At 70.0% G+C, this 54,712-nt stretch carries 52 protein-coding genes (1 of these 52 cut by a window edge); 19 read left to right on the top strand and 33 right to left on the bottom strand.

Features of this window, described 5'->3' with window-relative positions; translation table 11 throughout:
- A partial coding sequence (locus JOY88_RS19870; RefSeq protein WP_293504379.1) for an IS4 family transposase occupies positions 1 to 1,187 on the top strand: 1,187 nt, incomplete at its 5' end.
- Between the two features lie 48 nt (positions 1,188 to 1,235).
- Here the strand turns inward: JOY88_RS19870 and JOY88_RS19875 are convergent.
- The 4 genes from JOY88_RS19875 to ttcA all read right to left on the bottom strand — a co-directional run bounded on the left by JOY88_RS19875 (position 1,236) and on the right by ttcA (position 4,799).
- Positions 1,236 to 1,655, bottom strand: coding sequence for a hypothetical protein (locus JOY88_RS19875; protein WP_293504380.1), 420 nt, complete (start codon positions 1,653 to 1,655; stop codon positions 1,236 to 1,238).
- An 83-nt stretch (positions 1,656 to 1,738) separates the two neighbouring features.
- Complete coding sequence (gene glmU / locus JOY88_RS19880; RefSeq protein ID WP_293504381.1) at positions 1,739 to 3,118, bottom strand: bifunctional UDP-N-acetylglucosamine diphosphorylase/glucosamine-1-phosphate N-acetyltransferase GlmU; 1,380 nt, start codon at positions 3,116 to 3,118, stop codon at positions 1,739 to 1,741.
- 67 nt (positions 3,119 to 3,185) lie between these two features.
- A complete protein-coding gene (locus tag JOY88_RS19885) occupies positions 3,186 to 3,806 on the bottom strand; it encodes a DUF4136 domain-containing protein (RefSeq protein WP_293504382.1) in 621 nt (206 codons plus the stop codon).
- Positions 3,807 to 3,866: 60 nt separating this feature from the next.
- Positions 3,867 to 4,799, bottom strand: a complete 933-nt coding sequence (gene ttcA, locus JOY88_RS19890) for a tRNA 2-thiocytidine(32) synthetase TtcA (protein WP_293504383.1) — start codon at positions 4,797 to 4,799, stop codon at positions 3,867 to 3,869.
- A gap of 219 nt (positions 4,800 to 5,018) precedes the next feature.
- Here ttcA and JOY88_RS19895 point away from each other — a divergent pair, with 219 nt between their 5' ends.
- Positions 5,019 to 6,224, top strand: coding sequence for an NAD(P)H-dependent flavin oxidoreductase (locus tag JOY88_RS19895; RefSeq protein WP_293504384.1), 1,206 nt, complete (start codon positions 5,019 to 5,021; stop codon positions 6,222 to 6,224).
- 15 nt (positions 6,225 to 6,239) lie between these two features.
- Here the strand turns inward: JOY88_RS19895 and JOY88_RS19900 are convergent, their stop codons facing one another.
- From JOY88_RS19900 to JOY88_RS19910, 3 genes are all read right to left on the bottom strand, one after another.
- Positions 6,240 to 7,157, bottom strand: a complete 918-nt coding sequence (locus JOY88_RS19900) for a hypothetical protein (RefSeq protein ID WP_293504385.1) — start codon at positions 7,155 to 7,157, stop codon at positions 6,240 to 6,242.
- A gap of 129 nt (positions 7,158 to 7,286) precedes the next feature.
- Positions 7,287 to 7,691, bottom strand: a complete 405-nt coding sequence (locus JOY88_RS19905) for a dihydroneopterin aldolase (protein ID WP_293504386.1) — start codon at positions 7,689 to 7,691, stop codon at positions 7,287 to 7,289.
- A 14-nt stretch (positions 7,692 to 7,705) separates the two neighbouring features.
- Positions 7,706 to 8,476: an SDR family oxidoreductase gene (locus JOY88_RS19910; protein ID WP_293504387.1), complete on the bottom strand. Its 771-nt coding sequence runs from the start codon at positions 8,474 to 8,476 to the stop codon at positions 7,706 to 7,708.
- A gap of 74 nt (positions 8,477 to 8,550) precedes the next feature.
- On the opposite strand from JOY88_RS19910, the gene JOY88_RS19915 reads away from it, so the two are divergent.
- Positions 8,551 to 9,015 (top strand): hypothetical protein, encoded by a 465-nt coding sequence (locus JOY88_RS19915; protein WP_293504388.1) that lies wholly within the window; start codon positions 8,551 to 8,553, stop codon positions 9,013 to 9,015.
- Here JOY88_RS19915 and msrQ read toward each other — a convergent pair.
- The 5 genes from msrQ to imuA form a co-directional block, all read right to left on the bottom strand.
- Positions 9,008 to 9,613 carry a protein-methionine-sulfoxide reductase heme-binding subunit MsrQ gene (gene msrQ, locus JOY88_RS19920; RefSeq protein ID WP_293504389.1) on the bottom strand — a complete coding sequence of 202 codons (606 nt, stop codon included), beginning with the start codon at positions 9,611 to 9,613 and terminating at the stop codon, positions 9,008 to 9,010. The two genes, JOY88_RS19915 and msrQ, sit on opposite strands and share 8 nt — an antisense overlap.
- Positions 9,613 to 10,581, bottom strand: coding sequence for a protein-methionine-sulfoxide reductase catalytic subunit MsrP (msrP, locus tag JOY88_RS19925; RefSeq protein WP_293504390.1), 969 nt, complete (start codon positions 10,579 to 10,581; stop codon positions 9,613 to 9,615). The genes msrQ and msrP overlap by 1 nt, the downstream gene beginning before the upstream one ends.
- A 168-nt stretch (positions 10,582 to 10,749) precedes the next feature.
- Positions 10,750 to 13,914, bottom strand: a complete 3,165-nt coding sequence (locus JOY88_RS19930) for an error-prone DNA polymerase (RefSeq protein ID WP_293504391.1) — start codon at positions 13,912 to 13,914, stop codon at positions 10,750 to 10,752.
- Entirely contained in the window at positions 13,911 to 15,197 is a 1,287-nt protein-coding gene (locus tag JOY88_RS19935; RefSeq protein ID WP_293504392.1) for a Y-family DNA polymerase, read from the bottom strand. The genes JOY88_RS19930 and JOY88_RS19935 overlap by 4 nt, the downstream gene beginning before the upstream one ends.
- Entirely contained in the window at positions 15,166 to 16,002 is an 837-nt protein-coding gene (gene imuA / locus JOY88_RS19940) for a translesion DNA synthesis-associated protein ImuA (RefSeq protein ID WP_293504393.1), read from the bottom strand. The genes JOY88_RS19935 and imuA overlap by 32 nt, the downstream gene beginning before the upstream one ends.
- Before the next feature lie 147 nt (positions 16,003 to 16,149).
- On the opposite strand from imuA, the gene JOY88_RS19945 reads away from it, so the two are divergent.
- On the top strand, positions 16,150 to 16,533 hold the full coding sequence (locus tag JOY88_RS19945; RefSeq protein WP_293504394.1) for a YciI family protein: 384 nt from the start codon (positions 16,150 to 16,152) through the stop codon (positions 16,531 to 16,533).
- Here JOY88_RS19945 and JOY88_RS19950 read toward each other — a convergent pair.
- From JOY88_RS19950 to JOY88_RS19960, 3 genes are all read right to left on the bottom strand, one after another.
- Entirely contained in the window at positions 16,530 to 17,576 is a 1,047-nt protein-coding gene (locus JOY88_RS19950; RefSeq protein WP_293504395.1) for a serine/threonine protein kinase, read from the bottom strand. The two genes, JOY88_RS19945 and JOY88_RS19950, sit on opposite strands and share 4 nt — an antisense overlap.
- 23 nt (positions 17,577 to 17,599) lie before the next feature.
- Positions 17,600 to 18,460 carry a DUF2726 domain-containing protein gene (locus JOY88_RS19955; protein ID WP_293504396.1) on the bottom strand — a complete coding sequence of 287 codons (861 nt, stop codon included), beginning with the start codon at positions 18,458 to 18,460 and terminating at the stop codon, positions 17,600 to 17,602.
- Positions 18,461 to 18,591: 131 nt separating this feature from the next.
- Positions 18,592 to 19,380, bottom strand: coding sequence for a GNAT family N-acetyltransferase (locus JOY88_RS19960; protein ID WP_293504397.1), 789 nt, complete (start codon positions 19,378 to 19,380; stop codon positions 18,592 to 18,594).
- Between the two features lie 213 nt (positions 19,381 to 19,593).
- On the opposite strand from JOY88_RS19960, the gene rplM reads away from it, so the two are divergent.
- The 4 genes from rplM to JOY88_RS19980 all read left to right on the top strand — a co-directional run bounded on the left by rplM (position 19,594) and on the right by JOY88_RS19980 (position 22,400).
- Complete coding sequence (gene rplM, locus JOY88_RS19965; RefSeq protein WP_088482271.1) at positions 19,594 to 20,022, top strand: 50S ribosomal protein L13; 429 nt, start codon at positions 19,594 to 19,596, stop codon at positions 20,020 to 20,022.
- 9 nt (positions 20,023 to 20,031) lie between these two features.
- Entirely contained in the window at positions 20,032 to 20,424 is a 393-nt protein-coding gene (gene rpsI, locus JOY88_RS19970) for a 30S ribosomal protein S9 (RefSeq protein ID WP_268148645.1), read from the top strand.
- Positions 20,425 to 20,524: 100 nt separating this feature from the next.
- A complete protein-coding gene (gene erpA / locus JOY88_RS19975; protein ID WP_293504398.1) occupies positions 20,525 to 20,890 on the top strand; it encodes an iron-sulfur cluster insertion protein ErpA in 366 nt (121 codons plus the stop codon).
- A gap of 61 nt (positions 20,891 to 20,951) precedes the next feature.
- Complete coding sequence (locus JOY88_RS19980) at positions 20,952 to 22,400, top strand: multidrug transporter subunit MdtD (protein ID WP_293504399.1); 1,449 nt, start codon at positions 20,952 to 20,954, stop codon at positions 22,398 to 22,400.
- Here the strand turns inward: JOY88_RS19980 and JOY88_RS19985 are convergent.
- A complete protein-coding gene (locus JOY88_RS19985) occupies positions 22,397 to 23,512 on the bottom strand; it encodes an anhydro-N-acetylmuramic acid kinase (protein ID WP_293504400.1) in 1,116 nt (371 codons plus the stop codon). The genes JOY88_RS19980 and JOY88_RS19985 overlap by 4 nt on opposite strands.
- Positions 23,490 to 24,755 carry a M23 family metallopeptidase gene (locus tag JOY88_RS19990; protein ID WP_293504401.1) on the bottom strand — a complete coding sequence of 422 codons (1,266 nt, stop codon included), beginning with the start codon at positions 24,753 to 24,755 and terminating at the stop codon, positions 23,490 to 23,492. The genes JOY88_RS19985 and JOY88_RS19990 overlap by 23 nt, the downstream gene beginning before the upstream one ends.
- Before the next feature lie 345 nt (positions 24,756 to 25,100).
- On the opposite strand from JOY88_RS19990, the gene tyrS reads away from it, so the two are divergent.
- Together tyrS and JOY88_RS20000 are read left to right on the top strand one after the other, a co-directional pair.
- Complete coding sequence (gene tyrS / locus JOY88_RS19995; RefSeq protein ID WP_293504402.1) at positions 25,101 to 26,327, top strand: tyrosine--tRNA ligase; 1,227 nt, start codon at positions 25,101 to 25,103, stop codon at positions 26,325 to 26,327.
- A 157-nt stretch (positions 26,328 to 26,484) separates the two neighbouring features.
- Positions 26,485 to 27,726 carry an AI-2E family transporter gene (locus JOY88_RS20000; protein ID WP_293504403.1) on the top strand — a complete coding sequence of 414 codons (1,242 nt, stop codon included), beginning with the start codon at positions 26,485 to 26,487 and terminating at the stop codon, positions 27,724 to 27,726.
- Between the two features lie 46 nt (positions 27,727 to 27,772).
- Here JOY88_RS20000 and JOY88_RS20005 read toward each other — a convergent pair whose 3' ends face one another.
- The gene (locus JOY88_RS20005; RefSeq protein WP_293504404.1) at positions 27,773 to 31,120 is read right to left on the bottom strand and encodes a S41 family peptidase; all 3,348 of its coding nucleotides are present in this window, start codon (positions 31,118 to 31,120) and stop codon (positions 27,773 to 27,775) included.
- 193 nt (positions 31,121 to 31,313) lie between these two features.
- Between JOY88_RS20005 and JOY88_RS20010 the strand changes: the two genes are divergently transcribed.
- Positions 31,314 to 32,084: a PEP-CTERM sorting domain-containing protein gene (locus JOY88_RS20010; protein ID WP_293504405.1), complete on the top strand. Its 771-nt coding sequence runs from the start codon at positions 31,314 to 31,316 to the stop codon at positions 32,082 to 32,084.
- Positions 32,085 to 32,135: 51 nt separating this feature from the next.
- On the opposite strand, the gene JOY88_RS20015 is transcribed toward JOY88_RS20010, so the two are convergent.
- Positions 32,136 to 33,026 carry a 5'-nucleotidase gene (locus tag JOY88_RS20015; RefSeq protein ID WP_293504406.1) on the bottom strand — a complete coding sequence of 297 codons (891 nt, stop codon included), beginning with the start codon at positions 33,024 to 33,026 and terminating at the stop codon, positions 32,136 to 32,138.
- Between the two features lie 175 nt (positions 33,027 to 33,201).
- Between JOY88_RS20015 and JOY88_RS20020 the strand changes: the two genes are divergently transcribed.
- Entirely contained in the window at positions 33,202 to 34,761 is a 1,560-nt protein-coding gene (locus tag JOY88_RS20020) for a methyl-accepting chemotaxis protein (protein WP_293504407.1), read from the top strand.
- Between the two features lie 108 nt (positions 34,762 to 34,869).
- Here JOY88_RS20020 and gspF read toward each other — a convergent pair whose 3' ends face one another.
- The 11 genes from gspF to gspG form a co-directional block, all read right to left on the bottom strand.
- Positions 34,870 to 36,081 (bottom strand): type II secretion system inner membrane protein GspF, encoded by a 1,212-nt coding sequence (gene gspF / locus JOY88_RS20025; RefSeq protein ID WP_293504408.1) that lies wholly within the window; start codon positions 36,079 to 36,081, stop codon positions 34,870 to 34,872.
- A gap of 10 nt (positions 36,082 to 36,091) precedes the next feature.
- Complete coding sequence (gspE, locus tag JOY88_RS20030; RefSeq protein ID WP_293504409.1) at positions 36,092 to 37,516, bottom strand: type II secretion system ATPase GspE; 1,425 nt, start codon at positions 37,514 to 37,516, stop codon at positions 36,092 to 36,094.
- A 4-nt stretch (positions 37,517 to 37,520) separates the two neighbouring features.
- The gene (gene gspD / locus JOY88_RS20035; protein ID WP_293504410.1) at positions 37,521 to 39,686 is read right to left on the bottom strand and encodes a type II secretion system secretin GspD; all 2,166 of its coding nucleotides are present in this window, start codon (positions 39,684 to 39,686) and stop codon (positions 37,521 to 37,523) included.
- A gap of 2 nt (positions 39,687 to 39,688) precedes the next feature.
- Complete coding sequence (gene gspN / locus JOY88_RS20040) at positions 39,689 to 40,570, bottom strand: type II secretion system protein N (RefSeq protein ID WP_293504411.1); 882 nt, start codon at positions 40,568 to 40,570, stop codon at positions 39,689 to 39,691.
- Positions 40,570 to 41,097: a type II secretion system protein M gene (locus tag JOY88_RS20045; RefSeq protein ID WP_293504412.1), complete on the bottom strand. Its 528-nt coding sequence runs from the start codon at positions 41,095 to 41,097 to the stop codon at positions 40,570 to 40,572. The genes gspN and JOY88_RS20045 overlap by 1 nt, the downstream gene beginning before the upstream one ends.
- Complete coding sequence (gene gspL, locus JOY88_RS20050; protein ID WP_293504413.1) at positions 41,097 to 42,347, bottom strand: type II secretion system protein GspL; 1,251 nt, start codon at positions 42,345 to 42,347, stop codon at positions 41,097 to 41,099. The genes JOY88_RS20045 and gspL overlap by 1 nt, the downstream gene beginning before the upstream one ends.
- A gap of 106 nt (positions 42,348 to 42,453) precedes the next feature.
- A complete protein-coding gene (gene gspK, locus JOY88_RS20055; RefSeq protein ID WP_293504414.1) occupies positions 42,454 to 43,422 on the bottom strand; it encodes a type II secretion system minor pseudopilin GspK in 969 nt (322 codons plus the stop codon).
- Positions 43,419 to 44,024, bottom strand: a complete 606-nt coding sequence (locus JOY88_RS20060; protein ID WP_293504415.1) for a type II secretion system protein GspJ — start codon at positions 44,022 to 44,024, stop codon at positions 43,419 to 43,421. The genes gspK and JOY88_RS20060 overlap by 4 nt, the downstream gene beginning before the upstream one ends.
- A gap of 2 nt (positions 44,025 to 44,026) precedes the next feature.
- Positions 44,027 to 44,386, bottom strand: coding sequence for a type II secretion system minor pseudopilin GspI (gspI, locus tag JOY88_RS20065; RefSeq protein WP_293504416.1), 360 nt, complete (start codon positions 44,384 to 44,386; stop codon positions 44,027 to 44,029).
- On the bottom strand, positions 44,383 to 44,850 hold the full coding sequence (locus JOY88_RS20070) for a pilus assembly FimT family protein (protein WP_293504417.1): 468 nt from the start codon (positions 44,848 to 44,850) through the stop codon (positions 44,383 to 44,385). The genes gspI and JOY88_RS20070 overlap by 4 nt, the downstream gene beginning before the upstream one ends.
- Positions 44,822 to 45,256: a type II secretion system major pseudopilin GspG gene (gspG, locus tag JOY88_RS20075; RefSeq protein ID WP_293504418.1), complete on the bottom strand. Its 435-nt coding sequence runs from the start codon at positions 45,254 to 45,256 to the stop codon at positions 44,822 to 44,824. Before gspG ends, JOY88_RS20070 begins: the two co-directional genes overlap by 29 nt.
- A 54-nt stretch (positions 45,257 to 45,310) precedes the next feature.
- On the opposite strand from gspG, the gene JOY88_RS20080 reads away from it, so the two are divergent.
- Positions 45,311 to 45,919, top strand: coding sequence for a hypothetical protein (locus JOY88_RS20080; RefSeq protein ID WP_293504419.1), 609 nt, complete (start codon positions 45,311 to 45,313; stop codon positions 45,917 to 45,919).
- A gap of 29 nt (positions 45,920 to 45,948) precedes the next feature.
- Here JOY88_RS20080 and JOY88_RS20085 read toward each other — a convergent pair whose 3' ends face one another.
- Positions 45,949 to 47,022: a nicotinate-nucleotide--dimethylbenzimidazole phosphoribosyltransferase gene (locus JOY88_RS20085; protein ID WP_293504420.1), complete on the bottom strand. Its 1,074-nt coding sequence runs from the start codon at positions 47,020 to 47,022 to the stop codon at positions 45,949 to 45,951.
- Positions 47,023 to 47,054: 32 nt separating this feature from the next.
- The gene (ilvA, locus tag JOY88_RS20090) at positions 47,055 to 48,575 is read right to left on the bottom strand and encodes a threonine ammonia-lyase, biosynthetic (protein ID WP_293504462.1); all 1,521 of its coding nucleotides are present in this window, start codon (positions 48,573 to 48,575) and stop codon (positions 47,055 to 47,057) included.
- 302 nt (positions 48,576 to 48,877) lie between these two features.
- Between ilvA and JOY88_RS20095 the strand changes: the two genes are divergently transcribed.
- A complete protein-coding gene (locus JOY88_RS20095; protein ID WP_293504421.1) occupies positions 48,878 to 49,309 on the top strand; it encodes an OsmC family protein in 432 nt (143 codons plus the stop codon).
- On the opposite strand, the gene coq7 is transcribed toward JOY88_RS20095, so the two are convergent.
- Positions 49,310 to 49,945 (bottom strand): 2-polyprenyl-3-methyl-6-methoxy-1,4-benzoquinone monooxygenase, encoded by a 636-nt coding sequence (gene coq7 / locus JOY88_RS20100; RefSeq protein ID WP_293504422.1) that lies wholly within the window; start codon positions 49,943 to 49,945, stop codon positions 49,310 to 49,312.
- 224 nt (positions 49,946 to 50,169) lie between these two features.
- Between coq7 and JOY88_RS20105 the strand changes: the two genes are divergently transcribed.
- The 5 genes from JOY88_RS20105 to JOY88_RS20125 all read left to right on the top strand — a co-directional run.
- On the top strand, positions 50,170 to 51,207 hold the full coding sequence (locus JOY88_RS20105; RefSeq protein ID WP_293504423.1) for a porin: 1,038 nt from the start codon (positions 50,170 to 50,172) through the stop codon (positions 51,205 to 51,207).
- A 189-nt stretch (positions 51,208 to 51,396) separates the two neighbouring features.
- Entirely contained in the window at positions 51,397 to 52,470 is a 1,074-nt protein-coding gene (locus JOY88_RS20110) for a porin (protein ID WP_293504424.1), read from the top strand.
- A 173-nt stretch (positions 52,471 to 52,643) separates the two neighbouring features.
- Positions 52,644 to 53,621, top strand: a complete 978-nt coding sequence (locus tag JOY88_RS20115; RefSeq protein ID WP_293504425.1) for an ABC transporter permease — start codon at positions 52,644 to 52,646, stop codon at positions 53,619 to 53,621.
- 2 nt (positions 53,622 to 53,623) lie between these two features.
- Positions 53,624 to 54,568 (top strand): ABC transporter permease, encoded by a 945-nt coding sequence (locus JOY88_RS20120; protein ID WP_293504426.1) that lies wholly within the window; start codon positions 53,624 to 53,626, stop codon positions 54,566 to 54,568.
- Positions 54,565 to 54,712: the beginning of an ABC transporter ATP-binding protein gene (locus JOY88_RS20125; RefSeq protein ID WP_293504427.1), read on the top strand. The gene runs 833 nt beyond the window's last position; 148 of the gene's 981 nt are visible here — the first part of the coding sequence; the start codon lies at positions 54,565 to 54,567; the stop codon falls past the right edge of the window. The genes JOY88_RS20120 and JOY88_RS20125 overlap by 4 nt, the downstream gene beginning before the upstream one ends.

A 54,712-nucleotide genomic window follows, 5' to 3' on the forward strand; every position in this document is an offset into this window, starting at 1 on the left:
GCGGGAAGGGCTCGATCCGCAGCCGCAAGCTGCCAGCCGAGCATGCCGTCTGGCTGGTGATTGGCCTGGCGCTGTTTCGCAACCGACCGCTGTGGCAGGAACTGGATCTGAGCCTGGACGGGCAACCGCTGCCTGCGCCCAGCGCCAGCGTGCAGGCTCGCCAGCGCCTGGGTGAAGCGCCTCTGGCCGAGTTGTCTGGCCTGTTGACCCGGGCTTGGAATCGTGCCCCGCGGCACGTGCACGGCGTGCCACCGAGGGTGCTGGCCGTGGACGGCGTGGTGTGGCCGGCACCGGACACGCCAGACAACCGCGAGCAACTGGGCAGCTGCAGCACCCAGCACGGCCCGCTGCCCTGGCCACAGCTCCGTGCGACCTGTCTGATGGACACACGCAGCCATGAACTGCTGGATGCCAAGCTTGGCGGCATGGCCTGCGGTGAGCTGGGTCTGGCGGCGCAGTTGCAAGGACAGGACCATTCCCTGACCCTGTTCGACCGGGCCTACTTCTCGGCGGCGTTTCTGCCGGACTGGCAGGCCGCAGGGGAGCAACGCCACTGGCTGATGCGGGCCAAGGACAACTTACGCCACGAAGTGGTCGAGCAGTTTGCGCCCGGTGATGCGCTGATCCGCATGCCCATCTCGCCCCAAGCCCGCAAGTCACGCCCCGAGTTGCCCAGCCGATGGCAGGCCCGGCTGATCGAGGTGGAGGTGGGCGGGCAGACGCGGCGCTTCATCACCTCAATGCAGGATCATCGCGCGCATCCGGCGCGGCAACTGGCCGAGTTGTACCGCCAGCGCTGGGAGATTGAGCTGGGGCTCAGGGAGATCAAGCAATCCTTGCAGGACGGCGAGCCGGTGCTGCGCAGCAAGCGGCCCGAGTTGGTGAGGCAAGCGCCGTGGGGGCTGATCGCCCATACGCTGCTGCACCGCTGGATGCGCGAGATGGCGGTAGAACTCAAGGTCGAGCACCAGCGCATCAGCTTCCACATCGCAAGCCATGCCATCGTGAATCCGCCGAGCATTTGCAGCCTGGGCTCTGCGGGTGCCTTGCCCAAGCAGTTGGCGGCCTTGCTTGAACAGTCCCGACGCTTCTTGCTACCCCTACGCCGTACCGGCCGCAGTTTCCCCAGAGCCGTCAAGAACCGCGCTCACAAATTCCCGACGAAAAAAATGCCAGTGAGCGCTTAACTCACTGGCATTGGCCCCGCGGGGCGCCTTTCATCTGGGTGCTGCCGCTCAGTGGCAGTGCTGGGCACGGGCCGGAGCCAGTTCTGCGGCGATCAGCGCGTCCTGCGTTACTTCACGGGCGGCTTCGAGCTGCAGGCAGAGCTCGGTGATGCCGTCGTCGCGGCCGCCGACGACGTCGGGCAGCGGGGCTGCGGCGACGTCGGCCGGCAGATCCGCCAACGCGCCGATGAGCTGGAACAGCAACTCCAGGCTGGCTTCGCCGTTCTGCGGCAGGTCGCGCGCGGCGCCGAGGCTGCGTGCCAGGTACCAGCAGGCGTCGGCGGCGTTGTCGCAGGCCTGGGCCTGCAGTTCCAGCGAGCGGTTGCGGGCGGCCGCGTCGCTGCGGGCCTGGGCAATCTCGAACGCGCCCAGGTCGGCCGGGACGGCATCGTCGAGCGAGAGCGCGGCAAAGTCGAGTTCGTGAGCCATGGGTACTGCGGCATTAGGGCAGGAGCGCATCCTAACGGCGAGACGGGGGGATCTCAGGAACAAAGTCACGGTAACGGGCCAATTCAACGCTTCTTGGCCGGGCGGGCCCAGCCGGCCAGCGCCACCTGTTTGCCGCGCGCCACGGCGAGGTCGCCGGGGTTGACATCCTTGGTGATCGTCGATCCACCTCCGATGGTGGCGCCGGCACCCAGCGTGACCGGCGCGACGAGCACGCAGTTGGAGCCCACGTGCACATCGTCGCCTATGGTGGTGCGGTGCTTGTTGGCGCCGTCGTAGTTGGCCGTGATGGCGCCCGCCCCGTAGTTGACGCGTTCGCCCACCGTGGCGTCTCCCAGGTAGGCCAGGTGGTTGGCCTTGGCGCCCTTGGCCAGCGTGGAGTTCTTGACCTCCACAAAGTTGCCGATGTGCACCTCGGCACCCAGCTGTGCGCCAGGGCGCAGGCGGGCGAAGGGCCCGATCAGCGCGCCCTCGCCGATGCTGGCGCCGGCCGCCTCGCCGTCGATGTGGGTGAACTCGTGGATGCGCGCGCCGGCGGCGATGCGGGCGTTGCGGATCACGCAGTTGGCGCCGATGCGCACGCCGTCGCCCAGCTCCACGCGGCCCTCGAAGACGCAGTTCACGTCGATCTCGACATCCTGGCCGTGCGTGAGCGTGCCGCGCAGGTCGAAGCGGGCCGGGTCGGCCAGGCGTACGCCGGCGCGCATCAGGTCTTCGGCCTGGCGGGCCTGGAAGGCGCGCTCCAGCTGCGCCAGTTGCACCGGGTCGTTGACGCCCAGCACCTCGGTCTCGCTGTGGGCCTTGATGCCCAGCACCGGCAGGCCTTCGGCGACGGCCATCGCGACGATGTCGGTCAGGTAGTACTCGCCCTGGGCGTTGGCGTTGCTCAGCTGGCCGACCCAGCGCTTGAGCGCGCCGGTGGGCGCGGCCATCATGCCGCTGTAGCCCTCGTGGATGAGGCGCTGCTCGGGTGTGGCGTCCTTGTGCTCGACGATGGCGAGCACGCCATCGTCGTCGGGGTCGCGGATGATGCGGCCGTAGCCGGTGGGGTCGAAGAGGTCTACCGTCAGCAGCACCAGCGCATGGCCGGCGCAGGCGTCGATGAGGGCCTTGGCGGTGGCCGTCTCGATGAGGGGCACGTCGCCGTTCAGGATCAGCGTCGTGCCTTCGCCCTGCAGCACGGGCACGGCCTGCTGGACGGCGTGGCCGGTGCCGAGCTGTGGCATCTGGCGCACGAAGCCGATGCCGGGCGCTGCGACGGCCGCCTCGACCTGCTCGGCGCCATGGCCGGTGATGACGATGCGGGCCTGGGCCGCGAGCGGTTCACAGCTCTGCAGCACGTGGGCCAGCAGCGAGCGGCCGGCGAGCTTGTGCAGCACCTTGGGCGTTGCCGACTTCATGCGGGTGCCCTTGCCCGCCGCCATGATCACGATGTTGAGCGCCATGCCTGCCCTTGCGACTGCGTTTTAACGAAGTCGCGATTATGGGCAGGCGGGCGCAGCCTGCCGCACGCTAGCGGGCGACCTGCACGGACACGCGGTGCGACTTCGGTTCGACCTTGGGAAACTCGGCCAGGGCGGCGTCGAAGAGGCCGCTGATGACGGCGTCGCCGCCCATGGTCATGCCCTCGTTGCTGGCATGCGTCTCGAACAAGGCGTCGCCGCTGGCGCGGTCGCGCATCAGCACGGCGACGGCACGGTCGTAACGGCGGTCGAAGAAGGGATCCTGGCGCCAGCCCCAGCCGCCCCAGCCGGCGTAGCCGTAGCGCGGCGCGAACATGCGGCCGCGCCAGCGCCACCACAGCGGGTCGTCCCAGGGCACGGGGTCATAGGCCGTGACGCGGGCGCCGAGGGTGACGAGGACGTCGGCGCTCTTGGCGTCGGTGGCAGGCCTGAAGCCGGCCCGCTCCAGCGCACCGCGGGCCGCCTCTTCCAGCGCGGCCTGGCGCTTGGCGGCCTCCTCGCTCTGCTGCTGCGAGGGCAGGCGGTCGAAGGCGTAGCTGCCGGCCTTGCGGTCGGCCGGCCAGTTGCCGTAGGTGGAGACGTCGGCGGAGATGGTGTAGGGGCCGGCGCAGCCGGCGAGCACGGCGACCGAGGTGGCGGCCAGGGTGGCGAGGAGCAGGCGGCGGTTCATGGAACACCTCCATCGTTGTGATGGGGGGATTCTGACGCGCCCGGATTGCCCCGGTGTAAATCAGCGTTGCAGCGTGATGATTGCGGCCGGCGCTGGCGTCGCGCAGCTCTCGTCGTCGTCGAAGGCGATGTCGCCATCGGGCTCGGCCCGGCCCGTCGCGCGCATGGTCTCGAACGGGAACAGCTTCTTGTCCATCATGTGCGAGGGCACGATGCTGCCCATGGCCGTGAAGATGTTGTCGATGCGTCCCGGGTAGCGCTTCTCCCACTCGTTGATCATGGCCTTGACCTGCACGCGCTGCAGGTTCTCCTGGCTGCCGCACAGGTTGCACGGGATGATGGGGAACTCGCGGTGCTCGGCCCAGCGCACGAGGTCGGGCTCCTTCACATAGGCCAGCGGGCGGATGACGACGTTCTTGCCGTCGTCGCTGACCAACTTGGGCGGCATGCCCTTCATGCGGCTGCCGAAGAACATGTTCAGGAACAGCGTCGTGACCATGTCGTCGCGGTGGTGGCCCAGCGCGATCTTGGTGGCGCCCAGTTCGCCGGCCACGCGGTAGAGGATGCCGCGGCGCAGGCGCGAGCACAGGCTGCAGGTCGTCTTGCCCTCGGGGATGAGCTTCTTGACGATGGAGTAGGTGTCCTGGTTCTCGATGTGGAAGTCCACGCCGCGCGAACGCAGGTAGCTGGGCAGCACGTCCTCGGGGAAGCCGGGCTGCTTCTGGTCGAGGTTGACGGCCACCAGGCTGAACTTGACGGGCGCGCGCTGCTGCAGGTTGAGCAGGATGTCCAGCATCGCGTAGCTGTCCTTGCCGCCTGACAGGCAGACCATGACCTTGTCGCCGTCCTCGATCATGTTGAAGTCGGTGATGGCCTGGCCCACCTGGCGATGCAGGCGCTTGGAGAGCTTGTTGATCTCGTGCGCGGCCTTCTTGGCCGCAAGCTCTTCGGCGGTGGGGGCGGCGGTGGCGGTGGGGGCTTGGACTTCGGACATGGGATTCGACGCGCACCCCGTTCGGTGCTGATGGCGACTTTGCAGTCGGGGGGGAGGACGGGCCCCATTGTCCCAAACAGCGCGGGGTGGGGACAGGCGGGGCCTCGCCGTCGCGCCGGGGCGCCCATTCCAGCTGCGAATCGGCCAGACCTTGCACCAGGTCAAGGCGCCGCGCGGAACGCCGGTCCAGCATCGCGCCTTTGCCTCATTCGCAGCCCCATGACCACTCCCTCGCTTCTCGAACGCATGGCGGCCGCCGGCCTGCGCCCGCTGCAAGTCGCCGGCCGCCAGCTGCTGCCCGTGGTGCAGGGCGGCATGGGCGTGGGCGTCTCGGCCCATCGCCTGGCCGGCAGCGTCGCCGCCCAGGGGGCCTGGGGCACCATCGCCTCGGTGGACCTGCGCCGCCACCACCCCGACCTGATGGCTCGCAGCGAAGGCCTGCGCGACGGCGACGCGAACAAGAAGGCCGTCATGGAGCAGGCCAACCAGGAGGCGCTGGCGCGCGAGATCCGCCAGGCTCGCGGCATCGCCGGCGGCCGCGGGCTGCTGGCCGTCAACGTGATGCGGGCCGTCAGCGACTACGCGGCCTCGGTGCGCACGGCGTTGCAGGAGGGCGCGGACGCGCTGGTCGTCGGTGCCGGCCTGCCGCTGGACCTGCCCGAACTGGCCCAGGATCATCCGGACACGGCGCTGGTGCCCATCCTGAGCGACGCACGCGGCGTGGCGCTGCTGTGGCGCAAGTGGGAGCGACGCCGACGCATCCCGAGCGCCATCGTCATCGAGCACCCGGGCCATGCGGCCGGCCACCTGGGCGCCGCCCGCGTGGCCGATGTGGGCGACGCACGTTTCGATTTCGAGGCCGTGCTGCCGGCCGTGCGCCGGCATCTGCGCGATGCCGGCGTGGAGGGTCGCGTGCCGCTGATCGCCGCCGGCGGCGTGCGGACCTGCGAGGACATCCAGCGCCTGCAGGCCCTGGGCGCCGACGCGGCCCAGCTGGGCACCGCCTTCGTCGCGACGCGGGAATGCGATGCCCACCCCCACTTCAAGAAGGTGCTGGCCGCGGCGCGCGACGAGGACCTCGTCGAGTTCACCAGCGTGGCCGGCTTGCCGGCCCGTGCCGTGATGACGCCGTGGCTGAGGAAGTACCTCAAGGCCGAGGAACGCCTGCAGGCCGTGGCCCAGCTCAAGCGGCGCTGCACGATGGCCTTCGATTGCCTGAGCCAGTGCGGCCTGCGCGATGGCCTCAAGGGCTGGGGCCAGTTCTGCATCGACCAGCGTCTGGCCGCGGCGCTGCGTGGCGAGATGGACAAGGGTCTGTTCTTCCGGGGCCGCGGCGGCCTGCCCTTCGGCAGCCAGGTCACCAGCGTGCGCCAGCTGCTGGAACGGCTGATGACGCCCGGCGTCCCGCTCGGCACGCCGGCCTGACCTCGGAGCGGCGGCTCAGTCCGCAACGCGAAAGAGCAGGGCCTGGTCGCGCGGCTGGACGATCAGCAGCCGGGCGCTGGCGTCGGGCATGGCCAGGCCGGCATGGGCGACGACCTCGCGCAGTTGGTCCGAGGCCAGTTGCGGCGCGGCGCGCAGCACCAGGCTCAGCTGCCACGGCCAAGCCGGCGTGCCATGGCCGCTGACGACGTGATCCACGCCGCTGCGCGCCCGCAGCCCGGCCAGGCTCCGGGACGTGGGCCTGGCGCCGCGCCACAGTGCCAGCAGGCCCGGTTGCGGCACCCGTGAGGGCGGCGGCTTCAAGGCCAGGCCGGCGAGCTGGCCGCCGCGGCGCCAGGCCTGCAGCTTGGCCAGCAGCCGGGACTCGCTGCAGCCCAGCAGCCTGGAGCAATGGGCGAAGGGCCGGGAGCAGAGCGCCAGGCCTTCCTCGAGATAGCTGGCCATCTCGGGGTCGTCGCAGGGCAGGGCACGCGCGGACGAGGCCGGCAGCGGCAGGCGGGCCATGGGTGCCGCCGGGAGCCGCCGCAGCTGGCGGGCCAGCGCGGCTTCGTCCAGCGCCTCGATCTCGGCCCACAGCGGCGGCATGCCTGCCCGGGGCGCGGCGCGCTCGATGCGGAAGCAGCCCGGCAGCGCGGCCAGTGCGGCTGCCAGGTGCGCGCCGTCGTCGCCCGGCTCGAACGCGAAGCGCCAGCGCTGCCGGCGCAGCCCCTCGCCCCAGCAGGGCTGGATGGCCTGCAGCGCGCCGTGGCGGTGCAGCTCCTGGCACAGGCTCAGCAACTCGCGCGGCGTGGCGCCGCTGAGCGCCGCCATCTGCCGGAACGGCGATGCGTGCAGCGGGAACGTCTGCTGCCAGCCATGCAGCAGGGTCTGGCGCAGGCTGGCACAGCAACTGGCGTGGGAGGGCGCGTGGGACATGGGCGACCCGAATGCTCGGCGCGGCGGCCGGGGTCGTCCTTAATGTGCGTCAACTCCTCGGCGACGCCGTTTGAGGCAGGTCAAGGCGGGCGCTCACCGGGCGCCCGGTCCGGCGCCGGTCTGCCGGGCCTACGGCGCTGAGGCCGGCTTGATCCCGAACACCTCGACGCCAACGGCGTCACAGTCGGGGTAGACGTCGGGCTTCTCGGTGGAGACGCGCGCCGCGCGCACCTTGGGGTGGGTCAGCATCAGCGCCAGGATGTCGTCGCAGAGGGTTTCCTGGAGATGGACATGGCTCTTGCCGACGCGCTCGCCGATGGTGCGGCGGATGAAGTCGTAATCGACCACCTCGTGCAACTCGTCCTGGCGCGGCGTGGAGGCTTCGAGCGGGATGAAGAGATCCACGTTGATGACGACGCGCTGTTCGCCGCGCTTCTCGAAATCATGCACACCGATGTTGATCCAGGCTTCGTAGTTGCGCAGGAACAGGCGGCGGCAGTCCTGCAGGGCCGGGTGAGCGAAGAAGTGGGACATGGCTGTGGGGTGAGTCAATCGGGCTGGAGCAGGTACAGGACGTCGCGCGGCTGCGGGGCCAGGTGCTGGCCGCCATCGACCAGCAGCGTGGTGCCGGTGATGGCTTGCGCCTGCAACAGGAAGCGCACCGCCTGGGCCACGTCCTGCGCGGTGGAAGAGCGGCCCAGCGGCGTCATGCCGTGGGCGCGGGTGAACTCCTCGTCGCTCATGGGCCCCGAGGGCAGGGTGATGCCCGGCGCGACCCCGCATACCCGCACCTGTGGCGCCAGCGCCTGGGCCAGCAGCGTCGTGCTGGATTCGAGGGCGGCCTTAGACAGCGTGTAGGAGAGGTGGTCGGGATTGGGGTTCCAGAGCTTCTGGTCGAGCAGGTTGACGACGCAGCCCTGGCTGCCCTGCGCGATGCAGGCCTCGCGCAGGGCGCGTGCCAGCACGATGGCCGGTGCCGTGTTGGCGCGCCAGTGCGCGTCCATGCCGGCGTAGCTGAAGCTGTCCACACTGTCGTGCACGAACAGCGAGGCGTTGTTCACGACGGCGTCCACGCGGCCGAAGTGCGCCCGCACGGCGGGCAGCAGGGCGCGGCAGGCCGCCTCGTCCGACAGGTCGGCCATGAAGGCACGGGCGCGCACGCCCAGGCCCTCGGCCTCGCTCACCAGCGCCTCGGCGTCCTGGGCCGACTGGTGGTAGTGGGCCGCGATGGCATAGCCATGTCCGGCCAGTTCTAGCGCGATGGCCCGGCCCAGGCGGCGGGCCGAGCCGGTGACCAGAACGACAGGGGCAACTTGCATAAGGTTTGCGTGGAGCAGCCGTCACAGGCGCCAGAATCGAAGGGACGTCAATCAACGATAGGGGAGCCTTGCGCTTGGACACTAGCCAAACCGCCTCGGCGGACGATATCGCCACCGTGCGCCAGCTCTATGCAGAGGCGCAACAATGGTCGAGGCACTACGAGCAACTGCTGGTCAGTGCGAACACGCTCATTATCTCAGCGGCCCTGATCTTCGTTGGCCTGGCCATGAATGAGCACCTGACGGCCGGACAGTCGCGAGGGCTGCTGATCATTCCACTGCTGACGGCCGTCATCGGCGCGGCGCTGACCGTCATGCTGGTGCGGCTCTGGACCAAGTGCGTCGAGCGCATGATCCGCCTGGAAGGCATCCTGGGCTGCCATGACGAGGCTCGCGGGCAGCGCCTGGATGGGCTTGGCGCGCTGCTGCCGCCCGAGCTGCGGCGGCTGCCGGTGCGGTGGCCGATCTCGGGACGGTTCTTCCTCGGCCTGCAGGCCGCGCTGGCACTGGCTTACCTGGGCCTGATGTGCATCAGGTGAGTCGGCGCAGCATCCGCCAGCCCAGCAGCACGGTCAGCAGGGCGCCGTAGACCGCCGGTTCGGCGAAGTTGTGCTTGCCGGCGCGCATCCAGATGAAGTGCAGCAGCGCGATGACGGCGATCGCGTAGACGGCCTTGTGCAAGGCCTGCCAGCGCCGGGCACCCAGCGCCTTGACGGCCTTGTTGAAGCTGGTGGTGGCCAGCGGCAGCATCAGCAGCCAGGCCGAGAAGCCCATCAGGATGAAGGGGCGCTTGGCGATGTCGCGGGCGATGTCGCCGAAGTCCAGCCCCATGTCCAACCAGCCGTAGGCGAGCAGGTGCAGGCTTGCGTAGCTGAACGTGAACACGCCCAGCATGCGGCGAAAGCGCGCCAGCGCCGCCAGGCCGCTCAGCTGGCGCAGCGGCGTGACGGTCAGCGTGAGCCACAGTCCGCGCAGCGTCCAGTCGCCCAGGCGGCGTATCAGCGCCTCGGCCGGGTTGGCGCCGAGCTGGTCGGCGGCGGCGCCATAGACCAGCCAAGCCAGCGGCGCCAGGCACAGCAGGAACAGCACCGGCTTGGCGGCGCGGCTCAGCAGCGCGGCGGACAGGGCGCCGCGCATCAGTAGTTGCGTCGCAGGTCCATGCCGGCATAGAGCTGCCCGACCTGGGCCTCGTAGCCGTTGAAGATCACCGTGGGGCGCTTCTTCGCGAACAGGCCGTCCTCGCCGATGCGGCGCTCGCTGGCCTGGCTCCAGCGCGGATGCGGCACGCCGGGGTTGACGTTGGAATAGAAGCCGTACTCCTGGGGCGCGGCGTCTTCCCAGCTGCTGCGCGGCTGCTTCTCGACGAAGCGGATCTTGACGATGCTCTTGGCCGACTTGAAGCCGTATTTCCAGGGCAGCACGACGCGCACCGGCGCGCCGTTCTGGTTGGGCAGCATCTCGCCATACATGCCGAAAGTCAGCAGCGCCAGCGGGTGCATGGCCTCGTCCATGCGCAGGCCCTCCACATAGGGCCAGTCGAGCACGGCCGAGCGCAGGCCAGGCATCTGCGCGCGATCGGCCAGCGTCGTGAACTCCACGAACTTGGCCTTGGGCGTGGGCTCCGCGCGCCTGATCAGCTCGGACAGCGAATAGCCGACCCAGGGGATGACCATGCTCCAGCCCTCGACGCAGCGCAGGCGGTAGACACGCTCCTCCATGGCGCCCAGCTTGAGCAGCGTGTCGAGGTCGTAGTTGCCGGGCTTGGCGCATTCGCCTTCGACGGCGACCGTCCAGGGGCGTGGCCTCAGCGTACGGGCGCGCTCGGCGGGATCGGATTTGTCGGTGCCGAACTCGTAGAAGTTGTTGTACGACGTGGCATCGATGTAGCGGGTGGGTTTGTCCGCCGCGATTGCACCGGCCACCGTGCTGGGCGTGGCGGCCAGCCTGGGCAGTTTGCCACCGCCGGGCGCGGACTGGGCCAGCAGCGGCGGCGCGACGGCGATGAGGCCGAGGCCGGCCATGACCTGGCGGCGGCTCAGATAGACCTGGCGCGGCGTGATCTCGCTGGGCAGGGGCTCGTGGGAAGCAGGGATTCGGATCAGCATGAGGACTCTCGAGGCTGCGGGCTGGCAGGTTGTCGGGCCAGGATAGTCTCAACTTACACCGAAGGCGTTCTGCGTGCTTGAGGTTGTTGCAGATCCCGCTCGGCGTGGCGGGTGGCATGGGCTCGCCGGCTGGGGTGGTTGCGCCATGGACGCGGCATGACCGCAGGCTCAGCGGAAATCCCGGCTCTCCGTCGGCAGCCTGCCCAGCAGCGGATTCAGGTTGGTGAATCCCTGCGCCAGCAGATGGCGCACGTCGCCGTCGCCGCGCTGCCAGATGCCTTCCACCGCCAGCAGCCGCGCACCGAGGATGGTGCTGCGGTGCGCCTCGTAGACCTTGTTCCAGACGATGACCTGCACGTTGCCGGTCTCGTCTTCCAGCGTGACGAAGAGCGTGCCCTTGGCGGTCTGCGGCTTCTGCCGGCCGGTGACGATGCCGCAGGCCTTGGCGCGGCGGCCGCTCTTGACGGCGTCGAGCTGCCTGGCGCTCAGCAGCCCTTGCCGGGCCAGGAGCGGGCGCAGCAGCGCCAGCGGGTGGCGGCGCAGCGTCAGGCCGGTGGCGGCGTAGTCCCACAGCACCTCCTCGCCCTCGGCGGCTGCGGGCAGCTCGAGGTCGTCCTCGGGCAGCAGGCTGCCCTGCAGCAGTGCGGGCATCGCGTGCAGCGCCGAGGCCTGCCAGACCTGCTGGCGGCGGTGGCCGGCCAGCGAGGTGAGGGCGTCGGCGGCAGCGAGATGCTGCATGTCCTGCTGCGTGAGTCCGGCGCGCAGGGCCAGGTCCTGCGGGTGGCTGAAGCGGCCGTCATGGCGGCGCGCGGCCTCGATGCGCTGGGCCGCCTCGGCGCCGAGGCCGCTGACCAGGCGCAGGCCCAGCCGCACGGCGGGCTGGTGCTCGCCGGGGCGGGCCTCCAGCGTGCTGTCCTTGTCGCTGTGGTTCACGTCGATGGATCGCACCTCGATGTCGTGCCGGCGCGCGTCCTGCACGAGCTGGCTGGGCGTGTAGAAGCCCAGCGGCTGCGAGTTCAGCAGCGCGCACAGGAAGGCCGCGGGCTCGTGGCATTTGAGCCAGGAGCTGACATAGGTCAGCAGCGCGAAGCTGGCGGCGTGGGACTCGGGGAAGCCGTAGGAGGAGAAGCCCTTGATCTGCCTGAAGATGCGCTCGGCGAAGTCGTCTTCGTAGCCGTTCTTGCGCATGCCGAGGATGACCTTGTCGTAGTACTTCTCCAGCACGCCGGGGCGCTTCCACGACGCCATCGCGCGGCGCAGCTCATCGGCCTCTCCGGCGGAGAAGCCGGCCGCGATCATCGCGATCTGCATGACCTGCTCCTGGAAGATGGGCACGCCGCAGGTGCGGCCCAGGGCCTCTTCCAGCTCCCGCTTCGGGTACTTGATCTCGCTCCTGGGCAGCAGCCGGTTCTTCAGGTAGGGGTGCACCATGCCGCCCTCGATGGGGCCGGGCCGCACGATGGCGACCTCGACGACGAGGTCGTAGTAGGTGCGGGGCCGCAGCCGTGGCAGCATGGACATCTGCGCCCGGCTCTCGATCTGGAAGACGCCGATGGTGTCGGCCGCGCAGATCATGTCGTAGGTGGCCGTGTCGTCTTGAGGGATGCCGGCCAGCTCGTAGGTCCGGCCACGCAGGGGCTCGAGGAGGTCGAAGCAGCGCTTCAGGGCCGTGAGCATGCCCAGCGCCAGCACGTCGACCTTCATCATCTTCAGCTCGTCGATGTCGTCCTTGTCCCATTCGATGACGCTGCGATTTGGCATCGTCGCGTTCTCTATGGGCACGAGGCGCTCCAGCGGCCCGTCGGTCAGCACGAAGCCGCCCACATGCTGGCTGAGGTGGCGTGGCAGGCCGTTGAGCTGGCGGCCCAGCGTGATGAGCTGCTGCAGGCGCGGGTCGTCGTCGGCAAGCCCGAGCCGCTGCAGCAACGCGGCGCGATGGTCCTCGGGCAACACCTGGCCGGGCCAGCCGCTGTGATCCTTGCTCATCACGGCCAGTTGCTCCTCGCTGAAGCCCAGTGCCTTGCCGACATCCCGGATCGCGCTCTTGGGCCGGTAGCAGATGACGACGGCCGTCAGCGCGGCGCGATCGCGGCCGTACTTGTCGTAGAGGTGCTGGATGACCTCCTCGCGGCGCTCGTGCTCGAAGTCGACGTCGATGTCAGGCGGCTCGTTGCGCTCGCGGCTGATGAAACGTTCGAACAGCAGCTTGCTTTCCTTCGGATCGACCGACGTGATGTGCAGGCAGTAGCAGACGACGCTGTTGGCCGCCGAGCCCCGGCCCTGGCACAGGATGCCGATGCCTCGCGCGAACTGCACGGTGTCGGCGACTGTCAGGAAGTAATGCTCGTAGCCCAGGTCCTCGATCAGGCGGAGCTCGTGCTCGATGCGGGCGCGCCATTCCTCGGGCAGGCCGTCGGGCCAGCGCCGGGCCGCTCCTTCATAGGTCAGGGCGCGCAGGTGCTGGCTGGCCGTGAGCCCGGCGGGCACGACCTCGCTGGGGTAGCGATAGCTGATCTCGTCCAGCCTGAACGTGCAGCGCGCGGCCACGTTCAGCGTCTCGGCCATCAGCTCGGCCGGATAGATCTGCGCGATCCGCTGCCGACTGCGCAGGTGCCGCTCCGCATTGGGCTGCAGGTCGAAACCGCAATCGGCCACGGTGCAGCCCAGGCGCGTGGCCATCATGACGTCCTGCAAGGCCTTGCGCGAGCGCACATGGAAATGCACGTCGCCGGCCGCGACCAGGGGCAGGGCGGTCTCCTCGGACAAGGCCTGCAGCCGCTGCAGCCATGACGCGTCGCTGGCCTCGCGCAGCAGCTCGACGGCGATCCAGGCGCGGCCGGCGAAGTGGCGCAGCAGCCAGTGCGCAGGCGCGGCCAGCTCGGCGTCGCTGGCCTCGCGCGGCGGCACGAGCAGGACCAGGCAGTCGGCCAGCTGTTCTGGCGCGATCTGCTGCCAGTGCAGCGTGTACTGGCCCTTGACCGGGCTGGCGCGGCGCAGCCGCGTGATGAACTGGCTGAGGTTGCCGTAGCCGTTCAGGTCTTGCGCGATCAGCACCAGCTTGAAGCGCGGCTGCCCGGCGTCGTCGCGGACGAGGAATTCGCTGCCGATCAGCAGCCGGGGCAGGGCGGCCTGCGGCTCGGCCTCGCGCAGCCGCCGCAGCTGCGCATGCGCGCGCACGACGCCGGCCAGCGAGCATTCGTCGGTGAGGGCCAGGGCCGCATAGCCCAGCGCGCAGGCGCGTTCGACCAGGTCGCCGGGCTCCGAGGCGCCGCGCAGGAAGCTGAAGGCGCTGAGGCAGTGCAGCTCGGCATAGGGCGGCGGCTCTCGCTTCATGCGAACACCCCATGCAGGAACCAGCCGGACTCGGTCGTGGGCAGGCGCTCGTGATACAGCCATAGCAGGCCGCGCGTGGCGCTGCGGTACACGAAATAGTCGCGCGTCTGCAGGCCATGCCGGCCTTGCCACCAGCCGGCCTCGATGCGGTGCGGCCCGCTGATGCGGGCCAGCGGGCCGGCATAGAGCGGCTGCTCCTGCGCGTCGCAGCGCAGCGGCTGCGGCGGATCGAACAGCCAGGTGGGCTGCGGCCCGGGCGGGCGGCGCGTGGGGGCGGCGGGGGGCGCGGGCCAGGGCCGCCAGCTCTGCATGTGGTCCAGGCGGTGGTCTTCGTGCAGCCGGCCCTCGCGCACCCGGTCGGCGCCCAGGCGCACGGACAGGCGCTCCAGCAGCGCGTTCGTCGTCGTGCGTTGCTGCGGGTCGCCGGGCCCGGGCAGCAGGCTGCTGCTCGCCTCTTCCAGTGGCAGCAAAGCGTCGACACCGAGGCGGATCTCGCCGGCCGGCGCGGCCAGCGTCGTGCGGGCGAGGTGCTCGGCCAGCAGGCGCGACAGGCGCCGCAGGTCGCGCGTCGTGTCGGCCGTGGCGATGTTCAGCTCGCCGCCGTCGGCCACGTCGCGCGGGCGCATTGCGTCATGCTGCCAGCTCATTCGCAGCGCGCGCACGCCGGCATGGCGGGCGGCGAGGAAGGCGCAGAGCTGGCGCAGCAGCAGCTCGGCGAAATGCAGCAGCACGGGGGCATGCTCGACGCGCCAGGGCAGCTCCAGCCGCACATCGAAGCGCTCGGGCAGTGTCAGCCAGTCATGCGCCTCAGGCTGCTCGCCATAGGCCTGGTCCAGCGCGTTCAGCAGCGCCGGACCGAAGCGCTTGGCCAGGGCAGCGCGCGGCAGGCCGCGCAGCTCGCCCAGGCGCTGACAGCCCAGGCGGGCGAGCATGGCGTGGTGGGCCTGGGCGGCGCTCAGCACCGACAGGGGCAGGGCGTCGAGGCGTTCGCTCAGGCGGCCGGACCGCGGGGGGGCCGGGCAGCGTGCCAGCGCCAGCGCCGCCCGTGCGGTCGGCGCCCAGGCCTGTGCGCCCAGCGTCAGGCCGGCCTGCGCGGCCTGGTCCTGCAGCCGCCGGCGCAAGGCGCGCGCGCCGCCGAACAGCCGCAGGCTGGCCGACACCTCGGCGACGACGGCCTCCTCCAGCCGCGCGACGCGGGGCGTGAAGCCCAGCGCCAGCCAGCCCAGGGCATCGCGGTCGCCATCGGGGGCTTCAGGCGTGCAGCACAGGGCGAGCCAGCGCATGGGGGCGCTCCGCGGCAGCGGGGTTGGGCATGGGCGCGGCCAGCGGCACGGGCCTGCGCCGGGCGGCCGTCAGCAGCGGCGCGATCGCAGCCGGCATGGCCGGCAGTGCCAGCCAGCCCGCATGGGCCGGTCCGCGGCGCTTGAGCAGGTGCACGGCGAGCTGCCAGCCCTCGCCGGGCTGCACGGCGAGGCGCAGCGGCGCCGCCGAGGATTGCTGGCCGGCGCGTTCCGGCCGTATCAGAAAGGTGGGTGCATCCGAGCCCAGAGCGCTGACCTGCAGGCGCCGGATCTGCTCGGGCCGTGCCTCGGGCAGCCAGGCCAGCACGGCGACGCGCGACTTGATGGCCTGCTCGGCGGCCCAGAGCGCCTCGGTCGGCGTCGTGGCGGCCACCCAGACCAGGGCCGACGGCGGCAGGCCCAGGGCCTGCAGGCCGGGCAGATGGGGGGCATGCGGCGGGTTCACGAGCAGCAGGCGGCGCAGGGACGGCGCTGCGGCGCGCTGGCGGACCGGCCCGGCCGCAGGTCGCTGCGGCTCTGCCCACCAGCCGCCCAGGGCCGGCGCCAGCAGCCGCCACTCCAGCACGCCGGGTTGCGGCAGCAGCAGTTCGGTGACCGCCTGCAGCGGCCAGCCGCCGCCGGGCAGCTCGGCGTCCAGCGCGGCGAAGCCGCTGGGCAGCGTCGGGTCGACGGCTTGCCCCAGGCTGCTGCCACGCCACAGCCGGCCTTGCAGGCGGGCGTCGTCCAGCGGCGCAGGGCCGGGGGGCGGCGTGACGGGGGCGGGCGTGGCGACGGGAGCGGGCAGCATGGCCGGGCGGCAGGGAGCGAAGGGAAGGAACCGTAGCCTGGATGAGATCACAATACTGTATGTGCATCCAGTATATTTTGCCGATCGACCCACCAGGCCGCTAGCATTTCGCGCGTTCCCGCCACCCCTCTTTCCAGGAGCCTCTCCATGCCGATGAACGACTATCTGGTGCTCTCCCGCGGCCAGTGGAATGAAGATGCGAGCCCACAGGCCGTGCAGGGGGCCATCGATGCGTTCTACGACTGGTACGAGCAGGGCCTGGCCCAGGGCCGGCTCAAGCCCGGCAGCCGCCTGGAGCGCAGCGTTCGCATCGTCGCCCAGGGCCTGGTCACCGACGGCCCGTTTGCCGAGACCAAGGAATGGGTGGGCGGCTACTGGTTCATCGTCGCCGAGACGCTGGAGCAGGCCGCGGCGATTGGCGCCGAGAACCCCTGCCTGCAGTTCGGCCTGACGCTGGAAATCCGTCCGCTGGACGGCGTCCGCGCCCATGTGACGGTGCCGACCAACGAGACGCCCGCCAACTGGCGTTAGGCGAAGCCGTCGCCGTCGAAGTCCACGCCGTCCTCGTCACGCATGAGCGTCGGCGGCGAGTCCTTGGGCTTCATCGCCTCCAGCTGCTCGCGCAGCTTGGCGACCTGGTCCAGCCAGTAGTTGGGCGTGCCGAACCAGGGGAAGGCGAGCGGGAAGGCCGGGTCGCCCCAGCGGCGCGCCAGCCAGGCGCTGTGATGGATCATGCGCAACGTGCGCAGCGGCTCGATGAGGCGCAGCTCGCGGTCGTCGAACTCGGCGATCTGCTCGTAGCCGTCCAGCACGGCGTTCAGCAGGTGACGGGCCGCGTCGGGTTCGCCGGGGAGCAGCATCCACAGGTCCTGCACGGCCGGGCCGGTGACGGCGTCGTCCAGGTCGACGAAATGCGGGCCGCGATCGGGCGTCCACAGGATGTTGCCGGGATGGCAGTCGCCGTGCAGGCGGGTCAGCTGCAGGCCGGGCAGGCCGTCGAAGGCGGCCTGGATGGCGGCGATGCAGCGCTGCGCGACGTCATCCCAGGCGGGCGCGATCTCGGGCGGGATGGCGTCGTTGGCCATCAGCCAGTCGCGCGCGGTCCGGGCCGGGGCGGCGCTGGCCCAGGACAGGCGCTCGGTGAAGGGCCTGCTGCGGCCCACGCCATGCAGGCGGGCCAGCAGTCGGCCTATCCAGCGCAGCACCTCGGGGTCTTCCAGCTCGGGCCCGCGCCCGCCCTGGCGCGGGGTGACGGCCAGGCGCTGGCCCTGGTGGTGGAACAGCGTGGAGCCACCGGCCAGCGGCCATGGCGCGGCCACGGGCACCTCGGCGGCAGCGAGCTCGGCGGCGAAGGCGTGCTCTTCCAGGATCTGCGCATCGCTCCAGCGCGCCGGCCGGTAGAACTTGGCGACGGCCGCGCGGCCGTCCTCCAGGTGCAGCATCAGCACGCGGTTCTCGAAGGAGTTGAGCTGCAGCAGCCGGCCATCGGCGTGCAGGCCGGCGGCGTCGAGGGCGTCGAGCATGAACTCCGGCGTCAGGTCGCCGAAGCTGAGGTCAGGGGTCGCGTGGTGCATCCGGCGAGTGTCGCCGGATCGGCTCAGCTCCTGCGCGGGCGCTGGGTGGCGTAGCGCGGCGCATCGACGACGATGCCGACGATGTCGTCCATCATGGCCTCGTCGTCGGCGTCATCCAGCACGGGCAGGCTGCGCGGGTTGTAGCGCGAGGTGTCGAGGCTGCGCGAGGGTAGGCGGCGCTGTGGCTGGGGCGGCTCCGTCGGGTGCAGCGGGGCTGACGCTCGCGGGTAGCGCTCGCCATAGCCCTCGACGCCGCCGAAGACGCTGGCGTCCTGCCACAGCGGCAGCGGCTGGGAGAACTGGCCCCAGTCGCTGCCGAATTCATCTTCGCCTGTGCCGGCGCGGCGGCGCGGCAGGCTCGGCATCGCGGCCGGCGCCGGCAGCGGGCCGCGCGGGTTGCTGCCCTGGGGCACGAGCAGTTGCAGCTCGGCGACGCTGGGCAGCTGGTCCATCGCGCAACGCAGATAGCGCACCCGGCAGGCGGACAGCACGGCATGCTTGATCTGCAGGCTGCGCGGCGTGACGCCGCGCTCGCCTTCCAGGTCGACGGCAGCCAGCACACGGCCGTTGGGGCTGCAGACGGCGAAGGTCACATGCGAGGCGCCGAGCAGATCGAACCAGTAGCGCACCTCCTTGGCCTCGGTCGGCTGGCAGAAGCGCACCAGCGGCAGCTTGGACAGCACGACGTGATGGGGCAGGGCCTCGCGCAACAGGCGGAAGACGCGCCGCTCGTCGGTCGTGAACACGGGGCGTGCAGTGAGCGACCACTCCGCCGGCAATCCTTTATTGGCGTGCGCCGACCGCCGCAAGGCCCAGATCAGGCTGATGGCCAGACCCAGCACGCAAACAGCCAGGGCGGCGATCCAATAGATGGCGTACGGCATGTCCCTCGAGGTGTTCGGCGACGACGCCGATCCTCGGCGCAATGGTCGGGCAATGTAGCGCAGCGTCCCTAAAAAGCATTACTCGCTAGTCCCGATTCCCCCGGGCCTGAGGGGGGTGTCCGGGGTGTCATCTATTCCTTGGCGGCGCGCCCCGAGGATTCGAAATGAGCCTTGACCTCGGCCACACCGTCGACGATCCCGCTCAGCACCTGGGCCTGGCGCTTGAGCTGGAAGTCCAGCTCGCCCAGATGCCGCGCCAGGGCTTGCTCGACCTGGGAGCCGAACGAGTCCGGCGGCAGGCGCAGCCAGGCCGCGGACTCACTGCCATCGCGCTCAACGATGGCGCCAGCGGTCGTGGCGATGCGCAGCATGGGCCGGTTCTCGCTGAGGGCGTGGATGAAGAGGGTGTCGATGCCGCGGTTGCGGGCGTGCAGGCCGGCGGTATCGAACAGGCGCCGGCCCAGCCCGCGGCCGCGCGACTGCGGCAGCACGGACACGCCGAACTCGGCCATCGTGCGGCCGGGTTCTCCCGGCAGGGATTGGCCATAGGCCAGATGGGCCAGGGCGATCAGCTGCAGGTGGCGGTTGAAGATGCCCAGCACCTCGTCGCGGCCGAAGTCGATGGCCAGGGCGTACTTGTGGATCTGTGCGTCCGAGGCTGGATAGCCGAAGCGCAGGTAGCGATCCTGTGGTGTCAGCGCCAGCAGGTGTTCGGCGATGCGGCGCCGGTGGCGGCGGGCCAGGGAACGGATCGGGACCCAGGTCGACAGCCGCTCCAGCGCTGCCCGGGCGTTGGCCAGCGGGCCCGCCGGCTCGGCCGGCGCCTCCGGGTCGGGGCCCAGGGGCGACAGTCCGTGATCCCGGTCTCCGGCCGGCTCTGCTGGCAGGGGCTTGGCGGCGGCGTGCGGTTGGCGGGGCATGATGTGGCCGGGGCTGTACGCCAAGCGTAGCGCGCGAGGGCCTTTCAAACCACCTTCCCTGCTGCTACACTCGTGGGCTTTTCCGTCAAAAGGCTGCGGGAAAGAGCCGCGCCGAGAGGTTGTGCATCCATGACACAGCACCGAGGCCGGTCGAAGTTTCAGCCATCCATTGCCGGCTTCTCCAGAGGGGCCGGCGTAGCGAAAGCAACTCTCATGAAGACCTTCAGCGCCAAGCCGGCCGAGGTGACGCACGAGTGGTTTGTGATTGACGCCACCGACAAGGTGCTCGGACGTGTTGCCAGCGAAGTGGCACTCCGTTTGCGCGGCAAGCACAAGGCCATCTACACGCCTCACGTCGACACCGGTGATTTCATCGTCATCGTCAATGCCGACAAGCTCCGCGTGACCGGCAACAAGGCCACCGACAAGGTGTACTACCGTCATTCCGGCTTCCCCGGCGGCATCTACGCCACGAAGTTCAAGGACATGCAAGCCAAGCACCCCGGCCGCGCGCTGGAGAAGGCCGTCAAGGGCATGCTGCCCAAGGGCCCGCTGGGTTATGCCATGGTCAAGAAGCTGAAGGTCTACGCAGGTCCCACGCACCCGCACACCGCCCAGCAGCCCAAGGCTCTCGAGATCTAAGGAACGGCCATGATCGGAAACTGGAATTACGGCACTGGCCGCCGCAAGTCGTCGGTCGCTCGCGTCTTCATCAAGAAGGGCACGGGCCAGATCATCGTCAACGGCAAGGCCATCGACGCTTACTTCGGTCGTCAGACCTCCATCATGATCGCCAAGCAGCCCCTGCTGCTGACGAACAATGGCGAGGCCTTCGACATCAAGGTGAACGTGCACGGCGGTGGCGAATCCGGCCAAGCCGGCGCGCTGCGCCTGGGCATCACCCGCGCGCTGATCGACTACGACGCCACCCTGAAGCCCGAACTGAGCCGCGCCGGCTTCGTCACGCGTGACGCGCGTGAAGTCGAGCGTAAGAAGGTCGGCCTGCACGGCGCCCGTCGCCGCAAGCAGTTCAGCAAGCGTTAATTTCCACGCTTTGCCATCAAAAGGCCGCTCCATGCGGCCTTTTGTTTTTGCGCCGACAATCCCCACATTCGTTTCTGGACAGATCCACAGGAGCCCCGCCATGAGCGCCGTGCTTGATACCCCCGTCACCGACATCCCCGTGCCCCTGGTCTTCACGGACAGCGCCGCCGACAAGGTGCGCGACCTGGTGGCCGAGGAGGGCAACCCGGACCTGAAGTTGCGCGTCTTCGTGCAGGGCGGTGGCTGCTCCGGCTTCCAGTACGGCTTCACCTTCGACGAGGCCGTCAACGACGACGACACGCAGATGGTCAAGAACGGCGTGACGCTGCTGATCGACTCCATGAGCCTGCAGTACCTGATGGGCGCAGAGATCGACTACAAGGAAGACCTGCAGGGCGCCCAGTTCGTGATCAAGAACCCGAACGCGACGACCACCTGCGGCTGCGGATCGAGCTTCTCGGTCTGAGCGCGTGTCGCCCAGCACTTTGCAAAAGCCGCCCCTGGGCGGCTTTGCTGTTTTCTGAGCCATGGCATCCACCTTGCCGACCCCTTCGACGGACCCGCAGCGGGAGCGCTCGCTGAAGCTGCTGCTGTGGCTGGTGGCCGTCGGCTTCTTCATGCAGACGCTGGACGCCACCATCGTCAACACGGCGCTGCCGGCGATGGCGGCCAGCCTGGGCGAGAGTCCGCTGCGCATGCAGTCCGTCGTCGTTGCCTACTCGCTGACGATGGCCATGCTGATCCCGGCCTCCGGCTGGATGGCTGACCGCTTCGGCATGCGGCGCGTCTACGTCGGCGCCATCCTGCTCTTCGTGCTGGGCTCGGTGCTGTGCGCCATGTCGCACAGCCTGGCCCTGCTGGTGACTGCGCGCGTCGTGCAGGGCCTGGGCGGCGCGCTGCTGCTGCCGGTGGGCCGGCTGGTCGTGCTCAAGACCTTCCCGCGCGAGCGCTTCCTGCAGGCGATGAGCTTCGTCGCCATCCCCGGCCTCGTGGGACCGCTGATCGGTCCGACGCTGGGCGGCTGGCTCGTCGAGGTGGCGTCCTGGCACTGGATCTTCCTCATCAACGTGCCAGTGGGCGTCGTCGGCGCGCTGGCCACGCTGCGCTACATGCCCAGGCCTGCCGCCGCGGCCGTGGGCCGCTTCGACATGGCGGGCTATCTGCTGCTGGCCTTCGGCATGGTCGCACTGTCGCTGGCGCTGGACGGGCTCTCGGGCCTGGGGCTGCGCCAGGCGTCCGTCCTCGTGCTGATGATCTTCGGTCTGGCCAGCCTCGCGGCCTACTGGTTGCATGCGCTGCGCCGCCCCGACCCGCTGTTCTCGCCCAGCCTGTTCCAGGTCGGCTCGCTGCGCATCGGCCTGCTGGGCAATCTGTTCTCGCGGCTGGGCAGCTCCTGCATGCCCTTCCTGATCCCGCTGCTGCTGCAGGTGACCATGGGCTATTCGCCCGCGCAGGCCGGCATGATGATGCTGCCGGTCGCCATCGCCAGCATGTCGATGAAGCGGCTGACGACGCCGCTGATCACGCGCCACGGCTACCGCCGCGTGCTGGTGGTCAACACCTTGCTGGTGGGGCTGACGATGGCCAGCTTCGCGTTCGTGTCGCCGGATCAGCCGCTCGTCGTGCGCATCGTGCAGCTGGCCCTCTTCGGTGCGGTGAACTCCATGCAGTTCACCGCCATGAACACGCTGACGCTGAAGGACCTGGGGCCGTCGGCGGCCAGCAGCGGCAACAGCCTGCTGTCCATGGTGCAGATGCTGGCCATGGGCATGGGTGTCGCTGCAGCGGGCGCCGTGCTGGCGGCGTTTGCGGCCTTCTTCGGCGGCGAGGGCGTGCACACGCTGTCGTCCTTCCGTGCCACCTTCGCCACCATGGCCTTGATCACCATCGCATCGGCCGGCATCTTCTGGCAGCTCGACGCGCGGGACAGTGCCGCCACGGCGGCACGCCGTGAACAGGACGTGGAAGCCGGCTAGGCCGGGTGGAGGGCGCCCAGCACTCGGGGCCCCGCGGCGCCGGTGACGGCCGGCAGGTTGCCGGGCAGGCGCGCCATGAAGCGATGTGCCAGCCAGGCGAAGGCGGCGGCCTCGACCTGGTCCACCGGCAGGCCGCGCTGCGCGCTGCTCTGCACGGCGAGGCCCGGCAGCAGCGCCGCCAGGCGCTGCATCAGCCGGCCGTTGAGCGCGCCGCCGCCGCAGGCGATCAGCGTGCGGGCCGCGGGCATCTGGGCGTCCAGGTCGTCGGCCACGCAGCGGGCGCTGAGTTCCAGCAGCGTGGCCTGCACATCCTCTGGGGCCAGCCCGGGCGTGAGCCGGGCCTCCAGCCAGGCCAGGTGGAAGAGGTCGCGCCCCGTGCTCTTGGGCGGCGGCAGCTTGAAATAGGGCTCGGCCAGCAGCGCGGCCAGCAGGTCCGGCAACACCTGGCCTGTGGCGGCCCAGGCGCCATCGGCGTCGTAGGGCATGCCGCGGTGGCGGGCGATCCAGCCGTCCATCAGGCAGTTGGCCGGCCCGCAGTCGAAGCCGCCGGTGTGGCCATCGGCGAACAGCAGGCTGAGGTTGCTGATGCCGCCCAGGTTCAGCACGGCGGCATCCTGGCCGGCCGTGCCGAACACGGCGCGATGGAAGGCCGGCACCAGGGGCGCCCCCTGGCCGCCCGCGGCGACATCGCGGCTGCGCAGGTCGCAGACCACGTCTATGCCGGTCTGCTCGGCCAGCAGCGCACCGTTCAGCAACTGGGTCGTGTAGCCGTCAAAGCCGCCCGGCTGGTGGCGCACGGTCTGGCCGTGGGCGCCCAGTGCGGCAATCTGCTGGCGACACGTGCCCGTTGCCTCCAGCAGCTGCGAGACGACGTCGGCATAGGCGCGTGCCACCGCGTTGGCGGCCAGCGCGGCACGGTGCAGCTCGTTGTGGCCGGGCGCGTTCAGCGCCAGCAGTTCGTCGCGCAGTGCCGTGGCAAAGGGCGCGTGCACATGGCCGCCTGCGGCGAGCTCGTCGGCGTCGAAGAGCACCGCATCGACGCCGTCGAGCGAGGTCCCCGACATCAGCCCGATGTAGAGCCGGCGCGGCTCAGTCGGCAGCAGAGACACCATCCATCGTTTCGGCAACGGCCAGCTGGGTCTTGACGCTGGCGACGGTCTGCTGGAACTGTGCCTTGGCGTAGTTCGGCAGCGTGACGGCCTCGGAGGCCCGGGCGATGGCGCGCGGGTCCACATGGCGGCCGCCGACGCGGAACTCGAAGTGCAGGTGCGGGCCGGTGGCCCAGCCAGTCGAGCCGACGGCGCCGATGCGCTGGCCCTGCTCGACGCGCTGGCCCTTCTTCACGTCGATCTTGCTGAGGTGGGCGTAGACCGTGCTGCGGTCCCCGCTGTGGCGCACCTGCACGACGTTGCCGAAGCCGTTCTGCCAGCCGGCCACCTCGACGGTGCCGTCGCCCACGGAGCGCACGGCCGTGCCGGTCGGCGCGCCGTAGTCGACCCCGTTGTGCTGGCGCCAGGTCTGCATGATGGGGTGGAAGCGCATCGCGAAGCCGGAGGTGATGCGCGAGAACTCCATCGGGCTGGACAGGAAGGCGCGGCGCTTGCTCTGGCCGTCGAAGCCGTAGAAGCTGGCCTTGCCGGTGGCGCTGTCCTTGAAATAGACCGCCGAGTAGGTCTTGCCGTTGTTCGTGAACTCGCCGGCCAGCAGGCGGCCGACGCCACCGTCCCAGGTGATGGGCTCGCCGTCGGCGGTCAGCATCTCATAGACGATGCTGAAGCGGTCGCCCTTGCGCAGTTCGCGGTGGAAGTCGATATCGCCCGAGAACATGTCTGCCATCTGCGAGGCGATGGCGTCGGGGATGTTGGCGTCGTCGGTGGCGGCGAACAGCGAGCTGCGGATGGTGCCGCTGCCCAGTGCCACCTGGGCCTGCAGCGGCGCGGTCTCGGTGCGGGCGCTGAACTGCGCGCCGTCGCGGGCGATGGTCAGGCGCGTGAAATGACTGCCCTGCTGCTCGACCTTCTCGGCCGGGAAGCGCACGACGATCTTCTGCACCTGGCCCGAGGCATCGGCCGTCAGGTGGACCATCTTGCCGGCGCGGCCCTGGAACACGCGGCGGGCCAGCGGGTCGGTGCGCAGAAAGGCTGCGGCGGCGGGGTCGAAGGCGCCAGCGCGCTTCAGCAGGCTGTCCGGCGTGTCGCTGGAGCGGGTGGCCTCGGCGCGGGTCAGGCCGATGGCGTGGCTGGCGAGTTCGTCGAGCTGGGCCGAGATGTCGGCCATGGGGACGGTCTCGACCAGCGTGCGGCGCGGCAGTTCAGCGGCATCCGGCGCCAGCGGCGCGATACCGAAGGCGGTCACGGCAAAGCAGCTCAGGACGCCCACGACGCTGGCGGTGAGCGCGCGCGGATGCCTGGCGGCAAAGGTTTCGGCGTTTTTCAGCGCTGTTTGAAGCTGATGGAGACGTTTCTGGACTGCGGTCACGCTCTGCATCCCGGGGTTGTCGCTGGGGCAATCCCGGCCGGGCCGGTTCCACGCGAGGGCCAGCAACGAGGCGGCCTTAAAATCCTGGCGGTTGTGTTGAAGCAACACCCCCGATTCGAAGGTGTGAATTCTACCGGCATTGCCCTACCCGGCATGCCGGTTTACCCCGATGGATCAATAACTTAACACTTTCGTTCGGCTTGTTGCCGAACGCGCTGCGCCATGTCCGACGCTCCCCAATATCCCGTCACCGATGCCGTCCTCGAGGCCCTGGCCATCACCCGCCGCGGCGTGGACGAACTGCTGCCCGAGGCCGAATGGACGAAGAAACTGGCGCGCTCGGCTGCGACGTGCGTGCCGCTGCGCATCAAGCTGGGCCTGGACCCGACTGCGCCCGACATCCACGTCGGCCACACCGTGGTGCTCAACAAGATGCGCCAGCTGCAGGACCTGGGCCACCAGGTCATCTTCCTGATCGGCGACTTCACGTCGCTGATCGGCGACCCGTCCGGCCGCAACGCGACGCGCCCGCCGCTGACCAAGGAGCAGATCCAGGCCAACGCCGAGACCTACTACGCCCAGGCCAAGCTGGTGCTGGATCCCGCGCGCACGGAGATCCGCTACAACTCCGAATGGAGCGAGCCGCTGGGTGCGGCCGGCCTGATCCAGCTGGCGGCCAAGTACACCGTCGCCCGCATGATGGAGCGCGACGACTTCACCAAGCGCTTCGCCGCGCAGACGCCGATCTCGGTCCACGAGTTCCTCTACCCGCTGATGCAGGGCTACGACTCCGTTGCACTGAAGAGCGACCTGGAGCTGGGCGGCACCGACCAGAAGTTCAACCTGCTGATGGGCCGCCACCTGCAGCAGGAGTACGGCCAGGAGCCGCAGTGCATCCTGACCATGCCGCTGCTGGAGGGGCTGGACGGCGTCGAGAAGATGTCCAAGTCCAAGAACAACTACGTGGGCATCACCGAGCCGGCCAACAGCATGTTCGCCAAGATCCTGTCCATCAGCGACCCGCAGATGTGGAAGTGGTACGAGCTGCTGTCCTTCAGGTCGCTCGCCGAGATCGGCGCGCTGAGGGCCGAGGTCGAGGGCGGTCGCAACCCCAAGGACGCGAAGGTCATGCTCGCCAAGGAGATCACGGCGCGCTTCCACAGCGCGGCGGCGGCGGATGCGGCCGAGGCCGACTTCAACAACCGCGCCAGGGGCGGCATCCCGGACGAGATTCCCGAGGTGACGCTGGCCGGTGCGCCCATGGGCATCGCCCAGGTGCTGAAGGCGGCCGGCCTCGTCGCATCCACCGGCGAAGGCCTGCGCATGGTCGAGCAGGGCGGCGTGCGCCGCGCCGGCGAGGTCATCGCGGACAAGGGCCTCAAGCTCGACGCCGGCGAGCATGTGCTGCAGGTCGGCAAGCGCAAGTTTGCGCGGGTCGTGCTGAGCTGATCGCCGCGGGCCTGTCGCGGGCGCCTGGCCCCGGCGACGGCCCGCACCAGCCTGAAGGCGGACAGGAGGCCGCCCTGTCAGCCGAATCCGATTTCGCGCCGCCCGCGTCCACGGGTGCTGCGCCGCTCCCACAATGAATCAACTTCAAGGGGCGGCCATGTCGGATCCTCAACCGGTGAAAGCGCGCCCGCCCGTGGCGACGGACGGGGCGGGCACCGGCGCGCCGCCGGTACCGTCCCCGCGCGACGCGCGACGCGTGATGCTGCACATGCCGGTGGATGTGCGCGGCCTGTCGCTGGCCGTCATCGCGACCCTCTTGTTCCTGTATGCGCTGCAATGGTCGCGTGACGTGATGGCGCCCATCCTGTCGGGCGTGATCCTCAGCTATGCGCTGGCGCCGGTGGTGTCCAGGCTGCAGCGGCTGCGCGTGCCGCGTGCGCTGGGCGCGTCGGTGCTGCTGTGCGTCATCGTGGGCATGCTGGCCTGGGGTGCGTCGGCGCTGGGCGGGCAGGTGGATGCGCTGATCGACACCGTGCCGGCCGTCACCCAGCGGGTGCGCGAGATCTCGCAGCGCATCGCGGGCCGCGAGTCCACGCTGGAGCGCGTGCGCGTGGCCGCGGACGACCTGACGGCTGCCGCCGGCGTGGCCGCGTCCACCAGCGCCGCCTCCGGCGTGCCTGCCGCGCCGAGGGCTGCGCCATCGCGCCAGCCGGCCGGGAGGCCGCCGCCGGCCACCGCGGCCGAGCATGCAATCGACGTGCGCGGCTACCTCGTGACCGGCACGCTGGGAGCCGCGTCCTTCCTCACCAAGCTGTCCATCGTGCTGCTGACGGCGCTTTTCATCCTGGCCTCGGGCAGCAGCTTTCGGCGCAAGATGGTGAAGCTCGCGGGCAGGAGCTTCACGCAGAAGAAGCTGACGGTGGAGACGCTGGACGAGATCACCTACCAGATCCAGCGCTACCTGCTGGTGCAGGTGGGCGTGAGCGTCGCGGTGGGCGTCTGCACGGGTTGCGCGTTCATGCTGCTGGGGCTGTCCAACGCTGGCGCCTGGGGCCTGGCGGCCGGTCTCACCAACCTCGTGCCCTATGTGGGCGCGGCCGTGTTGAGCGGCGCCGCCGCCATCGTGGCGCTGGTGCAGTTCGGCACGCTGGAGATGGCGCTGGCGGCGGGCGGCGTCGCGCTGATCATCCATGCCGTGGCCGGCAACGTGCTCGCGCCCTGGTGGACGGGGCGCGCCAGCAAGATGAGCCCGGTCGCCGTGTTCGTCGCCGTGCTGGTGTTTGGCTGGCTGTGGGGCGTGTGGGGGCTGCTGCTGGGCGTGCCCATCCTGCTGGTCGTCAAGTCCGTGTGCGACCACGTGGACGACCTCAAGCCGGTGGGCGAGCTGCTGGGGCCGTGAACGGCCCCTGGAAGGAAAAAGGGAGGCCGAGGCCTCCCTTGTGCACTTACGGCTTCACCGGCCGCAGGTAGGGGCCCGGCTTGACGACCGGGACGGGCTGCTCGGCGATGCGGCGCTGAAGCTCCGCGATCGCCGCGTCCAGTTGCGCATCCTGCCCCATGAAGGTCGCGCGCGGCGGGTTGTCGACGTCGATGTCCGGCGTCACGCCCACGCCCTCGATGAGGAAGCGGCCCTCGGCGTCGATCTGGCCCGTCTCGGCGGCACGCATGATGCCGTTGTCGACGAGGCGGTTCTGGTCCGACAGCCACACACCTGCGCCGGAGCTGCGCTTGCCGATGACGGGGCCCAGCTTGAGGCGTTTGAAGCCTTCGGCGAAGGTCTCGCCGTCGCTGTAGGTGTCCTCGTTCATCAGCACCACGGTGTGGCCGCGGTAGACGTTCTGCATGTTGGGGTTGACCGGCGTGCCGGCGGGCGAGCGCGGCTGCCAGAAGGCCCAGGCGCGGCGCAGCAGCTTCTCCAGGATCCAGCTGTCGATGTTGCCGCCGTTGTTGTAGCGCACGTCGATGATGAGGCCGTCGCGGTCACTGGCGGCGTAGAACTCGCGCACGAAGTCGGCGATGTCCGCCGCGCCCATCGCGCGCAGGTGCACGTAGCCGATGCGGCCCTGGCCGGCCTGCTCGACGGCGCGGGCGCGGCCGACGCGCCAGTCGTTGTAGCGCAACTGGTTCTCGCGCAGCTGCGTCACCGGCGTGACGATGCGCTGCACCACCCGGCCGTCGGCCAGTCTCACGTCCAGCAGCACCTGGCGGCCGGCCTGGCCGCGCAACAGCTCCAGGATGTGTGGCGCGTCGGCGGTCTGGCGGCCGTTGATGGCCGTGATGACGTCGCCCACCTTCAGGTTCACGCTGGCAGCGGCCAGCGGCGGCGCTTCGGACGGCAGCTCGGCTTCATGGCCGTAGATGGCGTCGATGCGCCAGCCGCCCGGCGCCTTGGAGAAGCGCCCGCCCAGGCCGGCCAGGCCCGGTTCGTCCGGCGAGGGGCGGGTGTCGCCCGCACCGATCTGGCTGTGCAGCGCGCTCACCTCGCCCACCATCTGGGCCATCAGCTCGGCCAGCTCGAAGCGGTCGGTCACGCGGTCCAGCAGCGGCTCGTACTTGGCGCGCGCGGCCGTCCAGTCCACGCCGTGCATGTCCTTGTCGTAGAAGTGGTCGCGGTGCATGCGCCAGGCATCGGCGAACATCTGCTTCCACTCGGCGCGCGGCTGAGTGGCGATCTGCCAGTCGCTCCAGCGCACCTGGGACTTGCCCAGTTCCGTCGGCAGCTTGGGCGCGGCGTCGACGATGAGCACCTCGGGTGCCGCGCCGCCGCTGAGGTTGCGCACCACCATCAGCTTCTTGCCGTCGGCGCTGACGGCATAGGAGCGCACGTCGCCGGCCAGGACCTCGGCCGGGCCGCCCTGGTTGTCGATGGCGATGGACTTGAGCTGGCTCTTGCCGTCGAGGTCGCGGTCCAGGAACCACAGGCGCTTGCCCTCGGCGCGCAGCGCGCGGTAGTTGCCGGCCGGCACGGGCAGCTCGTACAGCCGAGACGCCAGGCCCTCGAAGACGATGGCCGGCTTGGCCGGCTTCTTGTCTTCCGGCTTCTTGTCCTTTTCGTCGGGCTTGCGCTCGGTGGCGTCCTTGTCGGCCACCTTGCGCTCCTCCGCCTTTTTCTCGGCGGCGGATTCCAGTTCGTCCTTGGGCGCGAACGGCGAGCGCAGGCCCGGCTGCAGCGCCAGCGCGTAGAGCTTGGTGCGGAAGCCGAAGAAGGGGCCGGTGTTGCGGTCACCCCAGGGGCCGCCGGGGCCGGTCGTCTGGAAGTTGCGTGCGGAGGCCAGATAGAGCCACTGGCCGTCGGGGCTGAAGCTGGCACTGCCAGTCTCGTAGCGGTCGGTGGTCAGCGTGTGCGTGCGGCCGTCGGGCAGATGGTGCAACTGAAGCTGCTCACGGTTCGCGTTGCGCAGCGGCAGCGTCCAGGCCAGTGTCTGGCTGTCGGGGCTCCAGGCCTGCAGGTCGGGCACGCCGGGCAGCTTGTTGCGGCCGATCTCGCGCGTCACACCCTTGCCGGCGGGGGCCTTCAGGTCGGTCAGCCAGATACGACCTTCCTTGTCCGTGTGCGCCAGCCATTTGCCGTCCGGCGACGGCAGCAGCGCGCGGCGCTGCATCGCGCCGCCGCTGGTGAGGCGCTCGGGCTGGCCGCTGCCGTTGGCCGCAAAGCGCCAGACCTCTTGCTCGCCGCTGAAGTCGCAGAACGCCAGCACGCTCTTGCTGTCGCTGGTGAACTCGGCCTGCTTGCAGCGGCCGTCGGCCGGCTGCGGCAGCTCGGCGCGGCGCAGCTGCTGCACGCCCTGCGTCGCGAGATGGCCGCGGGCGGACAGCAGCACGCGCTCGCCGTTGGGCGCAAAGGCCGTGTCGACGAGGAAGTCCTGCGGCTTCTTGATCCAGCGTTCGCGCTGCTGGTCGAAGTCGCCGCCCAGCGTCACGTCCAGCTTGCGCGGTGCGGCGGGCTGCGCCAGGTCGACGAGGTAGAGGTCGGCGCCCAGCGCGTAGACGACGCGGCTGCCGTCGATGGACGCATGGCGGATATCCCAGCCCTTGTGCGTGCTGTGCTGGCGCAGGTCGCCGCCCTTGGCATCGACCGACCACAGGTTGACCGTGCCGTCGCGGTCGGACAGGAAGGCGATGCGCTCCGCGCCGCCGGCCCGGTAGGGCATCGGGCGGCGGTCGTTGCTGCCTTCGGCGAGCAGCGGTCTGGCCTCGGCATTGCCGCCCAGGTCCAGTGCCCACAGTCGCGCGATGGCGCCGCCGCGGTACTGGCGCGCGTTGTCGCTGCGCAGGCCGCTGCGGGTGAAGTACAGCGTCCGGCCGTCGGCGCTCAGCGCGGCGTCGCTGGCCTGGCCCACGGGCAGCTGGCGGCGCTGGCCGGTCTTCACGTCCAGCGCGAACAGCTGCGAGCCCGGACGGGCGTCCAGGCTGGTGTAGAGGACCTCGCCCGCGGCCGTGAAGCCCCAGACGCGCATGCCACCGCCTTCCCAGGTCAGGCGCCTGGGCACGCCGCCGGCGGCGGGCATCAGGTAGATCTCGGTGCCACCGTCGTACTGCGCCGTGAAAGCCAGCCAGCGGCCATCGGGCGACACGGCAGGCTGGTTCTCCTGGCCCGGGTGGGTGGTCAGCCGCTGGGCTTCGCCGCCGGCCAGGCCGACGCGCCAGAGGTCGCCCTCGGCGACGAGATAGATCTGCTCACCGTGCAGCGCGGGCTGGCGGTAGAAGCCGGCGATGCCGGCCCAGGTGGCCGGGCTCGCCGTGGCGAGCAGGGCGGTCGTGGCCGACAGGACGGCCAGACGGAAGCGTGACATTCAGGGTCTCCTCGAAGAGGCGCGATTGTGTGGGGTGCCGCAAGGGCCGGAGATTCGTCACGGCGCCGGTACCACCCGGCCGACGGCGCTGGGTGGCTACCCCCCGGATTCGAGGGGCAGGATTCATCGTATTGACCAATTCTGACGTGATAGTCAGAGTCGTTACTGTCCTTCAAACGTCTCTGGAGAACGCATGTCCCCCAAGTTCCTGCTCGCCTCGGCTGGCCTGATGGCCGCGCTGTCCGCCCACGCCACGGTGTCCGTGACCGGCCCGTCCTTCACCTACAGCCAGAATTTCGACAGCCTGCCCGCCTCGGGCAGCGTCACCTTCGTCAACGATTCGACGCTGCCGGGCTGGAGCCTGTACCGCAGCAACGGCACCGCGCTGACGGTGACTGCCGGCAACGGCAGCAACAATGGCGGCGGCTTCTACAGCTTCGGCACCGGTACGTCCAGCGACCGTGCGTTGGGCTCCGTCGCCAGCAGCTCCACCGGCACGATGAACTACGCGCTGGCCCTGACCAACAACAGCGGCGCTGCGCTTGCCGGCTTCACGCTGCTGTATGACGGCGAGCAGTGGCGCAACGGCGGCAACACCAACGTGCAGTCGCTGACCTTCGACTACGGCTTCGGCAGCAGCTACAGCACCGTGGCCTGGCAGAGTGCCGGCGCCGGCTTCAACTTCAACTCGCTGGTCAACACGGCCACCGCGGGCACCGTGGACGGCAGCAGCGTCGGCAAGACTGCCAACATCGGCGGCACCGTGACGACCGGCTGGGCCGCGGGCCAGACGCTGTGGGTGCGCTGGACCGACATCGACGACGTCGGCGCCGACCACGGCCTGGCCATCGACAACGTGCGCTTCAACGCCGTGGCCGCCGCCGTGCCGGAGCCCAGCACCTACGCGATGCTGCTGGCCGGCATCGGCGCCATCGGCTTCATCGCGCGCCGCCGCCGCAGCTGAGCGGTCCGCGCCTCGTACCGCACGACGGCCCCTCGCGGGGCCGTCGGCTTTTCATCGGGCCGCGATGCCAGCCGCCACCTGGCCGGCCGGCACATGGGCCGCGGCGCTCTCGACATGGCCGGCCTGGTCGTCGAAGAAGAAGTCCGGCTCGAACTCGCGCAGGAACTCGCCCTTGGCCAGGCCGCCGAGGAACATCGCCTCGTCGACCCCGATCTGCCAGTCCATCAGCGTGCGGATGGCGCGCTCGTGGGCCGGCGCGCTACGCGCCGTGACCAGCGCCGTGCGGATCCTCATGCCCGGCGCCTGCTGCAGCCGGTGCAGCGCCTCCAGCACCGGTTTGAACGGCCCGGCCGGCAGCGGCTGGCGGGCGCGCTCGCTCTCATGCTCGCGGAAGGCCGCGAGGCCGTCACGCTGGTAGACCTGCTCGGCCTCGTCGGAGAACAGCACCGCGTCGCCGTCGAAGGCGATGCGCAGCTCGTCCGGATGCTCGGCCGAGGCTTGGGCGGCGAAAGGCATCACGCGCGCCGCGGCGACGCCGGCAGCCAGTGCCTGGCGCACATCGGCGTCGTTGGCCGACAGGAACAGCTGGGCCGACAGCGGCCGCAGATAGCGCCAGGGCGCCGCGCCGCGCGTGAACACGCCGCGCTCCACCGCGAGGCCGTAATGGGCCGCCGAGCGGAACACGCGCAGGCCCGAGATGGGGTCGTTGCGCGACAGCACCACCACCTCCACCCGCTGCACGCCGCCGGCATTGAAGGCCAGCAGCTTCTTCACCAGCGAGAAGGCCACGCCGGGACGGGCAGGCTCGTCGATCAGGCGCTGCTGCAAGGCCATGTAGGCGTGGTCGTCCTCGGCCTCGTAGACCTGGTTCTCGGCCTCGAAATCGAAAAGGGCGCGCGACGAGATCGCCACGACGAGTTGACCGCTGAGGCTGGCTGGCATGGCTGCCGATGATAGGGGGCGGCGTCGTGTCGCCGCGCCGGCGCGGATTCCGTGAAGCAATCCGCGCAAACCAAGGGTTTACCCTTGAAAAAGACTGGCAAACCGGCGGCCCGGCCGCGAACATGCGGGGTTTTGCCCGCGTCCGCTGCGGCGGCCGCACCAACCGAGTGTCCCCATGTCCTCCATCGCCATCGCCCGCCAGGGCTCCATCGGCCGCCGGCTAGCGCTGGTGCTGTCCTGCATCCTGGGCCTGTCCCTGTTCGCCAGCATCGTCGCCATCTGGCAGCTGCGCGAGCTGGGGGCGGAGGTGGAGGAGATGCTGAACCGCAACCTGAAGGTGGAGCGCGCGGCGGTGGACTGGATGCGCAACACCAGCTCTGGCGTGCAGCGCGCCGCGGCCATCGCGAAGAGCAGCGACGCCTCGCTGGTCGAGTACTTCGCCCCGGCCACGGCCGCGGCCATCCAGGAGACCAGCGAACTGCAGAAGCAGATCGAGGCGGCGCTGACCTCGGCCGAGGAGCGCGCGCTGTTCACCCGCATCGGCGAGCTGCGCAAGGCCTACCTGGCGGCCCGCGAGGCCGTCAACAAGGCCAAGAAGGAGGGCGATGCCGCGGGCGCGGCCAAGCTGTTCGCGGAGCGCTTCGAGCCCGATTCAAAGACCTATCTCGACGCCGTGGCGGATCTCGCCAGGCGCCAGCGCGCGCAGCTCGACGCGTCGGCCGTGAAGGTGGAGGCGCTGCGCGCGCTCACGATGTGGCTGCTGGCCGGCTGCACGGCGCTGGCGCTGGCCGTCGGCATCGCGCTGAGCGTTGCGTTGACGCGCGGCATCACCGGTCCGCTGCGCGCGGCCGAGCGCGCGGCCCGCGCGATCGCCGACATGGACCTGACCGGCGCGCCCCAGCGCCACTATCGCAACGACGAGACCGGCCAGTTGCTGCGCGCCATCGACGCGATGCGGGAGGCCTTGCGTCGGGCGCTGCACGAGGTGCGTGTCGTCGTGGACAACATCTCCACGGCCAGCACGCAGATCGCGAGCGGCAACCTGGACCTCAGTGCCCGCACCGAGCAGACGGCCTCCAACCTGGAGGAGACAGCCAGTGCGATGGAGGAGCTGACCAGCACGGTGCGCCAGAGCGCCGATTCGGCCGCCCAGGCCAACCAACTGACCGGCTCCGCGGCCGACGTGGCCCGGCGCGGCGGCAGCGTCGTGGCCGAGGTCGTCGGCACGATGACCGAGATCCACCAGTCCAGCCAGAAGATCAGCGACATCATCGGCACCATCGACGGCATCGCCTTCCAGACCAACATACTGGCGCTGAACGCGGCCGTCGAGGCGGCCCGGGCCGGCGAGCAGGGCCGGGGCTTTGCCGTCGTCGCGGGCGAGGTGCGCACGCTGGCCCAGCGCAGCGCCGAGGCTGCCAAGGAGATCAAGACGCTGATAGGCGCGAGCGTCGACCGGGTCGAGGCCGGCACGCGCCTCGTCGGCGACGCGGGCCAGACGATGACCGAGATCGTCGAAAGCGTGCAGCGCGTGACCGACATCGTGGGCGAGATCAGCACGGCCGCAGGCGAGCAGAGCCAGGGCATAGGCCAGATCAACCAGGCGGTGGCTGAGCTGGACCAGATGACGCAGCAGAACGCCGCGCTCGTCGAGGAATCCACGGCCGCCGCCGAGAGCCTGAAGGAACAGGCCAGCCGCCTCAGCGACGTCGTCGCGACGTTCCGTCTGCACTGACCCCGACGCGCGCAGCGTCATCGTCCCTCAGGCACCCCCACGGAACCGGCCTTGCCGGGCCATTGGGGGAGCCCCTCGAGGGGCCGCAGCCTCGTCGCGAAGCGAAGGCTATTTGACCCAGGTGTTGAGCTGGATGATGGGCAGCAGCACGGCCAGCACGATGAGCAGCACGATGGCGCCCATTGCGACGATGAGCAACGGCTCCAGCAGCGTGGCTGCCGCCATCGAGCGGCGCTGCACCTCAACGCCAAGCTGGCGCGCGGCGCGGCCCAGCATCTCGGGCAACTGGCCGGTCTGCTCGCCCAGGCGGGCGAACATCGCGAGGATGCCGGGGAAGCGCTTCTTGCCGGCCAGTGCCGAGCCCAGCGGCGCGCCTTCGCGCACCTGCACCAATGCATCCAGCGCATCGGCCTGCATCGCGCGGTTGGACAGCGTCTCGGCCGCAGCCTGCAGCGCCTTCAGGATGGGCACGCCGGCGCCAGCCAGCATGGCCAGAGTGCCTGCAAAGCGCGCCGCGTTGTAGCCGCGGGCCAGCCGCCCCACCAGCGGCAGGCCCAGGATGCCGGCGTCAAAGCGCAGCCGGAAGGCCGGGGCCTTCAGCGCGAAGCGCAAGGCCGCGCCGCCGGCCACCAGGCCGGCCAGCAGCGCCCAGCCCCAGGTGCGCACGAAGTCGCTGATGGCCAGCATCGCGACGGTCAGCACCGGCAGCGTGCGCTTGGAGCTGGTGAACACCGTTGCGATCTGCGGCACCACGTAGGTGACGAGGAAGATGACGATGAATACCGAGATCAGCGACACGATGGCCGGGTAGGCCATGGCGCCGATCAGCTTGGCCTTCAGGTCCTGCCGCTCCTCCAGGTCGTCGGCCAGCTTCTCCAGCACCTGGCCCAGCGCACCGCTCTGCTCGCCGGCGGCGACGACGCCGCGGTAGACCTCGTCGAACTCGCGCGGCGCCGATGCCAGCGCGCGCGCGAAGGCGGCACCGGCGTTGACCTCGGCCTTGAGCTGGCTGATGAGCTCGCGCTGCTTGGAGTCCTCGCTCTCGTCGGCCAGGGCGGTGAGCGCGCGCTCGATGGGCAGGCCCGAACCGACCAGGCCGGCCAGCTGGCGCGTCCAGACCGCAAGCGCCGTCGGCCCGAACACGCGGCGCGTGAAGCGGCTGCCCTCCTGCGCGCCATGCTGCTGCACCACGTCGATGGACAGCGGCGTGAGGCCCAGCGCGCGCACGGCGGCGCGCGCGGCGCGCGGGTTGTCGGCCTCGATCAGGCCGCTGTTCTGCCGGCCGGCGTCGCTGAGGGCTTCGTACTTGTAGGCGGGCACGAGCGGTAACCTAGTCTCGGGTGACGCGCAGCACTTCTTCCAGCGACGTGACGCCGGCCTGGATCAGCCTCTCGCCGTCCTCGCGCATGGAGCGCAGGCCGTTGGCCACGGCGGCGGCGTGCAGTTGGCTCTCGGGCGCACGGTTGTGGATGAGGCCGCGCACGGCGTCGTCGGCCACCATCAGCTCGTAGACGCCCGTGCGGCCCTTGTAGCCGGTGTGGCCGCAGGCCTCGCAGCCCACGGGGTGCCAGCGGCCCTGCTCGTCGGAGCGCTTGCATGCCGGGCACAGCCGGCGCACCAGGCGCTGGGCCAGCACGCCCAGCAGCGAGCTGCTCAACAGGAAGGGCTCCACGCCCATGTCGGTCAGCCGCGTGACGGCGCTGGGTGCGTCGTTGGTGTGCAGCGTGGCCAGCACCAGGTGGCCGGTGAGCGAGGCCTGGATGGCGATCTGCGCGGTCTCGTAGTCGCGGATCTCGCCGATCATGATGACGTCCGGGTCCTGGCGCAGGATGGCGCGCAAGGCCTTGGCGAAGCTCAGGTCGATCTTGCTGTTGACCTGGGTCTGGCCGATGCCGGGCAGCTCGTACTCGATGGGGTCCTCGACGGTCAGCACGTTGGTGGTGCTGGTGTCCACGGTCTGCAGCGATGCGTAAAGCGACGTGGTCTTGCCCGAGCCGGTCGGGCCGGTGACGAGGACGATGCCGTGCGGCTGTTGCACCAGCTGCTTGAAGGCCGCAAGCACGCTGCCGTCCATGCCCAGGCCTTCCAGCGTGAACTTGGATTCGCTCTTGTCCAGCAGGCGCAGCACGGCGCGTTCGCCGTGGGCGCTGGGCAGCGTGGAGACGCGCACGTCGATGGCGCGGCCGCCGATGCGCAGCGAGATGCGCCCGTCCTGCGGCAGGCGCTTCTCGGCGATGTCCAGCTCGGCCATGATCTTCAGGCGCGAGATCAGTGCCGCGTGCAGCGCACGGTTGGGCTGCACCACCTCGCGCAGCGTGCCGTCGACGCGAAAGCGCACCGACGACGCTCGCTCATAGGGCTCGATGTGGATGTCGCTGGCGCCGTCCTTGGCCGCCTGCGTCAGCAGCGCATTCAGCATGCGGATGATGGGCGCGTCGTTGGCGGCCTCCAGCAGGTCCTCCACGGCGGGCAGGTCCTGCATCATGCGCGACAGGTCCACCGCGCTCTCCACCTCGCCGACGACGACGGCGGCGCTGGACTCGCTGCCCGCATAGGCCGCGTGAATGCGTTCGGCCAGCGAGTTCGCGGTCTCGGATTCGAGGCGGTCCACGGCGTAAAGGCGTTGCACCTCGGACAAGGTGGCCCAGCCGACCTCGGGTGGCGCCCACAGCGTCAACAGGCTGCCGTCGTCCTCCAGCAGCACGCAGTTGGCCTTCGCGAAGGCATAGGGCAGGGGGTGGCGGGTCGCGGCCATCGGTTTACTGCTGCGGCAGGGCCTTGGTCGGCGACGCCGTCTTGGGGTCGGGCAGCAGCGGCGCGCCGGTGTCGGGCAGGATGGCGCTCTTCTGCGGCTGGGCACCCTCCTGCACGGCGCGGATGCTCTGGTAGCGGTCCAGCGTCAACTGGTTGGCGCTCTCGGCGCTGCGCATGACGACAGGGCGCAGGAAGACCATCAGGTTGGTCTTCACGCGCGTGCGGTTCTTGCTGCTGAACAGGTTGCCGATCAGCGGGATCTTGGACAGGCCCGGCACGCCGTTGTCGCCGTCGGAGTATTCGTCCTTCAGCAGGCCGCCCAGCACGAGGACGTCGCCGTCGTCGACGACCACGCTGGTCTCGATGGCGCTCTTGTCCAGCGTGGGGCCGTTGACGCCGGTGGACGTCACCGAGGAGTTCTCCTGGTAGACCACCATGCGCACGGTGCCACCCTCGCCGATCTGGCTCTTGACCTTCAGCGTCAGGCCCACGTCCTTGCGGTCCACCGTCGTGAACGGGTTGACGGTGCCCCCGGTCGTCGTGCCCGTATTGGCGTAGGAGCCGGTCACGAAGGGCACGTTCTGACCGATGACGATGCGGGCCTCCTCGTTGTCCAGCGCCACCAGGTTGGGCGTGGACAGCACGTTGGCGCCGCTCTGGCTCTCGAAGAAGTTGGCCACCGCGCCCAGCGTGTAGACGCTGCCGAACTTCTTCAGCAGGCCGATGTTCAGGCCCGCCGGCGGGGAGCCGTTGGCCAGTGCGGTCGTCACGCCGGCCGTGCCGCCAGCCACGGCGCCGGTGGCATTGATGATGTTGGCCAGGCCGGTGCCGAAGTTGGTGCCCGCACCGGTGATGGTGCTGTCACCCTTGCTGCCGAACAGGTTCTGCCACTGCACGCCGAACTGGGCGGCCTTGGTGTTGTCGATCTTGACGATCAGCGACTCCACGTAGACCTGGGCGCGGCGCGAGTCCAGTTGCTCGATGACGGCGCGGACCTGGCGGTACAGCGGTTCGGGTGCCGTGATGACGAGGGAATTGGTCGACGGGTCGGCCTGCACGAAGCCGCCGGTGGAGGGGCCGGAGGACTGGCTCAGCGGCGCCGTCGCGGCGGCGGAGCTCAAGCCGCCCGCATTGGTGCCGGTGTTAGACGTCGCACCGGGCAGGCCCTGGCCCGGCGCGGCCAGCGAACCGGCGCCCGTCGGGCTGGTGCTGCCGGACGAGCCGCCGGCGCTGCCGCCCGCTGCGGCGGCGCCGAAGGCCGCGCGCAGCACGGTGGCCAGCTTCACGGCGTCGGCGTTCTTCAGGTAGACGACGCGGATGTTGTTGCCGCCGTCGGCGCTGGGCTGGTCCAGCTTGTCGACCATGGCGCGCACGGCGGCCAGGCGGGCCGGGTTGCTGGCGCGCAGGATGAGGCCGTTGGAGCGTGGGTCCACCAGCACGTTGACGGCGCTGCTGCCCTGCCCCGGCACGCCCGCGGCAATGGCGGTGCCGCCATCGGCCAGGCGCTGCACCAGCGGCGCCAGGTCGGCCGCGACGGCGTGCTTCAGCGGCACGATCTCGATGTCGCTACTGCCCGGCGTGTCCATGGCCGCGATGATCTTGGCGATGCGCTGCAGGTTGTCGGCGTAGTCGGTGATGACCAGGCTGTTGTTGCCCGGGTTGGCGTTGATGGTGTTGTTGGGGCTGATCAGGGGGCGCAGCACGGCCACGAGGTTGTTCGCGTTCTCGTGCTGGATGCGGAAGATCTGCGTCAGGATCTGGTCGCCGCGCGCGTTGCTGGTCTCGACGGCCACCGAGCCCGCCTGCAGCTTGGCGTCGGGCTCGGGCAGCACCTTCAGGAAGCCCGCCGCCTCGACGACGGTGAAGCCCAGGCCGCGCAGCGCCGCCAGGTAGTTGCGGTAGGCCTCGGCCACCGACACCGGCTGCTCGCTGTAGACCGTGATCGTGCCCTTGACGCGCGGGTCGATGATGATCTGGCGATTCAGCATCACGCCGATGGCGCGTGTCACGGCCTCGATGTCGGCGTTGACGAAATTCAGCGTGACCGGCGAACTGGCCTTGACGGCCGGGCCGGCGGGCTTGCCGCGCTGGACGGTGTCGGGCTGGGCGAGCGCGCTGCTGCTTGCCAGCAGCAGGGCGGCGAAGGCCGTGGCGGTGCGTTGGAGATTCATGATCATCCGATCGTCAGGACGGAGCGGGCCCCCTGGCGGCGCCCGATGATGTTCAGCAGATTGTTCAGCGCTTCCTCGCGGCCCGGCGCGGCGCCGGCCTCGCCGACGAAGCGGCTCTTGCCGCCGCTGCTGAGCGTGCCCGCGCCGGACAGCTGCAGCGCACCCTCCAGCGTGGACAGGTGCAGCAGGCTGAGGCCGGGATTGGCCGGATCGGCCGTCACGGTGAAGCGATAGCTGCCCAGCGGCGCGACGGTGGAGACGCGCGAGGACAGATTGAGCAGCTCCAGCTGCAGCTCGCCGAGCTGGCGCCAGCGGCCCTGCGCCCACTCCAGCCGCAGCTCGCGGGCCGACAGCCGCAGCGAGCCGCCCAGTTGCAGCGTGTTCCAGGGCGTGCCCAGGCCCGCCAGCAGGTCGGCCGGCAGGCGGGCCAGCCAGTCGGCCTTGGTGCCGACGCCGACCTCCATGTGCCCGAGCCCCGGCTTGATGTCCAGCAACAGCTCGCCATTGATACAGCAGTCCTGCCGGGCGGCCAGTTGCAGGCCCAGGCTCCAGGCCTGCAGCTTGGGCGCCATGCGCCAGTGCAGGCGGCCGGGCAGGGCGGCGGCGTCACGGCTGCCGGCGCCGCCGGTCAGCACCAGCACGCCCGAGCCGTTCCATACGCTGCCGCGCGTGTCGACGATGAGCAGGTGCTCGCCGGTCGCCGAGGCCAGCGCGCGCGCCAGCCAGCTCGCCGGCGCGAAGGCGATCAGCGCGCAGATGACGCCCACCAACCCGCCGAGCAGGCTCCAGCGCCTGGGCGTCAGATGGCGTACCGCGCGGCCACCGGCGTGGTTGCCGGCGAGCAAGGCGTCGTGGGCCGGTGCGCTTGTCCTGAGCCAGGCCATTAGTTGCTCCCCAGGCTGAGCACCAGCGTGCCGGCGTAACCCCTGGGGCCACGTGTCAGCTGGGCCTCGACGGGGCGGGCGCGGGCGGCCGAGCGCACCTCGGCCAGCCAGCCCTGCAGCGTCTCGGGCGTGATGCCGTTGAGCGTGATGACGGCGCGGTCGCCGGCCAGGTTCAGGCGCGCCGCGGGGCCGAGGTGTTCGACCGAGGCGGTCAGTGCCGCCTGGGCCTGGGCCGGCGGCACTGCCGGTGCGGCGCGCAGCGCGCGGGCCTCCTGGGCCTGGGCCTGCATCTGCTGAAGCTGCAGCTCGAGCTGCTCCAGCTCGGCGGGCGCCGTCCTCAGCGTGCGCAGCGCCGGTGCAAGCAGCAGGCTCCAGGCCACCAGCAGGCCCAGCAGCGCGCCGACGCCACCGAGCGCCAGGCGCTCGCGGTCGCCCAGGGCCTGCCATTGCGCCAGCGTCCGGGCCTGGGCCTGGCGGAACTGGGCGGCGATGCCCGCGCCACCGGCGGGGTTGCGGAAACTGGCCATCAGGGGCGTCCTCGCGGTGTGGCGCGGCTGATGGTCAGCTTGCCCTCGCTGGCGTCCAGCTGCCAGCCTTCGCTGCGCAGCTGGGTGCGGAAGTTGTCGATCTGGTTCGGTGCCCAGCCCTGGGCCGAGACGGTCAGCCGGCCGGGTTCGAAGGCCAGCGCGTCGGTGGGCGGGCGGTCGCCGGGCCAGGCGAGGGCGGCGGCACCGAGCAGGGTTTCGAAATCCTGCTCGCCAACGCTGCCGGCGCTGGCGCGCAGCAGGTCCAGTTGTTTTTGCATCTGCACCGGCGCATCGAGGATGGCGCGCACCTGCGGGAAGGCGTCGGTCAGCGTCGCCGTGACGGCGGCGCGGCGCGCGGCCAGTTCGCGGTGCTGGTGCCAGGCCCACAGGTTCAGCCCCAGCAGCTGCACAAGCGCCAGGCCGGCCAGACCGTAGCGCACCGGGCGCCAGGGCTTGCGCATCAGCGCGCGGCTGACGAGGCGCAGCGCGCGAACGCCGCGGGCGCGCGGCGCGAGGTCGAACTGGCGCAGGTTCCAGGCGTTGTCGACGACGGCCAGCGCGCGCCGGGCTGGCGTCTGCACGGTGACGGGGGTGCCGAGCCAGCGCTCGGCGGCCGTCGCGGTGGCGGGCGTGGCCGTCCATTGCGCGGCATGCACGAGGTCGGGCGTGAAGAACTGCCGCGCCAGACCGCCGTCCAGCGGCAGCGTCGCCACGCCGTCGGCATGGCTCCAGCGCAGCGCGATGCCGGCCGCGTCGCGCTCGCCCTGGGTCTCGAAGAAATGCCCGCGCGCCTGCTCGTCCGGCCAGGACAGCGGCGCGACGCGCTCGATGAACACCTGGGCGGCTTCCAGCTGGGCGAGATGGTCGGCCAGCCAGGGCCTGGAGGTGATGGCGACCCAGGCGCTGTCGCCACCCCGCGCATCAGGCTCCAGCGCGAAATGCAGTGCGTCGGGGTCGTCGAGCAAGGACTCCTCGAGCTTGCCGGCCAGTGCGGCACGCATCTGGCGGCCGGCGCGCGGCAACTCGACGCGGCGCCAGCTGACGTCGGACTCGGCGACGACGGCGACGACGCTGTCCGCCGCCGGAAGTGCCGCGGCGGCGGCGCGGCCCTCGGCGCCTGTCTCGCGGCCGTCCGGCGTCAGCACGTAGTCGTACTCGCGCGGTGCGTCGGCATTCGGCGTCTCGGGCGCGGCCCGGCCCGGCGCGTGCAGGCGCGTCCGGGGGGGCAGGAACAGCAGCAGGGTGCTCATTGGGGGTGTGATCAGGCGCGGCGCATTCTAGGAGGGGGTGATGAAGTTCCCGACGCCGGGGGCGGGCCTGGGGCGAGGATCTGTAGCCGGCGTCGAGTTCAAGCGTCTATCGATTCAGCAACTGGTTGATGCGCTCGCGCGCCAGCACGACCATGTTCAGGTCCCTGCGCTCGATCAGCGAGCGCTGTTCGAGCTGGCGCTCGTCCAGGCGCAGCCGGCCGGTGACGACGAAGAAGGACGAGGCCACGGACGCGCGGGTGCCTGTGGCCTGGGCCAGCGCGGCGGCCGGCAGGTAGGCGGCGGCATCGCTGGTCACATCCTGCAGCGGCTTAGCCTTGCGGCCCTGCACGAGGCGTTCGGCCGTGGCCAGGTCGACACCGTCGAACAGCGCCGCGATGACCTCGCGCGGCGCGGTGTTCAGGTTGACCGGCGTGGCCTTGGGCAGCAGCACGACATAGGGTCGCAGGCGCTGCAAGGTGTCGGCGTCAAGGCCGAACCAGGACAGCTGGTCGAGGCCGGCGGGTTGCAGCGGGCCGCTGTCAGCCGGCGGCTGGCTGGCGCCACTGGCCGGCGTCGGGAATGCATCGCGCAGGCCGGCGATGATGAGCGCGGCCGTGCCTGGCGGCGCATTGACCTGGCTGCACAGCCGCTCCAGCACGCGCTGCTCCAGCTCGGGCACCTTGGGGCCACCGAGCAGCGCGCGCAGGTTGTAGCGGCTCTGCGCGTCCTCGATGCTGCCAGACAGGAAGGCCTCGGGGCCGTCGTCGGCTGTCAAGGGGGCGGTCGCCAGGAAGGTGGACAGCCGCGCCTCGGCCAGTGGCACAGCCCAGGGCTCGCCGAGATGGTCGACGGGCTTGTTGCGGTTCTGCTTGGCGTCTTCCAGCAGGATCAGCCGCGCCCAGTCCAGCGCGCCCTGCAGGATCCAGGCGCTCTGCGCGCGCGCGCGGTCGGCGGCCTCGATCTGCACGGCGCGGTACTGCTGCCAGACCATGCCGGCCGCGAGACTGGCGATCAGCGTGACGATGATCATCGCGGTCAGCAGCGCCGCGCCGCGTTGTCGCAGGCGGGTCTTCATCGGACGGTGATCTCCAGCTCGCGCGTCAGCGTGCCGCTCAGGCCGCTGCCATCGGCGAACTGCATCGCGATGCGCAGGCCGGCCGGCGTCGGGTTGGCGGGTTTCTGGGGGCCCTCGGCGTTGCCGGTGGACTGGCAGTTGCTCCAGGCATTGCCCCAGTAGCAGTAGAACTGCCAGCCGGCCACGCCGTCGAGGGCGCGCAGCGCCGGGTTGCGCTGGGCGAGCTGCTGCAGGCCGCGCTGGCGCTGGTCCTCGAGGTCTTGCAGTGTGCGCACGGCCGGGCTCTCCCAGCGCCACAGGCTGCTCTCGCGCAGGCTCCACACGACGACTTGCAGGCCGGCCGTGGCCTGACGGGTCAACACGAGGTTGCCGCCATCGAAGGCCAGCGGCGGCACGGCGCTGTGGCTGTCCTGCAGTGCGCGCAGGTCGACCTCCCACTGCGCCAGCACGGTTTGCAGCCGTGCCGTCTGGGCCAGGCCGGCCTGCGCGATCTCGCGGCTCCTGACGAGGGCGTCGATGCCGCGCCAGGCCATGGCCGCCATGATGGCCATGACGAGCAGCGCCACCAGCACCTCGACCAGCGTGAATCCGCGCGACTTCATGCTCAGAACTTGCCCATGATGGTCGACAGGCTCAGCACGGGGCGGCCCTGGTCGTCGGCGACGTTGGCATCGACGCGGCGGAACAGCGGGTTGGGCGTGGGGCCGACCTTGAGCGTGCCGGTGTAGCTGCGGCCGAGCTGTTCGCAGCCGAAGGGGGATTCGCCGATGTCGGGGAACTGCTGGGTCAGGCGCAGCTCTGTCAGCAGGTTCTCGGCGCACCATTGTGCGGCGCTGACCTGGGTCAGGCGCTCGGCGTTGTTGGCCAGCGCGCCGGCAGCCTTGATGCCCGCGCCCAGCGCGATGGCGACGACGACCAGGGCGACGAGCACCTCGATCAGCGTGAAACCCCGTTCGCGGTTCATGGCGGCGTGACGATGTCGAAGGCGGCGAGGCCATCGGTGCCGAGCACGAGGCGCTGGTCGGCGAGCTGCAGGCGCAGGCGCTGGGCCGGGATGACGGGCTCGGGGCCCAGGGTCAGGCCGGGGTTGGCGGCGGTGGCGTTCTCTATGGTCACGGCCACCGGCTCGCCCAGCCAGCGGGTGGGCAGCTGGATGGTGGAGGGCAGGCCCTCGAAGCGGAAGTCGTCCCCGCTCTTCAGGCCCTTTGGGATCCAGCGCACGGTCAGGCCGGAGGCGCGGCTCTCGGCGCGCGCCGTCTCGAGCAGTGCGGCCAGGCGCTGGGCCTCGCGCTGCAGTTGCAGCTCGGCGGGGTCGCGCAAGGCCAGCGTGATCGTGGCACTGGTGATGGCGATCAGCGCCACCACGACCAGCAGTTCAATCAGCGTGAAGCCACGCGGCCTACTGCCAGGAACCGATGTCCGCGTCACGACCCTCGCCGCCGGCGCGGCCGTCGGCGCCAAAGCTGTACACATCGACCTCACCCTTCACGCCGGGGTTGGCGTACTGGTAGGGGTGGCCCCAGGGGTCGTTGGGCAGTTTCTCGAGATAGGGCTTCCAGTTCGGCGGTGGCGTGCCGACGGTGGGCTTGTGCACGAGGGCGTCCAGGCCCTGCTCGGCGCTGGGGTAGCGCTGGTTGTCGAGCTTGTACATCTTCAGCGCCTGCATCAGGTTGTTGACGTCGGTGCGGGCGGCCGTGACGCGGGCGTCTTCGGCGCGATCCAGCACGCTGGGCACGACCAGGGCCGCCAGGATGCCGATGATGACGAGCACGACCAGCAGTTCGATGAGCGTGAAGCCGCGGGCGACGGCGCTGGCAAGAGGGGGGCGACGCATGTCTGGGAGCGTGGGGCGCGGAAGCAGCGGTGAGCAGGCCATCATAATGGGCCGATGCTTGCTCGATTGATGGCGTTTTCGGTGTGGCTGCTGCTCGGCGGCTCGGTGGCCTACTGGGGCCTTCAGCTGTTCGCGCGGCCGCTGGCCATGCCGGTCTCGGTGCTGCCGGCCGGCGAGGCGCGTTCGGCTCAGGTCGACCTGAGCCGGCTGCTCGGCGCGACGCCGGCGGAGGCCGGGCCGGCACCGGAGGCGGTGGCCTCGACGCGGCTTCGCCTGCTGGGCGTCGTCGCGCCCAAGAGCGCGCGCGCGGCCGAGGCCGGCGAGGGCGTGGCGCTGATCGAAGTGGACGGCGTGGCGCGCACGGTGCGCGTGGGCGCCATCGTCGACGGCGAGTTGCGCCTGCTGCGCGTGAACGCCCGCAGCGCCAGCCTGGGGCTGGCCGGCCAGGCGGCCAGCCAGATCCTGGAGATCAGCCCGCCGGCCGCGCCGGCCACGGGTTCGCTGCCGCCGGCCACGCCGTCGCCTACCGTGCTGGGCGGCGATCCGAACGCCGGTGGCCTGCCGCTGCGCGCCGGCCCGCCGGCACCGGTGCCGGCCACGATGCCCTCGGTCTATGGTGCGCCGCCGGCCCCGCCGGCGTCGGTGCCGGCCAGGAGCGAGTAACGGCGGAGTAACAGCGGCGCCGAGGCGCGTCAGGCGCCCAGTGCCGGCAGCTGGGTGCCGAGGTCGGGTCGCAGGGCGACGCGGGCCTCGGCCACCTCGTGCAGGTCGGTCAGCAGCGCCGCCGCCGCGCGGATCATGGGCCAGGCCAGCGCCGCGCCCGTGCCGTCGGCGCTGTCCATGCCCAGCTCCAGCAGGGCCGAGGCGCGGAACAAGGCCAGGGCCTCGTCCAGGCCACGGTGTACATGGCTGCGGCAGAACACGGCGTAGTCGGTGACCGGCGCGCAGATCAGCGAGGCGAGCTTGAGGGCCGCGCAGGCGGCTATGCCGTCGACGATGATGAGGCTGCGCTTGCTGGCCGCGACCAGCATGGCGCCGACCATGACCGCGATCTCGTGGCCGCCGAAGGCGGCGAGCACGTCCATGGGTTCCCTGGCGTCGCGGTGGCGGGCCAGGACGCCGTGCAGCACGTCCAGCAGGTGGACGAGGTCGTCCTGGCGCATGGTCGGGCCGGAGACGACAAAGTCGCGCACGGTCTGGTCGGACAGGCGCGCGAGCACCAGCGCGGCACATTCCGCCGAGCCCTGGCCGAGTGCGGCGCAGGCCAGCACGTTGCCAGGCAGGTTGTCGGCGATCTCCATGCCGACGCGCACGCCGGCGTGGGCCTGCTCCAGGCTCATCGCATGGGCGGTGCGCGCATTGCGCGTGCCATGGGCGACCTTGCGGGCCAGCAGGCGGGCGTGCGGCGGCAGGTTGTCGGCGACGCCGCAGTCGACGACGGTCAGGTGCAGGCCCTGCAGTCGCGAGAACACGGACACCGGCAACTGGGCGTGCAGGGACATCTGCACCAGGTCCTTGGTCGGGCGCCCCCACGGAGCGCCGACGCCGTCGACGACGATGCCGTGGTCGGCCGCGAACAGCGCGAGCACCGGGTCGCGGAAGCGCGGCGTCAGGCTGTTCTGCACCAGCCCCAGGCGCACGGCCAGCGGCTCCAGTTCGCCGAGGCCGCCCGCGATGGTCGAGCGGCGGTCGACACGGTCGCGCAGGGCCTTTTCCAGCTCCGGGTTGGCGGTGGGGGAGATCAGCGACTGTTGGGCGACGGTCATGGCGCAGGCGTTGTCAGACCCCGCATTTCAACTCAACCCAGGAACAAGCGGTAGGCCGGATTGGCCGTTTCATCCTCGAACGGATAGTTCAGACCGTCGAGAAACCCGCGCAACGCGGCGGCGTCGCCCTTGGGCACCTGGATGCCGACGAGGATGCGGCCATAGTCCGCGCCCTGGTTGCGGTAGTGGAAGAGGCTGATGTTCCAGTCCGGGTGCATGCTGGACAGGAAACGCATCAGCGCGCCGGGCCGCTCCGGGAAGACGAAGCGGTAGAGCCGTTCGTGGCGCGCCAGTTCGCTGCGCCCGCCCACCATGTGGCGGATGTGCTGCTTGGCCATCTCGTTATCGGTCAGGTCCAGCGTCTCGAAGCCGGCCTTGCTGAAGGTTCTGGCCAGCCTGGCGGCCTCGTCGGGCTTGGAAATGGCGATGCCGACGAAGATGTGGGCGACTGCGGCGTCGGCGATGCGATAGTTGAACTCGGTGACGCTGCGCGGGCCGAGCAGCTCGCAGAAGCGCTTGAAGCTGCCGCGCGCCTCAGGGATGGTGATGGCGAACAAGGCCTCGCGCTGCTCGCCGACCTCGGCGCGCTCCGCGACGAAGCGCAGGCGGTCGAAGTTCATGTTGGCGCCGCAGGTGATGGCCACCAGGGTCTGGCCCTTGGCGCCCGTCTTGGCGACGTACTGCTTGACGGCGGCGACGCTCATCGCGCCCGAGGGCTCCAGGATGGAGCGCGTGTCCTCGAAGACGTCCTTGATGGCCGCGCAGACGGCGTCGGTGTCGACGACGATGTAGTCATCCACCAGCTCGCGGGCGATGCGAAAGGTCTCCTCGCCGACCAGCTTGACGGCCGTGCCGTCGGCGAACAGGCCGACGTCGCTCAGCGTCACGCGCCTGCCGGCCCTGACCGAGCGCAGCATGGCATCGGAGTCGGTGGTCTGCACGCCGATGATCTTGATCTCGGGTCGCAGCGCCTTGACGTAGGCGGCGACGCCGGAGATCAGGCCGCCGCCGCCGATGGCGACGAAGATGGCGTCGATGGGGCCTGGGTGCTGGCGCAGCAGCTCCATCGCGATGGTGCCTTGGCCGGCGATGACGTCGGGGTCATCGAAGGGGTGGACGAAGGTCAGGCCCTGGGCCTGCTCCAGCTCCTTGGCGTGGCCGTAGGCGTCCGTGAAGCTCTCTCCGAACAGCACGACCTCGCCACCCAGCGCCTTGACGGCGTCGATCTTGACCTGGGGCGTGGTCACCGGCATCACGATGACGGCGCGGCAGACCAGCTTCTTCGCCGACAGCGCCACGCCCTGGGCATGGTTGCCCGCCGAGGCGCAGATGACGCCGGCGGCGCGCTGCTCCGCCGACAGGTGGGCCATCTTGTTGTAGGCGCCGCGCAGCTTGAAGCTGAAGACGGCTTGCTCGTCCTCGCGCTTGAGCCAGACCTTGTTGGCCAGGCGCTTGGACAGCTTGGTCGCGGCGCTGAGGCTGGTCTCGCGGGCAACCTCGTAGACCCGGGCGTTCAGGATGCGCTGCAGGTAGCTGCTGCCAGGCGGTAGCATCGCGGGCACCTGGGGCGTCGCCTCCGAGGCGGAGGGGCGGCGGCGCGAGGGGGCGCTCATCGGGTCTCCATGCAGTCTTGTTGCGGTGCCGCATGATAGGAGAGAGCCCCCACGCAGTGCCGCGGCCTGCCTTCGGCGAAAAAAAACCCGAGCTCTTTCAAGCTCGGGTTGAATCCACCATTGAGGCGGTGGAGGAGACAATCGGTGCGAAAGCGTTTCGCTTGAGTCGCAGTGTAGCGCCGGGTTATGCTGCGCTGCAATATTTTTCTGTGAACGAATTGGAGCTTTGTCTCTAGATGACCATGGAGTGCACCGTCAGTTGGCTGGGTCCCGAGGGCCCCAGCGGCATGAGCTTCGTCGCGGAGACCGGCAGTGGCCATGTACTGGCCATGGATGGCGCGCCGGACGGTGGGGGGCGCAATCTGGCGCCCAGGCCCATGGAGACGGTGCTGGCCGGTACCGGCGGCTGCACGGCCTATGACGTCGTGCTGATCCTCAAGCGCGGCCGCCACGACGTGCGCGGCTGCAAGGTGGTCCTGAAAGCCGAGCGCGCCACCAGCGACCCCAAGGTCTTCACGGCCATCCACTTCCACTTCGTCGTCAGCGGCAAGGCGCTCAAGCCGGAGATCGTCGAGCGCGCCGTCGCGCTGTCGCACGAGAAGTACTGCTCGGCGACGGCCATGCTGGCCAAGACCTCGGCCATCAGCACGTCGTTCGAGATCGCCGAAGTCTGATCAGACGCGGTGGGCCACGGTCGTCATGACCTTGGCCGCGGCGCGCATCAGGCCCCGGATGGGCGCCGGCAGCGGCGCCGCGCCGGCCGCCAGGGCGGCGTCGGCATGTGCGGCCTCTTCCTGCTTCATCCGGTCCACAATGGCGCGCGACGCGCTGTCGGCGGCCGGCAGTCGGTCCAGGTGCGAAGCCAGGTGGGCCTCGACCTGGCGTTCGGTCTCGACGACAAAGCCGAGGCTCCATTTGTCGCCGGCCAGTCCGGCCAGGCTGCCCCAGGCGAATGCGCCGGCCCACCAGAGCGGCGCGAGATGGCTGGTGTGCGTGCCGAGTTCGGCCACTCGGTCAGCGGTCCAGGCGAGGTGGTCGAGTTCTTCCTGGGCGGCTTGTTCGAAATGCCGGCGCAATGCGTCGGTGCGGCCGAACAGCGCCTGGGACTGGTAGAGCGCCTGGGCGCAGATCTCGCCGACATGGTTCACGCGCATCAGGGCGCCGGCTTCACGCGCCTGCGCCGTACTCAGCGCCGGCGGCGCCATGCCGGCGGCCGGGGAGGTTCGCGATGCGCGCGTCGGCGTGAAGACAGTTCGCAATCCGTCGTCAAGGGCGCTGATGAGGCGGTCGGATGGGCTGGGGTTTTTCATGCCGTCCATGGATCGCAGGCGGCCCCATGCCCTACCTGCATGGCGTCAAGTGAAGGTTTCATGAATCCTGCAAGGCGTTGTCCTAATGCAACGCGAATACACAATTTCATATCCGTAAATTCCCGGTGGCCCCCAAGCTCTGGTGGAATACTTCCGCTTCCTCGAAGCGAGGAGGGTGTCGAACCTTCCGGGTCAACACCTCCATGAATACTTAGGAGTATCGAATGAAAAAAGCTCTGATTGCCCTGGCTGTCCTCGGCCTCACCGGCGGCGCAGCCGTCGCGCAATCTTCGGTCACCCTGTTCGGCGTCCTGGACGCTGACATGAAGTACGTCAAGACCGGCGACCTCAAGCAGAAGAAGCTGGACTCCAGCGGCCTGAACACCAGCCGTTTCGGCGTGCGTGGCACGGAAGACCTCGGTGGCGGCCTGAAGGCTGGCTTCTGGCTGGAATCCGAAGTTGCCGTGGACACCGGCGTTGCCGGCAACGGCGGCGCCTTCTGGGGCCGTCGCGCCACGGTGAGCCTGGCGGGCGACTTCGGTGAAGTCCGCCTGGGCCGCAACAAGACGGTTTCGCGTCTGCACCTGGAAGACTTCGACCCCTTCACCTTCACGGGCCTGGGCAGCGTCGGCGCCATCTACAGCAACCTGGGCAGCGGCAACGGCACGTCCTACGGCCGCGCCGACAACCTCGCCTCCTACTCCCTGCCTAACGGCCTGGGTGGCTTCTACGGCGGCGTGGACGTCTCGGCCGGCGAAGGCGTGGGCACCAACAAGGGCCAGTCGGTCCGCCTGGGCTACAAGGACGGTCCCCTGCACGTGTCCGGCACCTATGCCAGCACGTCCAACGCTGCCGACAACAGCAACTTCAAGCTGGCTTCGGTCGGTGGCGCCTACGACTTCGGCGTGGCTCGCCCCTCGCTGTCGTACACGGAATCGAAGTTCCTGTCGCGCAAGCAGCGTATCGTGACGGCCGCCGTGACGGTGCCGGTGGGTCAGGGCCAGTTCGTGGCGTCGTACACGGATGCCAAGGCGAACGACTCTGCCAAGACCGCCGTCGCCGGCTACACCCCGATCGGCGACGCCAAGCTGCTGGCGCTGGGCTACGCCTACAACCTGTCCAAGCGTACCGCGCTGTACACGACGTTCTCCCAGATCGACAACAAGGGTGCTGCCAAGTTCCTGGTTGCCGGCGCTCCCGCCGCGACCGCTGGCGGCCAGAAGTCGACCGGCTACGACGTCGGCATCCGCCACAGCTTCTGATCCTGCGCGGCCTTCGGGCCGCTGCGAATCAGCCAAGCCGCCCTCGGGCGGCTTTTTCTTTTGCCTGAGTGCTTGTCCCCTGCGCGACAGGGGATTCCGCTGTGGACAATCAACAACAGACCGCGCGTTATGGCAGAGCGCATCGCTGAGAATCAAGCGGTTCACTTTTCTTCGCAGGAGACAACCTTGATGAAAAAAGCCTATTTGGCTGTTGCCGTTCTGGCCACCAGCACCTCCGCCGCCTGGGCCCAGTCCAGCGTGACGCTTTATGGCATCGTGGATGCCGCGGTGCGCTACGTGTCCAATAACAACGGTGCTCAGAAGCAAATGGTCCCGGGTGGCATGTCCGAGAGCCGTCTCGGCATCAACGTCACCGAGGACATGGGCGGCGGCCTCAAGGGTCTCGTGAACATGGAACACCGTCTGAATTCGGACACCGGCACCGCGGCGGCCGCCGATTTCTGGCGTCAGGCCTGGGTGGGCGTGCAGTCCAACGACTTCGGTCAGGTTCGCCTGGGCCGCCAGTACAACGTGCTGTTCGACGTCTACACGTCGACCTACGCATCGTTCCGCTACTCGCCCTACATCGAGCAATTCAAGCCCGAGATCGGCCTGTCGCTGGGCGCCCGCCAGAGCAACATGGTCAAGTACCTGGCCCAAGCTGGCAATATCTACGGCGAAATCCAGGTGTCGGCGGGTGAAGGCACGTCGCCGGCGGACAAGTCCATCGGCGGCCTGCTGCGTTACAACGACGGCACCTTCGGCCTCGGCGGCGCCTACCTCCAGGTGACGGACCTGCTCGGCAAGAAGGTCAAGGCAACGACCATCGGCGGCTCCTACACGAACGGGCCCCTGTACGTGAATCTGTCGTGGGGCCAGAACAAGTTCGACGCCGGTGGCCAGCTCGGCGCAGCCTTCACGGGTGCGCTGATCAAGGGCTACAACGGCCTGCCCGTGCTGAATGCCGCGGCCAACGACGTGAAGACGCGTGACATGATCATGGCCGGCTTCACCTACCAGCTGACGCCCCAACTGAACCTGGGTGCCGAGTACTGGCACGCGCAGCAGACGCATTACGCGCCGGCCCTGGCCAACACGAAGAGCAAGGGCGACTACTTCGCCTTCGTGGCCGACTATGCCTTCTCCAAGCGCACCGACGCCTACTTCGAGGCCGACTACACCAAGCACAACGGTGCGGTCACCTTCGCCAACGGCGCGACCAAGCGTGGCGGCACCATGGTGGGCCTGCGTCACCGCTTCTGACGTGCCTTGCGGGGCTCGATGCCCCGCCGATATCGAACGACGGGCCGCGAAAGCGGCCCGTTTCCTTTGGGCAACGCCGCGTGCCTAGGGCTTTCACGGGAGGCTCGGGGCTTCAGGCTTCGCCATGATCGCGCCTTCGCGCGGCGCAGGGACGCGCCTGTCTCCGAGTCTTCATGCTGGTCTTCATTCTTCGTCGCCTGGTCCAGGCCCTGGTCGTCATGCTGTCGGTGGCCTTCATCGCCTTCATGCTGTTCCAGTACGTGGGCGATCCGGTCACCAATCTGCTGGGCCAGGATGCGACCGAGGAGCAGCGCACCGCGCTGCGCAAGGATCTGGGCCTGGATCGGCCCTTCCCGGTGCAGTTCGCGCATTTCGCCACGAATGCCGCCCAGGGGGAGTTCGGCATCAGCCTGCGCCAGGGGCGCAAGGTGTCGGCCCTCATCGTCGAGCGCTTCCCCGCGACGCTGGAACTGGCCCTGGTCGCCGGCCTGATTGCCCTGGGCCTGGGCATTCCGCTGGGGGTCTACGCGGCGCTGCGGCGCGGCAAGGCGAGCGCGCAGCTGCTGATGACGGGCACGCTGTTCGGCGTCAGCCTGCCCAATTTCGTCATCGGCATCGTGCTGATCTGGGTCTTCGCCGTCGAGCTCAAATGGCTGCCGAGCTTCGGCCGCGGCGAGGTTGTCACCTTCGGCGCCTGGACCTCGGGCCTGCTGACGCGCGACGGGCTGCTGCACCTGATCCTGCCCGCCTTCACGCTGTCGGCCTTCCAGCTGACCCTGATCATGCGCTTGGTGCGCGCCGAGATGCTGGAGGTGCTGCGCACCGACTACATCCGCTTCGCGCGTGCCCGCGGCCTGACGGACCGCAGCGTCTATTTCGGTCATGCGCTGAAGAACACGCTGGTGCCCGTCATCACCATCACGGGTTTGCAGCTCGGCTCGTTGATCGCCTTCGCCATCATCACCGAGCAGGTCTTCCAGTGGCCCGGCATGGGCCTGCTCTTCATCCAGGCCGTGCAGTTCGCCGACATCCCTGTCATGGCGGCCTACCTCTGCCTGATCTCCCTGATCTTCGTCGTCATCAACCTCGGCGTCGATCTACTCTATTTCGCCGTCGATCCGCGTCTGCGTGTCGAGGGCAAGGCCCATTGATCATGGCCGCTGACGCCCCCAGCAACCCCACCGCGGGGCCCTCCACCCTGCGGCGCCTCCTCGACGGCGACGTCTGGCATTCCTTCCGCAGCTCGCCGGTCGCGATGCTGGCTGCGCTCATCGCGCTGGTCTGTTTTGTCTGCGCGCTGTTCGCGGAGGTCGTCGCCCCGCACAACCCCTTCGACCTGGCGACACTGGAGCTGCTGGATTCGCTGAAGCCCCCATCCTGGGTCGATGGCGGCGAGCCCAAGTATCTGCTCGGCACGGACGGGCAGGGCCGCGACATCCTGTCGGCGCTGATGTACGGCGCGCGCATCTCGTTGCTGGTCGGCATCGCCTCGGTGCTGTTGTCGCTCCTGATCGGCGTCAGCCTGGGCCTGCTGGCTGGCTTCGTCGGCGGGCGCACCGACGCAGTCATCATGCGCATCTGCGACGTGATGCTCTCCTTCCCGTCTATCCTCGTCGCGCTGATGATCAGCGGCGTGGGCCGCAGCCTGTTTCCGCACGCGCCCGACATGCTGGCCCTCGTCGTCCTCGTGCTGGCCATTGCGCTGACGGGTTGGGTGCAGTACGCGCGCACCGTGCGCGGCTCCACGCTGGTGGAGCGCAACAAGGAGTACGTGCAGGCGGCCCGCGTCATCGGCGTCGGTCCGCTGCGCATCATGCGCCGCCACGTGCTGCCCAATGTGCTGGGTCCGGTGCTGGTGCTGGCCACCATCCAGATCGCGTCGGCCATCATCACGGAGGCGACGCTGTCCTTCCTGGGCGTCGGCGTGCCGGCCACCAGCCCCTCGCTGGGCACGCTGATTCGCAACGGCAACGACTACCTGTTTTCGGGCGAGTGGTGGATCACCGCCTGGCCCAGCCTGACGCTGGTCCTCATCACGCTCAGCGTGAACTTGCTGGGCGACTGGCTGCGCGATGCGCTCAACCCCCGACTGCGATGACCGCCCCGTTGCTTGAAGTCAGCCACCTGCGGGTGGAGTTCCCGACCCGTCGTGGCACGCTGCTAGCCCTGGACGACATCTCCTTCTCGATCGCACCGGGCGAGATCCTGGGCGTGGTCGGCGAGTCCGGCGCCGGCAAGTCGC

Origin of the sequence: Roseateles sp. (assembly GCF_019237615.1) — a bacterium.
In the GTDB taxonomy this organism is placed as follows: Bacteria; Pseudomonadota; Gammaproteobacteria; order Burkholderiales; family Burkholderiaceae_C; genus Pelomonas.

Excerpts from the sequence above, each read along its gene's own strand:
- JOY88_RS19875 (WP_293504380.1), bottom strand. The coding sequence starts at position 1,655 with ATGGCTCACGAACTCGACTTTGCCGCGCTCTCGCTCGACGATGCCGTC.
- glmU (WP_293504381.1), bottom strand. The coding sequence starts at position 3,118 with ATGGCGCTCAACATCGTGATCATGGCGGCGGGCAAGGGCACCCGCATG.
- JOY88_RS19885 (WP_293504382.1), bottom strand. The coding sequence starts at position 3,806 with ATGAACCGCCGCCTGCTCCTCGCCACCCTGGCCGCCACCTCGGTCGCC.
- ttcA (WP_293504383.1), bottom strand. The coding sequence starts at position 4,799 with ATGTCCGAAGTCCAAGCCCCCACCGCCACCGCCGCCCCCACCGCCGAA.
- JOY88_RS19895 (WP_293504384.1), top strand. The coding sequence starts at position 5,019 with ATGACCACTCCCTCGCTTCTCGAACGCATGGCGGCCGCCGGCCTGCGC.
- JOY88_RS19900 (WP_293504385.1), bottom strand. The coding sequence starts at position 7,157 with ATGTCCCACGCGCCCTCCCACGCCAGTTGCTGTGCCAGCCTGCGCCAG.
- JOY88_RS19905 (WP_293504386.1), bottom strand. The coding sequence starts at position 7,691 with ATGTCCCACTTCTTCGCTCACCCGGCCCTGCAGGACTGCCGCCGCCTG.
- JOY88_RS19910 (WP_293504387.1), bottom strand. The coding sequence starts at position 8,476 with ATGCAAGTTGCCCCTGTCGTTCTGGTCACCGGCTCGGCCCGCCGCCTG.
- msrQ (WP_293504389.1), bottom strand. The coding sequence starts at position 9,613 with ATGCGCGGCGCCCTGTCCGCCGCGCTGCTGAGCCGCGCCGCCAAGCCG.
- msrP (WP_293504390.1), bottom strand. The coding sequence starts at position 10,581 with ATGCTGATCCGAATCCCTGCTTCCCACGAGCCCCTGCCCAGCGAGATC.
- JOY88_RS19930 (WP_293504391.1), bottom strand. The coding sequence starts at position 13,914 with ATGAAGCGAGAGCCGCCGCCCTATGCCGAGCTGCACTGCCTCAGCGCC.
- JOY88_RS19935 (WP_293504392.1), bottom strand. The coding sequence starts at position 15,197 with ATGCGCTGGCTCGCCCTGTGCTGCACGCCTGAAGCCCCCGATGGCGAC.
- imuA (WP_293504393.1), bottom strand. The coding sequence starts at position 16,002 with ATGCTGCCCGCTCCCGTCGCCACGCCCGCCCCCGTCACGCCGCCCCCC.
- JOY88_RS19945 (WP_293504394.1), top strand. The coding sequence starts at position 16,150 with ATGCCGATGAACGACTATCTGGTGCTCTCCCGCGGCCAGTGGAATGAA.
- JOY88_RS19950 (WP_293504395.1), bottom strand. The coding sequence starts at position 17,576 with ATGCACCACGCGACCCCTGACCTCAGCTTCGGCGACCTGACGCCGGAG.
- JOY88_RS19955 (WP_293504396.1), bottom strand. The coding sequence starts at position 18,460 with ATGCCGTACGCCATCTATTGGATCGCCGCCCTGGCTGTTTGCGTGCTG.
- JOY88_RS19960 (WP_293504397.1), bottom strand. The coding sequence starts at position 19,380 with ATGCCCCGCCAACCGCACGCCGCCGCCAAGCCCCTGCCAGCAGAGCCG.
- rplM (WP_088482271.1), top strand. The coding sequence starts at position 19,594 with ATGAAGACCTTCAGCGCCAAGCCGGCCGAGGTGACGCACGAGTGGTTT.
- rpsI (WP_268148645.1), top strand. The coding sequence starts at position 20,032 with ATGATCGGAAACTGGAATTACGGCACTGGCCGCCGCAAGTCGTCGGTC.
- erpA (WP_293504398.1), top strand. The coding sequence starts at position 20,525 with ATGAGCGCCGTGCTTGATACCCCCGTCACCGACATCCCCGTGCCCCTG.
- JOY88_RS19980 (WP_293504399.1), top strand. The coding sequence starts at position 20,952 with ATGGCATCCACCTTGCCGACCCCTTCGACGGACCCGCAGCGGGAGCGC.
- JOY88_RS19985 (WP_293504400.1), bottom strand. The coding sequence starts at position 23,512 with ATGGTGTCTCTGCTGCCGACTGAGCCGCGCCGGCTCTACATCGGGCTG.
- tyrS (WP_293504402.1), top strand. The coding sequence starts at position 25,101 with ATGTCCGACGCTCCCCAATATCCCGTCACCGATGCCGTCCTCGAGGCC.
- JOY88_RS20000 (WP_293504403.1), top strand. The coding sequence starts at position 26,485 with ATGTCGGATCCTCAACCGGTGAAAGCGCGCCCGCCCGTGGCGACGGAC.
- JOY88_RS20005 (WP_293504404.1), bottom strand. The coding sequence starts at position 31,120 with ATGTCACGCTTCCGTCTGGCCGTCCTGTCGGCCACGACCGCCCTGCTC.
- JOY88_RS20010 (WP_293504405.1), top strand. The coding sequence starts at position 31,314 with ATGTCCCCCAAGTTCCTGCTCGCCTCGGCTGGCCTGATGGCCGCGCTG.
- JOY88_RS20015 (WP_293504406.1), bottom strand. The coding sequence starts at position 33,026 with ATGCCAGCCAGCCTCAGCGGTCAACTCGTCGTGGCGATCTCGTCGCGC.
- JOY88_RS20020 (WP_293504407.1), top strand. The coding sequence starts at position 33,202 with ATGTCCTCCATCGCCATCGCCCGCCAGGGCTCCATCGGCCGCCGGCTA.
- gspE (WP_293504409.1), bottom strand. The coding sequence starts at position 37,516 with ATGGCCGCGACCCGCCACCCCCTGCCCTATGCCTTCGCGAAGGCCAAC.
- gspD (WP_293504410.1), bottom strand. The coding sequence starts at position 39,686 with ATGAATCTCCAACGCACCGCCACGGCCTTCGCCGCCCTGCTGCTGGCA.
- gspN (WP_293504411.1), bottom strand. The coding sequence starts at position 40,570 with ATGGCCTGGCTCAGGACAAGCGCACCGGCCCACGACGCCTTGCTCGCC.
- JOY88_RS20045 (WP_293504412.1), bottom strand. The coding sequence starts at position 41,097 with ATGGCCAGTTTCCGCAACCCCGCCGGTGGCGCGGGCATCGCCGCCCAG.
- gspL (WP_293504413.1), bottom strand. The coding sequence starts at position 42,347 with ATGAGCACCCTGCTGCTGTTCCTGCCCCCCCGGACGCGCCTGCACGCG.
- gspK (WP_293504414.1), bottom strand. The coding sequence starts at position 43,422 with ATGAAGACCCGCCTGCGACAACGCGGCGCGGCGCTGCTGACCGCGATG.
- JOY88_RS20060 (WP_293504415.1), bottom strand. The coding sequence starts at position 44,024 with ATGAAGTCGCGCGGATTCACGCTGGTCGAGGTGCTGGTGGCGCTGCTC.
- gspI (WP_293504416.1), bottom strand. The coding sequence starts at position 44,386 with ATGAACCGCGAACGGGGTTTCACGCTGATCGAGGTGCTCGTCGCCCTG.
- gspG (WP_293504418.1), bottom strand. The coding sequence starts at position 45,256 with ATGCGTCGCCCCCCTCTTGCCAGCGCCGTCGCCCGCGGCTTCACGCTC.
- JOY88_RS20080 (WP_293504419.1), top strand. The coding sequence starts at position 45,311 with ATGCTTGCTCGATTGATGGCGTTTTCGGTGTGGCTGCTGCTCGGCGGC.
- JOY88_RS20085 (WP_293504420.1), bottom strand. The coding sequence starts at position 47,022 with ATGACCGTCGCCCAACAGTCGCTGATCTCCCCCACCGCCAACCCGGAG.
- ilvA (WP_293504462.1), bottom strand. The coding sequence starts at position 48,575 with ATGCTACCGCCTGGCAGCAGCTACCTGCAGCGCATCCTGAACGCCCGG.
- JOY88_RS20095 (WP_293504421.1), top strand. The coding sequence starts at position 48,878 with ATGGAGTGCACCGTCAGTTGGCTGGGTCCCGAGGGCCCCAGCGGCATG.
- coq7 (WP_293504422.1), bottom strand. The coding sequence starts at position 49,945 with ATGAAAAACCCCAGCCCATCCGACCGCCTCATCAGCGCCCTTGACGAC.
- JOY88_RS20105 (WP_293504423.1), top strand. The coding sequence starts at position 50,170 with ATGAAAAAAGCTCTGATTGCCCTGGCTGTCCTCGGCCTCACCGGCGGC.
- JOY88_RS20110 (WP_293504424.1), top strand. The coding sequence starts at position 51,397 with ATGAAAAAAGCCTATTTGGCTGTTGCCGTTCTGGCCACCAGCACCTCC.
- JOY88_RS20115 (WP_293504425.1), top strand. The coding sequence starts at position 52,644 with ATGCTGGTCTTCATTCTTCGTCGCCTGGTCCAGGCCCTGGTCGTCATG.
- JOY88_RS20120 (WP_293504426.1), top strand. The coding sequence starts at position 53,624 with ATGGCCGCTGACGCCCCCAGCAACCCCACCGCGGGGCCCTCCACCCTG.